Source organism: Arsukibacterium perlucidum DSM 18276 (assembly GCF_000382165.1).
Lineage (GTDB): Bacteria > Pseudomonadota > Gammaproteobacteria > Enterobacterales > Alteromonadaceae > Alishewanella > Alishewanella perlucidum.
Window position 1 is genome coordinate 1 of record NZ_KB907717.1, and the last position, 57,671, is coordinate 57,671.

The window sequence follows — 57,671 nt, forward strand, 5'->3', positions numbered from 1 at the left end:
AAAACGCCGGTAGATGGCGCTCCAATCTCCAAAAGCTTCTGGCACATCGCGCCAAGGGCAACCGACCCGCATCCGATACAAAATGCCTTCGAAAGTATTTCTGTGTTCCGGCTTGTCATATACGCGGCCCGTTTTAAGCATCAATCTGATTAGCTTTGACCAGTACTCGTCTGTTAACAATGTTCTTGGCATGATGGGTTGTCATGGTTAGTTTTTGGCGAAAGTAATTATACCAGCCCATCATGCTGTCTAATAATCCATCACGAAAGATCAACAAGCCCTAGTAACAAATAATGAAAGAACCTTTAGTAAAAACGTCAAACTGATTTCAACTACCGATTTAGACGGCAATATTCTGCACTGTAATGATGCTTTTATAGAGATTAGCGGCTTTGAGAAAGAAGAACTGATTGGGCAACCGCATAATATAGTACGTCACCCGGATATGCCGCCACTGGCATATCAGATTATGTGGCAGCACTTAAAAGCCGGTAAACCCTGGATGGGACTGGTAAAGAACCGCAGCAAAAATGGCGATTACTATTGGGTGGATGCATATATAACCCCGGTAACAGAGCAAGGCAAGGTTGTAGGTTATGAATCAGTACGATCCTGTCCGGAGCGCACTGATATTAAACGGGCTGAGAAATTGTATCAGGCTATTAATGCTGGCAAAGTTAAAAAACAACGTTGGCAACTGGGGGCGGACAGTTGGTTGTTACTGGCAGGTTTATTGTTTAGCGGCCTGCTTTTCGTTGTGAGTTCAGTTGGCTGGGTGGCATTGGCGCTGTTAACTACTCTGCTAGCTTATGCTGTATTTAGTCATATGAGCCGTGTTCAGGCGATACAGGGTGTGAAAGACTTACTGAGTAATGCGTTTAGACATGAACTGGCAGTGATGACCTTTACCGATGATAAGCCGCTAATTGGTGAGCTGAAGGTAGCTATTAAGAGTTCCAAAGCACATTTGGAAACGGTGTTAACCCGGATAGAAGATGCAGCCAGCAACATGGCCAGCCAGGCTAAACAGGGCCTGGTACAGGCTGAAGCTGCCTCATCAAAAATTAAGCAGCAGCAAATGGAAACTGAGCAAGTTGCAACAGCAATGCACCAGATGACCACCACCATCGCTGATGTATCATCTCATGTTCAGGAAACCGCAGAGCGGGCAGAGCAGTCAAACGAATTAGCCGGGCGCAGCCGGCAAACAGCAGCCACCACCCGTAAATCGATAGAGAGCTTGCGCGATACCGTCAGTAATATCAGCCACTCCGTTACAGAAGTGGCGGAGCAAACTCAAAAAATTGCTAAGGTGGCGCAAATTATCGCTCAGATAGCCGAGCAAACCAACCTGCTGGCGCTGAACGCTGCTATTGAGGCGGCGCGGGCAGGTGAACAGGGCCGAGGCTTTGCCGTGGTGGCCGATGAAGTACGTAACCTGGCCAGCCGTACTCAGGATTCAACCAAAGAAATTCATGGCATTATTACTGAGCTTACTGCCAGGGCCAATACTGCAGTGGAAGTGGCGCAACGGGGCAGGGATGGTGCCGATGCGGGTTTGCAGCAGGTAAAAGATACTGAACAAATGTTAAATGGTATTTCAGATGCCGTAGGTGCGATTGCTGACATGTCTACCCAAATGGCTGCGGCGGTGGAAGAGCAGGCGCATGTCGCCGAAGACGTTAACCGTCAGGTTGAAAACATTTCGTCATTGGCCCACAGTAGCCTGACGGAAGCTGACAGTTCAGCCAGCTCTACCCGTCAGTTGCAACAAATTGCCAGGGAGTTATACGAGTTGGTAGTGCGGTTCAAACGCTAACTGCCTGCACCAGCGTGTCATTCTGACTAAGCAATGCATTATGGCTAAGCAACTTTAAACTGGCTGGCCAGTTGTTGTAACTCAGTACCCAGCCGGCTTAAATCATTGCTGGCGGCAGCGGTTTCTTCGCTGGCGGTAGCCGACTGCTCGGCTACGTCGCGGATACTGAAAATACTGCGGTTAATTTCCTCGGCAACGGTGCTTTGCTCCAAAGCGGCGGCAGCTATCTGCTGATTCATCTGCTGAATGCTGGTTACCGCGGCGTTGATAGCCAGAATGGCATCGCCGGCGTCATCAGCACTTTCCAGGGTATTGTCTGCCAGGCCAGAGCTTTTATGCATATTACTAACAGCGGCTTCAGCTTTTTGCTGCAGGGCGCTGATCAGTTGTTCAATCTGACCGGTTGACTCCTGAGTGCGAAATGCCAGGGCTCGTACCTCTTCAGCGACTACCGAGAAACCCCGGCCCGCCTCACCGGCGCGAGCTGCTTCAATAGCAGCATTCAGTGCCAGCAGGTTGGTTTGGTCGGCAATGCTTTTAATTACATCCAGCACTGAGCCAATATTACTACTTTGCTCCTTTAGCTCGCCCAGTGAATTGGCGGAGGTTGTAACTTCATGGGCCAGCGCTTTAATTTGCTTTATGGTTTTTTGCACGACCTGCTCGCCAACGGTAGCTTGCTCTGAAGACTCTGTTGCAGCAGTTGAGGCTTCCTCGGCGCTGCGGGCCACTTCCTGTACCGTGGCAGACATTTCATTCATCGCCGTCGCAACCTGCTCGGTTTCTTCTTTTTGCCGATTGACCCCGGCTGAGTTTTGCTCGGAAATGGCCGCCATCTCTTCCGTAGCTGTGGCCAGTTGGCCAATACCAGAGGTCAGATTATTAATTAATGCCCGCAAACTGACGCTCATTTTCTGCATTGCCTGCATTAGCTGACCCGGTTCATCGTGGCGATCGGTTGGCAAGTCTTCGGTAATATCGCCAGCAGCAATTTTTTCTGCCACCATTACTGCATGCTGCAGGGGCGCCACCACCATTTGGGTAATGATTACAGCGGCGACAATACCAATAATAATGGCAATAATTGCCGCGATAATAATTAACCACTCCAGTTGATTAGTTTCCTGCTCCAGAATTTTTAATTGGTTTTCAACTGAACGTGTACCTGCTTCGTCAGCTGCTATAGCTGACGTTGCCATCTGTTGTTCGATAGTTTGCATTTGAGCTTGATCGGTTTGGGGATCAAGCCTGGTTAACTGCGACAGTTGCTGTTGATAGCTGGTGATGTTATTCAGCATCTCGCGCATTAACGCTTTACTTTGCTCGTTGGTAAATGAGCCGAGGCTGCGCTCACCAAGCTGCTTAGCCTGGTTACTGATTTCCAGCGCTTGCTGCAGATATTGTGGATCACTGCGTAACAAAAAGTTTTTATCCTGATGCCTGGCTTCGCTAATCAGCAGATTGGTTTCTCTTACGTCGTTAACGACAGCAAAACGGCTACTCATATTGTTTAAAGCGTTATAGCTAACGACAGAGCTAATGAACAGAATCAGTAGCACCAGGCCAAAACCAGTAAATAATTTTGCCCGGACACTAAGATTTTGGGTGAGGGTTGAAATAGCAGACATGATGGAGGCCTCATTTTAAATGGGTTATGACAGTTGCGGAGCAAGCTTTGTATTAAAGATCTATATCAAATCGTTAATACAACTAATGGTTTAAGCTTAAGTGCTAATGAAGCTATTGCAAGTTATTGCCAGTTGGGCTGGCCCAATCAGCCAGTGAAATAAAAGGCCAGCAGATGCTGGCCTTGGGTTTTTCTAAGCATAACTCAGCTAAACGCTGATATTAATATTCTGCCCAATATTACCTACCGGCGAGGCGGCAGTGATTTGCTCTACTGTTTGCATCGCACTTTGCATTAACAAATTTACCATTTGTGCTTGCTGAGTTTGCTGCTTTTTCGCCATTACGGCGCCCAGTATTTCAAAACTCTGAGCAGATGCCATCGCACCAACGGATTGACTCATAGTTCCTCCTATTACCAATACGTCAGCACTATATCGACTGCAGCAACGAAAACTTGAGCTTTTTTATTTGTAGAATAATGCCGCCCAAAGCATAGGGTGGCATTTGATCCTGTGACATTTTCAGTACGGCAAAGCGTTTACTGCAACAACGCGTTAAGAAGCCTGGATCAGTGCAGTTTGCTGCGCTTTAATTTGGGAGTGCGACAACGCTGGGGTCAGGGCGGTACCAACGGGCTGGGCAGGTTTGTATGAACGCACCGGCCGGGTTGGGCCTTTTTTTACCAAACCTTTATACATCGGTTCGGCTTTCACTGCTGGCTTGCCTAACCGACTAGCTAATGCCTGCTGTAAATCGGCTGAGGTGTAGCCCGCTTTAATTTTAATGCGTAAGTAAGGCACGCCCGCTGCTTCCAGCGCACCGCTGACAAACCAGTCTGGTGCCGCTTTATGGCCGTCTTTATTGCTGTTGTTGACGAGATCAAGTACTGCAACAACCCGCAGATCATCCGCTGCACATAAAACAAAATCCAGATATTTGGCGTTGAGTTTTACCTGGGTGCTGCGCCTGGCTTTTTCGTTAGCGTTTTCTTTAACTTCAATTAAGTCGGCAAGTTTTATCCGGTTTAAAATTTTATACTCGCCCTCAACCGCTTTTTCTAGTAAGTTCTGAAACGAGCGCTCGACCGGGCTGAATAAGCTGCTGCGTCTTTGCACCTGAAACGGATTGCTGTTATCAATAAAGCGACTGGCAACCATAGCTACCAGCACAACCAGTGCTACCAGCAACAACATAATAATCTCCATGCCCACCTCCGACGATAAATTGACATACGCAGTTATACTTAAATCTTAAAGCACATCCCGTGCCATAAATTTCTTATTTCTGGCAATTAAGGCATTGTTTTTGGTGATGCTAAGCATTTTAGTCATTAATGGCATTTATAATGCGAAAGCGCTTATAGTTAGCTTACTAACAGCGACAACGATAAAGGGGCTGGATATGTCTGACACTACTACCCGGGCCGGTTTAACCATAACCGGCCCGCTGAACAGCGACTATGAACAAATTTTAACGACAGATGCTTGTGCCTTTGTTACTGAGCTGGTACGTGAGTTCCGGCCCCGGATAACTGAGTTACTGGCTAACAGAATAAGCCGCCAGCAACAGTTTGATAATGGCGCTTTACCCGATTTCCTGCCTGAAACGGCAACTATTCGTGGCTCTGACTGGCAGGTAGCGCCTATTCCGGCTGATTTGCAGGATCGGCGGGTAGAAATAACCGGCCCGGTTGACCGCAAAATGATTATTAATGCCCTAAACGCTGATGTAAAAGTGTTTATGGCAGATTTTGAAGACTCGCAGGCACCAAGCTGGGCCGGCGTTATTGAAGGCCAGATTAATTTAAGGGATGCCAACTTAGGCACTATTAGTTACACCGATCCGCAAAGCGGCAAGCACTATACATTGCAAGACAATCCGGCGCTGCTGATTGCCCGGGTGCGCGGCCTGCATTTATGGGAAAAACACTTGCTGGTTGATGGTGCCCAGGTTCCCGGCTCGCTGGTTGATTTTGCGCTGTATTTTTATCATAACTGGCAAACCCGCCTGAACAATGGCTCGGGTGTTTACTATTATCTGCCAAAACTGCAAAGCCATACTGAAGCCAAATGGTGGGATGATGTGTTCAGTTTTACCGAGCAGAAATTTAAAGTAGCAACCGGTACTATTCGCGCCACCGTGCTGATTGAAACCCTGCCTGCCGTCTTTGAAATGGATGAAATTCTGTATAGCTTAAAAGATCATATCGTAGCGCTGAATTGTGGCCGTTGGGATTATATTTTTAGCTATATCAAAACGTTAAATAACCATGCCGATAGGGTGTTGCCAGACCGGCAAGTGGTTACCATGACTAAACCATTTTTAAACGCTTACTCGCGCTTATTGATTAAAACCTGTCATAAACGCGGTGCGCTGGCGATGGGCGGCATGGCGGCCTTTATTCCGGCGAAAGACGCTGGCGAAAACGAGAAAATTCTGGCCCGGGTGACTGCTGATAAAGAGCTGGAAGCCAGCAACGGCCACGATGGTACCTGGGTTGCCCACCCTGGGTTGGCAGCGACTGCTAATGGCGTGTTTGCTGAATATTTAAGCGGTGGCAAGGTTAACCAGCTTGATGTTAGCCGCGAGCAGGATGCAGAGATTACCGCCGAAGAGCTGCTGGCGCCTTGCGAGGGGGAGCGCACCGAAGAGGGCATGCGCACTAATATCCGGGTAGCGCTACAATATATTGCCGCCTGGATCAGCGGTAAAGGCTGCGTGCCTATTTATGGCTTAATGGAAGATGCCGCGACGGCGGAAATTTCGCGCACCTCGATTTGGCAGTGGATTAAGCATGGAAAAAGTTTAAGCAACGGTAAGTTAATTACCAAGGCCCTGTTTGCCGACTTTTTAGAGGAAGAGGCAAAAGTAGTGTTGCAGGAAGTAGGAAGTGATACCTGGCAAAGTCAAAATTTTGACCGGGCAAAGCAACTGCTACTGGACATTACCACAGCTGACGAACTGGTAGAGTTTTTAACCTTACCGGCTTACCAGCTGCTTGATTAACCTGAGTAAACCAAACCAAAGGCGCTGCCATTGCTGACAGCGCCTTTTTTGTATCTGTCATGTAGAGAGAACAGCTGCAACACCCGCCTTGGCTCGCCACAGCAACTCTCTCGCTTTCGCTCGCTCAGACACTCTGCGTCGACCAAAACGGGGTTCCAGCCGTTCTCTTTCAGGTATTGATTTAACGAATAGAGGATAGAACCTCTTTTGAAGGAGCCGGGGAGTGTCTGAGCCCCTGCCGTAAGGCAACGGGCGAGTTGCCCCGGCGAGTGAGGAAGAGTGTTGTATCCGGTATGTGGGGAGAACAGCTGTAACACCCCGCGTTAGTTTAACTCATCTGCTGTTTCAACAATCAGCCGTCTGAACCAGATATGGCTGGCATCCTGGTGCAGCAGCGGGCTCCAGATCATTTTCAATTCAATCGACGGAATGGCAAACGGTGGGTCCATAATGGCCATGGTCGGGTCATTCTCATATAACTTGGCTGCACGGCTGGGCAGGGTGGCAATTAAATCTATGCCTACCGCCAGGTGCATCGCTACATGGTAGTTACGGGTAAATACCGAAATACTGCGCTGCTTACCCAGCTTGGCTAACGCTTCATCTACCCAGCCCAGTTTCTGCACATCTTTCGGATCCATACCCACGCCGACCCCAAAGCCGGTTTTACTTACCCAGATATGCTGTGCTTTTAAATAACTGTCTAAATTGAAGTGGTTAACTACCGGATTACTGGCATTAATCAGGCATGAGAAACTGTCACGCCATACCGTTTTCTGGTGAAACGACTGCGGCAATTGATCAAAGCGGTTAATCGCCATATCTACTTTGCCGTTTTCGACATCATGAAAGGTCACATCTGATGGCGTCATAATATCCAGGCTGGTTAATGGTGCCTGTACGCGCATCTTCTTCAACAATGCCGGTATCAGCGTTGACGCTGCGTAATCGCTGGCCATAATCCGGAAAACCCGCTGGCTGTGTAATGGCTCAAAATCTTTATTCGGTTGCAGCGTTTCTTCTAACGTCAGTAATACACCACGTACTACCGGCGCCAGCTCACGGGCCCGCTCGGTCGGTACCATGCCATCTGAAGTGCGCACCAAAATCGGGTCATTCAGTAAATCGCGCAGCCGTTTTAAGCCGTTGCTCATGGCCGGCTGGGTGATATTGAGTTGATTAGCAGCGCGGGTGACGTTTTTCTCACGTAGCAACACGTCCAGATAAACCAGCAGGTTTAAATCCATCTTATTAATATTCATCTGCAAAATGCCTTGGGCTTTATCTATAACTTAGTTGAATCATAACATTGGCAAGAGGATAGCCGTCAAGCGCAAATTGGTATTCACTGGGAAAATGGTGAGCATCATTAAAATCAGCTATATGAATTGTTGTTTTGTTATCTATAGTGAATGACAACAACCTGCACAACAGTTTTAGCAAGAGGAAACGGCAATGACAGCTTATCAAGATGATATCAAACACTTCGACAATGTATGTAAAGAGGCCGGTTCTGCCTGGAATGCCATCAGCCCGGAATATGCCGCGCGGATGAAACTGCAAAACCGTTTTAAAACCGGATTAGATATAGCCCAGTACACCGCCGACATTATGCGCGCTGACATGGCAGCCTACGATGCCGACAGCAGCCAGTACACGCAGTCACTGGGCTGCTGGCATGGTTTTATTGGCCAGCAGAAACTGATCGCCATTAAGAAACATTTCGGCACTACCAAAAGAAAATACCTGTATTTGTCAGGTTGGATGATTGCCGCGCTGCGTTCAGAGTTCGGGCCACTGCCTGATCAATCAATGCATGAAAAAACCTCAGTGCCGGCGCTGATAGAAGAGCTGTACACCTTTTTACGCCAGGCCGATGCCCGCGAACTGGGTGGTTTATTCCGCCAGTTAGATGACGCAACCGACGCTGCTAAAAAAGCGGAAATTCAGGCAAAAATAGATAACTTTGAAACCCATGTGGTGCCAATTATTGCCGATATCGATGCTGGCTTTGGTAACGCTGAAGCCACTTACTTACTGGCCAAGAAAATGATTGAAGCCGGTGCCTGTGCCATTCAGATTGAAAACCAGGTATCGGACGAGAAACAATGCGGCCATCAGGATGGCAAGGTAACAGTGCCACATGCCGATTTTCTGGCAAAAATTAATGCTGTGCGTTACGCCTTTTTAGAGCTGGGTATTGATAACGGCATTATTGTCGCCCGTACCGACTCGCTGGGAGCCGGTTTAACCAAGCAAATTGCCGTGACTAATGAGCCGGGCGATTTAGGTGATTTATATAACAGCTTCCTGGACGGCGATGTAATAAGCGGCGCTGACGATATTGCCAATGGCGATGTGGTAGTAAAAGCCAATGGCAAGCTGTTAAAGCCAAAGCGCTTAGCCAGTGGCTTGTTCCAGTTTAAAGCGGGCAGTGGTATTGACCGGGTAGTACTGGATTGTATTACCTCGTTGCAAAACGGTGCCGATTTACTGTGGATTGAAACTGAGAAGCCACACGTTGGCCAGATCGCCGAAATGGTTAACCGCATTCGCGAAGTGGTGCCTGATGCCAAGCTGGTTTATAACAACAGCCCGTCATTTAACTGGACCTTAAACTTCCGCCAGCAGGTATTCGATGCGTGGCAACAAGCAGGTAAAGATGTCAGTAGTTTTGATCGTGCAGCACTAATGAGTGCTGATTACGATAGCACCGAGCTGGCACAGGAAGCTGATAAGCGTATTCAGACGTTCCAGGCCGATGCGGCGCGCGAGGCCGGTATTTTCCACCACCTGATTACCTTGCCAACTTACCATACTGCAGCCTTGTCAACTGACAACCTGGCTAAAGAGTATTTTGGTGAAGCGGGCATGCTGGGTTATGTGGCCGGAGTGCAGCGTAAAGAAATCCGCCAGGGTATCGCCTGTGTTAAGCACCAGAATATGTCAGGCTCTGACATCGGTGATGATCACAAAGAGTACTTCTCTGGTGAGGCTGCATTAAAAGCAGGTGGTAAACACAACACCATGAATCAGTTCTGACACCTTAACTGATTAAACAGTTTCGCTACGTGGTCAGTTGACCTCAGGCAGCCTCAGGGCTGCCTTTTTTCTTCAACTAATACGTTTTAGCATGGTATGTTGTGTAGCATTAATCAATATACGCATTGGCGACATAACCTGACGATGAGTAACACTTTCTTTTTTGGTGATTGGCAGGTAGAGCCTGCAGCTAATACCCTGCGCCAGGGTAAATTACTGCAACAGCTTGAACCTAAAGCCATGGATGTATTGCTACTATTGTGCCGGCAACATGGTGAGGTAGTCAGCAGTGACGAGATTGTCAGCCAGTGCTGGCCGGACACCGACACCGGCGATAATCCGCTGCATAAAGTGATTACCCAGCTGCGCAAGGCTTTGGGCGACAGTGCCACTAATTCCCGATATCTGGAAACCATCCGCAAGCGCGGCTACCGCACTGTGGCTGAGGTGCGCTTTCCGCTGGGGCAGCAGCAAAGTGCCAGCAGCCAAAGTTGGCAGCAAGGTTCACCTTTTCCGGGCTTACAAGCTTACGATGCGCGCTATGCCACGGTATTCTTTGGCCGGGGCACCCAAATCACCACCTTATTGCAACGCATTGCCCAGCAAGTGAAGTTTGGCCGTGCCTTTAATTTACTATTAGGTCCCAGCGGGAGTGGTAAATCGTCACTGATTAATGCCGGTGTGATGCCAAATCTGATGCAAAGCGGCGGTTACAACGGTATTGAAGTGGTGTCTTACAGCAGCCTCGATTTAGCCGATGTGGCTAAAGGCGAGCTGTTGAGCAGCCTGGCCAGTACTTTGCTTGACTGGGAGCTGGCTTCAGAGCATGAGGAGACCCCCGTGTTTGCCGGCGACAGCGCTATCAGTCTGGCGGCTAAGTTACAGCAACACAGTGCTGAGTTATGCGCCCACTGCATTGCGGTTCTGGGCAACAGCCGTCAGCAAACCAGACGCTTTGCGCTCTTTGTCGATCGCTTAGAGGTACTGTTATCTTCGCCACTTTTTAGCGAGCAAGAGCGCACAGACTTTGTCGCCCTACTGGAGCAACTGGCTACCAGTGGCGCGGTACTGGTGTTAAGTGCTTGTCGGAATGAGTTTTATCCATCTTTAGTGGCATACCCGAGCTTAATGGCGGGTAAAGCGCGTGGTGCGCACTTTGACTTAGCCGCGCCGGGGCGCGCTGAGCTGCTGCAAATGATCCGTTTACCGGCGCTGGCCGCTGGCCTTAGCTTTGCAACGGATCCTGCCACCGCTATGCCACTGGATGAAATACTCTGTAGCGAAGCCGCCAGCAACCCCGATGCGCTGCCAATGCTGCAATATACCTTGCAGCAATTGTATTTACAGCGCAGTAGCGACAACCAGCTGCTGCTATCGGTATATAAAGCGCTGGGCGGTATTGAAGGCGCTATTGGTAAAAACGCCGAGCAGGCCATTAAAGGCTTAAGCAAAACCGAGCAAGACAGTTTGCCACGGGTGTTGTCGTTACTGGTAACCTTGCGTGAAGACGAACAAAGCATTACCAGCCGTAGCGCCCGTTTAGCGCAACTGCAAACCGATGCTGAGCGTGCCCTGGTAAATACCATGGTTGAGCAGCGTTTGTTTGTCTCGCACCTGCAACAGGGCGAGCCCTGCTTTAGCATAGCGCACGAGGCATTGTTACGGCGTTGGCCGCGCGCCACTGCCTGGATAAGTGAACACTTTGATAGCTTAAGTGTAAAAAGCCGGCTGCTGCATTTAAGTCAGCGCTGGCGCAGCGAACAGCAAAACAGCGCTTATCTGCTGGCCGAAGGTAAGCCGCTGCAGGAAGCGCTGTCGCTGCAGCAAAACCAGCTGTTTCAGCTGGATAGGGAAGAAACCGAGTTTATACAGGCATCAAGCGCCAAAGTGCGGTTAAAACGCTGGAGCCGCCGCGCCACCCTGGCCATGCTATGCCTGCTTACCGTTACCGCTATTACGATGAGTGTGCGCAGTTTTAATGCTGAGCAACAGGCGCAGCAAAAACGCCTTGCCGCCGAAAACCTGCTGGGTTTTATGGTAGGAGAGTTTGCCGATAAGCTGCGCAGCATCGGCCGGATGGACTTACTCGATGGGATCAGCAATAAAGCGCTGGAGTACTTTACTGATTACTCCGCCGATGACAGCAGTTTAAGCATCGAAGCGCTGTTGCAGCATGGCCAGACATTAGAAGCGATGGGTGAGGTGGCCTACTCGCGCGGTAAAACCGATGAAGCCACCGCTGCCCTGCGAGCTGCCAGAGTGCAGTTAGAAGCGGTGCTCAGCAAGCAACCGGATAATTTAGAGCTGCTTAAAACCCTCGGTGCTAATGCTTTCTGGCTGGGGCAAATCCATTACGATGCTAACAACTGGCAGGCTACCCAGCCGGAGTTTGAGCGTTATTACCAGTATAGCCAGCGGATGTACCAGCTAGCGCCAGATGATTTAGACGCCATTATGGAGTTGTCCTATGCCACCAATTCATTGGGATCGCTGGCAATGGAACGACAGCAGTTTGATATTGCGCAGCAGAATTTTGAGGAGTCGTTACGGTTGCGGTTATTGGTACAAGCAGGGCAGCCTGACAATAAAAAACTGGTGGCAGATATTGCCAATACCCGTTCCTGGCTGGCCAGTGCGGCGCTGGCGCAAGGCGATATTACTGCTGCGGTATCTGTGCATAACGATATTCAGCAAGCGATGCTGGATGCGGGCAATGATGCAGAACTCTATTTATTAGAGATATTAGTCAGTAGTTACCAACTGTCCGCTAATTTACTGGGCTTTCTGGGGCAGAATTCAGATGCATTAAGCAATGTTAAGGCGTCTACTGTGATTATTAACAGAGCACTGGCGCAAGACCCCGACAGCAGTCGCTGGCGGAACAATAAATACTACGCTTTTTATCAGTCACTGAAGTTTTCGTCGGATAACTCTGTGCAACATATTAAGCAAAGTCCGGCACAATTGGCTGAGTTGTTACAACAGGACGGCTCAGATTTGTCTACATTGACAGACAGACTGATACTGGCCCGGCAATGGTTGACTGCTGCAGAACTGTTACTTGCCAGAGGTGATGTTCAATTAAGTATTCGCTATGGTCAGCGAGCGCTTGCCGCGTACCAGGAGCTGATCAGAGAAAATAGCAGTAATCTTCGTTTTATTGTTGCCAGATCAAATAGCTATCTGCTGCTGGCAAAAGCGCTGTCCAAGACCGATTGGCAGGAAGCGCAAACGTATTGTCAAAATGCGCTGGTCGATCTTGCAGATATCGTCAAGAAGAACAAAGAGCCTGAATTTACCATTCCCTATGTTAAAGCGCTTGACTGTCAGGGAACATTGGATAAACAGTCCGGCGTTGTAATGCTATTAAAGCAACATGGCATACTAAATCTTAACTTTTAAAGCTTAACTTTAAATCACAAAAAAGGAAAAAACATATGGTCAATCCACAGGCTTCAGAATTAATTCAGGTTATGGTTAACCTGGTAAACGGTGAGCCTAAATTCAGCTATTTAGACAGTAGCGGGCAGCCAATTGATGGTGATGTGACTGTGACACAGGCTGAAACCATAACTTATCAGCTGCTTGATAATACCGGTAAAGGCCTGCAATTTGCCGGTGCCGGTTTTACCACACCTTTTGATGGTGTGATCGACAGTGTTGCCGTGTCAGCTGATGGCATGCAATTGCAAATGGTTGATACTGACCACACAGCTGGCAGTAGTAAATTCCAGTTTGTTCTGACAAACACTACAAACACCCTGATGATCTTAAGCCCGGACCCTGAAGTTAAAAATTTACCACCACAATAACAGCTGAGATTAGCAGGTAAATATAAAAAGCCCGTTGGCGGGCTTTTTATATTTAGTAAACTTATCCATGGGAAGTTTAATAAATACAATAGCTTAAATCAGAAGGTTGGCAGAAGGTTCTTGCGCGTAGTAAAGGCTAAAGTTGGCAGCAGTTAAGCCAACTGAGTGAACGACGCCGATGAAAACTGCCCATAATAAAACCAAACTACAAGCGCTGGCTCTGAATGATGACAACCTGTGGAGTGATGAAAATGGCATGGCCAGCGGCCTGGATATTGGCAGCTTTGTGCAGTATCTGGTCGAGGCTGTGCTGATTGTAAGCCCTGATGGCACTATTGAATGTGCCAATGCTAAGGCAGCGCTGTTGTTAAACTGCCTTGGTACACCGTTAATTGGCAGAAAGTGGCCGGAGTTTTTAGCGAGTCGTTATCAACAGCAATATGATGGCTTAGTTAAGATGGTAGCTAAACGGGTGCTATCGTTACAGGCAGGACCGACAGAAATGGCGCTGCGCTGCGCTGACGGTGTGGTAAAAGACATCGAGTTGTCGGTATCTTTTATACCAGAGCCTGAAGCGCGTTTAGTGCTGGTGATGCGCGATTTAACCCGCTACAAAGCCGAGTGTCAGCAATTGCGGTTACAGGCGAGCACCGATGCTTTAACAGGCTTAGCCAACCGCCGTGGTTTTGATGAACAGCTGCAGCAGCAATGGCAGCTTTGCACTGATGCTCGCCGGCCACTTAGTGTGGTGATTATTGATATCGACTTTTTTAAGCAGTTTAACGACCGCTATGGCCATATTCAGGGGGATGCCTGCCTGCGTAAAGTGGCTGGTGCCATAGTGCAGGCGATGCCAGTGGAAGCCAGGCTGGCTGCCCGATATGGCGGTGAGGAGTTTGCTTTGATCCTGCCACAACATAACCCAGTTATGGCGCTGGAAGTTGCCAGAAATGTACAACAGGCGCTGCGCCAACTGACGTTTACCGATATTGGTTTGCCATCGACACTAAATGTAACGGTAAGTCAGGGGATTGCCACCGAAATTAACGGTCAGTTCCGCACCAGTCTGGCACTGTTGTGTGCTGCTGATACAGCGTTATACCGGGCAAAATCAGATGGCCGTGACTGTATTAATACCTGCAACTAAGAGCGGTAGCAGTTTAGCTGCCGCCAGTGTTTGAGTTTTACTCTTACTCTACTTTAAGCAGCAGGGTGTCAGCACCAAAGCTGAGGGTGTCGCCAGCATTCATTTGCTTACGCTTCTGAGTTTCCACTACGCCGTTCACTTTAACCAGGCCAGCTTCAACTGCCGCTTTGGCTTCGCCGCCACTGCTGCATAAGCCTTCAAATTTTAAAATTTTATACAGTTCTACCGGTTGCTTGCTTAGGATCACTTCACGTTTGTTGCTACTCATTTTTGTGGCCTTTTAGTCATTTAATTAAGCGGGCTCGCTAAAATTCAAGTGTGGTTTACCAACCAGGTAGGCGCGGCGGAACTGGCTGAAATACTCTGCCAGGTTGCTGGCTGCTGCTGTTTCACCAGCCATTGTTAATACTGCTATCGCGACTTCCGCCGTACACAGCTGATGTAAATGCGCCGCTTCACGCAATGCATAACGCGAGGCCTGCTCAGGCTGAATACCCAATACCGGCATAGCCGCCAGATAGGGGCTTTTAAACATTTTTTTTGCTTCCCGCCAGGTACCGTCCAGCATCACGAAAAGTTGAATTTTGCCGGCTGTGGCCTGGCTTAGCTGGCTGGCATCTTGCAGGCAGCGTTCTGGTACGGCGTATTGCTGCGGAAACACCAACACCGGTGCATAGCGGCTATCGGTTAACAGCGCCAGCAAAGCCGGATCGGGCTGGGTGCGATCCCAGACAAAGGCATGGTTGTCGGCGATTACATCGCAAATCAGCCGGCCGGTGTTGCTGGGTTTGTAACACTCACCAGTGTACATAATAAAGCAAAATGCACAGTTGCCGGCAGGGTTGGGCTTGGCGGCACAAATACATTGTGCCGCCGGCAGCAGACATTGCTCACAGCGCACTACTTTACTGCCACGGGCATTAAATACCCGCCGCGATTTCGCCAGCTGCTCTGTGCGCAGGGCCAGTACAGCATTGTGTTGTGGCATTGCAGGTTGCGACATCTTCTAAAATCAGCCAGCCATTAAAAAGCAGCTATTGTAGCGGCTTTTTAATGGCTGCGCGCTGATTCTTCAGGAGTTGGTTGCACAAATCTTCATAAAACTGCCATGTTTACGCGCCAGACATCAGATATGCTGTTTCATCAATGTTATTGGTGTTTTTACGAGGTTTGGTTGCAACTGCAGGATATGCTACCTGAGCTGGCACAATTACAGCAGCTGATTGCCAGCGCACCACAGGCGCTTCGCACGGAAATACTGGCAACAGTGCCACATATGGCTGAGCAATTACCGTTATATGCGTTGTCGCTGGGCAACCCTGATCCGGCATTGCCGGCAGTGGTGCTGGTAGGCGGCGTGCATGGCCTGGAACGCATTGGCACTCAGGTGGTGCTGGCATATCTGCAAACACTGTTGGAACGATTACCGTGGGACAGCTGTTTGCAGCATACTCTGGAACATTGCTGTATTTATTTTATCCCGCTGCTTAACCCCGCTGGTATGGCGAATGGCTGGCGCTCTAATGACAACAGCGTTGATTTGATGAGAAATGCGCCAGTTGAGTGCGAAGAGGGCGCGGCCTGGATGGTCGGTGGCCATCGATTCAGCCGGACTATACCCTGGCATCGTGGCCAGCCGGATCACATGGAAACCGAAAGTCAGGCGTTAGTAGATTTTATTAGCCGCGAATTGTTGCACAGGCCGTTTTCGCTGGTGTTAGATTGTCATTCAGGCTTTGGCCGCACTGACCGCATCTGGTTTCCGTACGCTAAAAGTGCCCGGCAGCCTATTGCGCATCTGGCTGAAATATACCGGTTGCGCCAGTTGTTTTTGCAGACTTATCCGCATCAGAATTATATTTTTGAACCGCAATCACAGCATTATTTGTGTCATGGCGATTTATGGGATTATCTGTATGACCAGGCGCTGGCGCAGCACACGACTATGCTGCCGCTTACTCTTGAAATGGGCTCGTGGAACTGGGTGCGGAAAAATCCGTTTCAGTTGTTATCCAGCCTTGGCATGTTTCATCCGGTTAAGCCGCACCGGGTAAAACGGGTGCTGCGCAGCCACTTGATCCTGATTAATTTTTTAATCAACGCTTCCTTGTCCTACCAAAACTGGTTACCGTTAGCCAATCGAGACCAGTTAAATAGTGCAGCTAATAAGCTATGGTACCAATAACACCAGATCCGGCCCCGGTACTGCTGCTTCGCGGTTTAACCCGCGAGCAGCGCCACTGGGGCCTGTTCCGGCCAATGCTGGCTGAAAGGCTTGCTAACCCTCTGTTAAGCTTTGACTTTGCCGGCACCGGTGAGCTATATCAACAGCGCTCGCCCTGCAATATTAGCGCATTGCGTCAGTCTGTTCGTTACCAACTGCAACAGCATCCTGCGTTTAACGGTAAGGTACATCTGGTAGCACTATCGTTAGGTGGTATGTTAGCTGCAGACTGGGCACTGACATATCCTGCTGAAGTCGCATCCGTTACCTTGATTAACAGCAGTGCCAGGTCGCTGGCGCCATTTTATCAACGGTTACGCTGGCAGAACTATCCGGCGCTGGCTGCTCTGCTAGTTTTATCGGCTGGCCAGCGGGAGCAGCGTATTCTGCAACTAACCACAGCACGCGCCTGTCAAAACCCACAAATCGTTAGCCAGTGGCAAGCCTGGCAGCGGCAGCGGCCGGTATCTGCGGCTAACGCACTGCGCCAATTACTGGCCGCCAGTCGGTTCCGTTTAACAGCTAAACCTGACTGTCCGGCGCTGATTATCAGTAGTAAAGGCGATAGGCTGGTAAATCCCGCATGCTCGCTGGCACTGGCGCAATATTTTCAGGCAAACCACTGCCAGCATAGCTGGGCCGGCCACGACATTGCCCTGGATGATCCCCACTGGTTAGCAGAGCAAATAGCGGTATTCATAGCGCAGCTATGCTAATCTAACACTTTTGTATTGGAAAACTTTGTGTCGATTGCCCGCCAGGCCTCTGAAATTACCCTGCCAGCTGACAACTCTGGCTGGAACACGGTGCTGCAGTTTTTATGCAGCCAGTTTCCGTTTATCAGCGAGGCATTGTGGCGTCAGCGCATGGCAGCAGGTAAGGTGCACTGGTTTAATGGTGAGCCGGTTACCCCGGCAACGCCGTTTTCGCCGAGCAAACGCCTGTGTTATTACCGCGAAGTAATAGCAGAGCCTGTTATTCCGTTGGCGCACAGTATTATTTTTCAGAATGAGCATATTATTGTGGCGGACAAACCGCACTTTTTGCCGGTAACCCCGGGTGGTGAGTATGTTAATGAGTGCTTACTGGCTCGTTTGCAGGCTGAAACCGGCATAACCGACATGGTACCGGTGCACCGGCTCGATCGTGACACTGCCGGGCTGGTGTTGTTTTCAATTAACCCGGTTAGCCGGCCCGCCTATTATCAGCTGTTCAGCCAAGGTGTTATCCAAAAACAATATCAGGCGGTTGCCAGATTAACCGCTGGCGCACAACAAGCAGCAATGCCGCAGCACTGGCATATTGAAAACCGGATTGAGAAAAGCTCCCCACGTTTTATTAATACCATAGTGGCGGGTGAGGTGAATGCGATTTCAGATATCAGTCTGCTAAACAAACAAGATGATGTGGGCTTATTTCAGTTAACGCCGCATACTGGTAAAACCCATCAGTTGCGTCTGCATATGTTAAGCCTGGGCATGCCTATTTTGCATGACAACTACTATCCTGAATTAAAACCGAAACAGCCGCCGCAGTTTGCAACCCCGCTGCAGCTGCTGGCAAAGCAACTTAGCTTTACTGATCCACTAACCCGCCAAACCCAATGTTTCAGTAGTAAGCAGTTACTTAGTGCCTGGCTTGGTAGGCAAGCAGCTACTTTGTAATTTGCGCAGTTAACCGGTTTGTTGCTGCTGTTGCAGTAATTTATCCAGTTGATTAGCAAAAGCCTGACGATCGCTCTGATTTAACGGCGGTGGGCCGCCGGTATGCACGCCACTGCCACGCAGAGTGTCCATAAAGTCACGCATCGTTAGTTTTTGTTTAATAGTATCAGTGTTATATAATTCACCACGCGGGTTAAGTGCCCGGCCACCTTTGGCTAATACATCGGCTGCCAGCGGAATATCTGCAGTAATCACCAAATCGCCCGGCTGACAGCGGCGGACGATTTCATTGTCGGCTTCATCAAAACCATGCGCCACCTGCAGGCTGCTGAGAAATGGCGAGGCTGGCACCCGGATTAACTGATTCGCTACCAGAATGGTGTTGATTTGACGTTTTACGGCAGCCCGGAACAAAATATCTTTGATCACGACCGGACAAGCATCTGCATCAACCCAGATCTTCATTGTGTTACTCACTTAAATTGTTCAGGTTTATTGTTTATTAACGCTTTTATCAGCTGTTACTGGCAGAATCAGCGTAAACTCAGAGCCCTTACCAGCAGCAGTGTTCATCTCAATACTGCCGTTGAGCAACTGAGTAACCAGATTGTAGCACAGGTGCAAGCCCAGCCCTTTACTCTGACTTGCCCGGCGGGTGGTAACAAAAGGGTTAAATACACTATCCCGGACACTTTCATCTATCCCCTTGCCGTTATCGGACACTTTAAGCAGCAGCTGCTGCTTACCGGTTCGAACCTCCAGTCTAATTTCACCACTGTCATCCGGCCCAAACGCATGCAGTAGGGCGTTCTCCAATAAATGAGTTAACACCGTAGCAAGAGCGCTTGCACGTAATTGTAATGTCAGATTGTCCGGGCATTGCAAAGTTATGCTAATAGCAGCATTGGGCGGATTAAGCCTTGCTACCAGGTGTTGTAACCAGGGTTTAAGCTTAACACTTATTGTATCAGTCACCGTTTCATTTACCGCCAGTTGTTTAAACTGGGTGACTAAATCGGCTGCCCGTTGCAGGTTGAAGCTAATCAACTGCAGGTGTTGTTCGCTGTCGGTAATGAACTGGCTAAACGCTTTGCTGCTAAGTGTTTTATTGTCAAAGTGCTGTTTTAGTTCGGCTAACTTTCCTGACAGAGCACTACTGGCGGTGATACTGACTCCCACTGGCGTGTTTATCTCATGCGCCACCCCAGCCACTGTTTGGCCCAGCGCCGCCATTTTTTCATTTTCCAGCAAACTTTGTTGTGCCAGTTTCAGCTGTTGGCTGCGCTCTTCTACCAACCGCGCCAACTCTCGTGCCTGACGCTGCGCTGCCCGGGTTCGCACTTTCACCAACAAATAAACCGCCAGCACCAGGCTTAGTGCTAACAATAATGCAAACCACCATTGTTGCCAGAATGCAGGGATTACTGTCAGTCGCAACTCGGTTTGTTTTTCGCTCCATTGGCCGGTGCGATTGGTGGCCTGAATTTGCAGGTTATACTTACCCGGCCACAGGTTGGTATAGCTGGCAATACGCTGGCTGGCGTCAGAGTATTGCCAGTCCTGGTCAAAGCCCTCCAGCCGGTAACGGTATTGCAATTGTTGTGGTGCAGATAAATCCATGGCGCTGAATTCAACACTAAAACTGCGCTCATTAGCATTCAGGGTTAATGTTTGCTGGTCTGGTGCTATTTGCCGGCTACGACCCTGCACCTTTAATTCTGACAGTAACACCTCTGGCTGATACTGCCAGGGGCTGAACTGTGCAGGATTAATGACCAGTAAACCGCTGGTGCCACCAAATAGCAGCAAACCCTGGCGGGTTTTATAGTATGAGCGATACCAGGGGCTACCAATATCAACGCCATCAGCCGGCGTAAGCTGATAAAGCTGGCCACTGCCTGGGTTATAGTGAAATTTAGCGGTCCAGATATTGCCTTGGTTATCTTCAAGTAAATTGGCACCAAAATCTTCACTCAAGCTGCTGTTGCTGAAGGTCACTTTAGTCAGCGCCGAACTGATATCAGCAACTGGAGCCTGCGATGTGCTTTGCTGCAGGTACTGCTGATAATTAATCTGGTATAAGCCGACAGGTGTATCAAGCCACAGACGGTTTTGGCTATCATGAAGCAGCCCGTTAACGCTGGTTATCTGCTCAGCCGGCACTGCTTGAGCGGCAGGTGTCACCTCTGCTGAAGCTTCAATCAGATAAAGTCCGCTGGCACCGGTACCCAGCCAGATATTGCGGTACTGGTCTTCAACTATCGCATTAATATAATCCTGTAACGGTTCACCATTGTCCTGCTTGATCCTGACAAAGCGTTGTTGCTGTTCCTGCCACAAGGCTACACCAGTGCTGCTGCCAAGCCAAAGGCGCTGTTGACTATCGACAAATAAGCTGCGGACATTGGTTCGCCAGATCCCCTGTTCAGGACCCAGCAAGCTAAACTGGCCGGTTTGCGGATGAAAACGATATAGCTGGCCCGGATTGACACCCAGCCAGATGGTACCATCTGCCTGTTCTGTCATCGCTGTTATCCAGCCATGCTGTAATTTACCCGGCACATCAGCTTGCGGTTGGTGCCGCTCAATAATGCCCAGAGCCGGATCAATGACATCGATACCACTGCCGCGGCTGCCCAACCAGATCTGACCATTTGCCAGTTCAAGAATGCTACTGATATCGCTGCTGCTGAGGCTGTTGCTATCTGCCAGACTGGGACGCAGCGTGCTAAAACCGGCCTGACCATCAAATCGCTGTAAACCGCCGCCATAGCCGCCCAACCAAATTTTGCCGGCGCTGTCTTTTAACAGGGTGCGTACATCCTGATGCTTCAGGCTGAAAGGATTGGAAATATCATACTGATAATGACCCAACATGCGTTTGTCACTGACGGCCAGCCGGTTTATCCCGGCAAACCCTGCCAGCCATACCTCATCATCACTAATTTGCAGAATATCGTAAACCGGGCCAGATACCCGCCCGGAAGTTAAATTTTGTGGTAAAGCAGTCAGACTATGGTTCGGATTAATGACAAAAGCACCCGACCTGTCAGTACCCAACCAGATTTGATCTGCAACCCTGGCTAGGGTAAGCACCTGGCCCAGCTCTTTGTCAGAGTTTTTAATCTGTTGTGGCCCGGCACTACCGGGCGTCAACAAAAATAAACCACTGCGGCTACCTATCCATAAGTTACCCTGCTCATCAGCCAGTAAGGCTCTTACGTCCTGAAGTTCAGGCTGGGGCGGAACAAACTGCAACACCTGGTTGTTCTGATCTAACAGGGCTAACCCCTGATTGCCTGCCAGCCAGATATTGCCTTTACTGTCTTCAGTAATTGTTTGCACCTGATAGCCAAAATCGTCAGCAATCCCCGGCGCGGTTATTTTCGGTTGATAAAAATTATCGCTGGCACTTTCATAGCGCTGAATACCACCTGGTGCAGTAGCAAGCCATAAGGTACCGTCACTGGTCTGAAGTAAATCACGAACAAAATTACCGGCTATCGACGCCTTACGCTGGCTACTGCTTTGCTGGTGCTGATCGGATTTTAAATAAGGCCGGAACCGATAACCATCATAACGGATCAAGCCGCCGGCACTACCAATCCATAAACGGCCATATTTATCCTGTGCCAGTCTGGTAACAATATTATCGGGAATATGCTGCCGGTCGGTAATACGGACAAAAAACTCACTGGCGGGCGGGAAATAAGCAGCCGCAATCTCGGGGTCCGTCTCAGCTATTGCTGGTACTGCCAGCTGTATCAGGCAAGTTGTGCTGCAAAGCAGGAGCAGAACAAGTTGTTTCAGAAAACGATACGCCAAGGATAACAACTCACAGTAATAGTGGAGTGAGTTAAATTTACGACTGTTTTTATTGAAAATCAATTAATTAACTGTAGTTTTAATTGCGGTATTAAATCGGTGGCAACCAACCAGGGCTGCTGCTGTTGACGGACAAAGCCAGCTGCGGCATCTAAATGCAACCAGGCCCCGAGTTGACAAGCATCGCGGCCGCTAAGGCCTTGTGCTAGAAGTGCAGCAATTATACCCGTCAGTACATCGCCCATACCGCCGCTGGCCAGTGCCGGATGCGCTGCTGCCAGCAAGCTTACCTCGCCCTGCTGATCACATATCAGGGTGCCGGCGCCTTTTAGCAGAATGACACCGCCAAAACGCTGTTGCAACTGCGCAATTGCAGCCAGCCGGTTTTGCTGAATATCGTTATTGCTGCAGTTGAGCAAACGTGCTGCTTCGCCCGGGTGCGGCGTTAATACCCAGTTCTGCCTTTTTAGGCTGGCTTGCTGCCTATCAGGCAGGCTGGCAATAAAATTTAGGGCATCGGCATCCAGTAACAGGGGTTTGTCAGTAGCCAGAGCCTGAGCCATTAACGCCTGGCCCCAGCTTGCTTTGCCAAGACCAGGACCGATGGCAATAACACTGGCTTTTTGCAGCAGATGACAACAGTCGTTGCTGCTAACCATGACTTCCGGCTGGCGGCTTAACATTGCGCTGGCATGCTCACTGCGGCTGTATAAACTGACCAGGCCGGCGCCGCAATTTACTGCAGCCTGCGCTGTCATAATTGCAGCACCACCAAAGCCATGGTCACCGCCTATTACCAGCACATGGCCAAAGTGACCTTTATGGCAGTTAGCCCGGCGCACTGGCAGCAGCCCGCCAACATCAGAAGCGGCCAGACTATGGCAGGCTGCTGCGAAGCCAGCAAGCTCGCCGGCCAGTTGCAGCGAGCTTAACCAGAGCTGGCCACAATGGTCCAGACCGTCTTGCATCAGTAAACCGGCTTTCAGGCCAATAAAGCTCAGAGTGCAACTGGCTTTTACTGCTACAGGCATAGCTACGCCACTATCAGCACTAAGGCCGCTGGGGATATCTACCGCCAATACCGGCTTGCCGCTTTGGTTAATATGGCGGATCAGCTCAGCAGTGGTTTGATCCAGCGGCCGGTTCAGGCCAATGCCGAACAGGGCGTCAATCAGTAATTCAGCTTCAGCAAACTCAGCAACCAGGGGAACGCCGGCTTTGGCAGCGGCAGCTGCGGCCAATTGCGCTGTTTTGCCAAGCTTAGCATGATCACCATGCTGGTATAGCCGCACCTCGTAGCCACAGGCCCGGGCCAGGGCGGCCAGTAAATAACCATCGCCACCATTATTGCCATTACCTGCATACACCAGAATATTGCACGGTGCCGGCCAATGCTGCTGCAGCAACTGGAGCAAGGCTCCCGCCGCCCGTTGCATTAAAAGAAAACCACCGTCGCTGCCAAGTTTAGTGATTGCCTGTTGCTCCAGCTGGCGCACAGTCTCAGCCAGATATAAGGATTGTTGTTGGCGACTATCTACCGGATATAACTCGGTTGTTGTGGCATTGCTAGGCATTGGCTACTCATTATCATTAGCTGCTTTATGCTGATTTTCGTTGTTAGTTTCAGGACTAATATCATAGTTAGCATAGCGCAGACAGAAACGCAGGTTGTCGGGATAGGGGAAAATATCTTCGACAACCCCCTGTCTGATGGCCTGCTGCTTAGCCCGCCAGTAGCCTGCGTCCAATAGTTCAGGGTGCCTACTGAACAGTAATTGACGGATTTGCGGTTGTGGGGTAACAAAAGTAGCTATTTGCTCCGGGAAAACATCGCCCGGTGCGGCACAGCAGTTTGCTTCAGCATTAATAGCGTCTTCAAAATTATCGGTTTTGGCAAAAGAGCGGAAATTTACATCCAGCAAATACTGCACCTCGTCGTAGTCGTAAAACACCACCCGCTTATGCCGGGTTACCCCAAAGTTTTTCAACAGCATATCGCCGGGGAAAATATTAGCAGCAATCATTTCTTTAATAGCATTGCCATAGTCGTGCATAATCATGGCTTTTTCGTCGTCACTGGCTTGCTCCAGATAAATATTAAGTGGCACCATCCGCCGCTCAATATATAAATGTTTTATGACAACCAGCTCATCATCAACCTGCAGCGACTGACCAATGGTTTCAGTAAGCTCTTGTAACAGTTCAGCGGTAAAGCGGTTTTTCGGTAAGGCAACATCAGAATATTCCAGGGTGTCGGCCATTCTGCCTACCCGGTCATGCTTTTTTACCAGCAGATAACGCGCTTTGACGGTGGTCCGGTCAAATTCTTTGCTCGGCGCAAATTTGTCGCGAATAACTTTAAACACATAAGGAAATGAGGGCAGGGTAAACACCATCATTACCATGCCGCGAATACCGGGCGCGGCCACAAACTGATCATTGCTTTTGGTTAAATGGGTTAGCAGCTCGCGGTAAAATTCGGTTTTGCCCTGTTTATGCAGGCCAATACTGGCATACAACTCGGCCAGGGTTTTATGCGGTAGTAGCTCGCGTAAGAAATGAACCAGCGCCGACGGTACCGGGCACTGCACCATAAAATAGGCCCGGGAAAAGCCAAAAATAATACTCATGTGCTGCGGATCGGTCAGCAGGGTATCGAGGTATAAGCCGGCGCCTTGTTGGTGCAACAGCGGAATAATAAAAGGTTGTTGGCCATCGGGGGTGACCACCCGGCCGACGATATAAGCGGCTTTATTCCGAAAAAAAACCGATTTAAGCATGTCGAACCGGATTTGATAAACCGGGTAGCGGCCATGCGGCGACTGGGCGATAAAGCTTTTTACTATGTAGCGGATATCCCGCTCCAGATTGATAAAAGGCGTGCTGAAAGCAAAGTCGGCGACAATTTGCCGGATGCTTTGTTTCAGGCCATCCTGCGCCGGAAAGTAACTCTGGTATACCGATGATATAGGCGCAGGTAAATGCTGCAGGTTAAGGGTCGATTCAACAAATATATTCTGGTTATGGTAATACTTACGGGCAAATAAGCGGCAGAACACTGAATTATAAAAAGTTTCTGCCAGTTCTGCTTGAGGGTGAAACAACAAATACTGTAAGTACTGCTGTTTCACCTGTTGCCACAGCGGTTCGTTCAGGCACTCTGCGGGTAATTGCTGGCGCAGTTCGGCAATTGTTTCATTTACCCGCATATCGTAAAACTGGATCCGTTCAGAGCTGTCCTGCTGGTAAGCGAGCCAGTCTGCCTGTTCAAAGCGATGTCTGGCGCGCGCAGTGACCTGCTGAAACAGCCTGAAGTGTTTACGAAATCCTTTTAAAATAATTTCAGCAATCTGCTGGGCGCCGGCCATAGGTATAATTCTTGTTATGGTGGTATGCAGCCAATATCATAGCACGTTACATGGGCATCCTCAGCCACTGCTTCTCTGGCGATATATACCGTCCAGTATTCGACATGAGGGCTTGACCATTGGTAGTGAAAGCCAACTCCTATATGAAGTTGTTGCTGATAAAATGGCAGTTCGCCAAGTAAGTGGCTGCGATGAGCTGTTGAACTTTTGAATGCGGCCCAGACCTCTTCAGCCGTACTGAAACCGCCAGCAACGGCTTCGACCTGATTGCCAATGGCACCGCTGTAGAAAGGCGGTAGTTGATAACCTAGCATCCTTAAACGCTGGTTTGCGCCCAGGCCACCGACATAGTGATTAACGATCCCTTTTTGCGCCATGACTTTGGCTTTGTCTGCTGCAGCCTGCGCCAGCAATGGATGACAGCTGAGTTGGATTCTTTGCTGCAAAGGATCCTGGATTATCAGCAGCGCCAATTGCTGGGCGGCTTCATTAAGGCCACAATCTGTTATGGTATTTGGCTTACCTGCAATACTCTCATTCCCGCTGTTGTTAAGCTGGGGTGGCTTGGTATCGGCAGGGCTTGGGGCGGCAAATGCTGATGCTGAAAAAAGCATCAACATCACTATGAAAATCAGCAAGATAATTAGCCTGAAAGATAAAGTTAACTTTACGTTAGGCTTAGAGGCAATTGTTGTCAAGGTTCAAGCAGATATCAACTGATACCTGCTTGAACCTTAGGTTAGTTAACGGCTGTGGTGCTGTTTTGAGTCAGCGTTGGCTGGACATCGTTGCCATAACCAAAAAACACTGCCAGCACCAGCACCAGCGATGCGGCCAACATTAGCTTAGCCATCAACGGCAGACAAAAGCGAACCCAGTGGCCATATGGCACCCCGGCGATACCGATAATGCCCATTAAAATGGCGTTAGTCGGAATAATCATATTAGAAAAACCATCACCAAACTGGTATGCCAGCACTGCCACCTGACGCGGAATTTCCAGCAAGTCGGCCAGCGGCACCATTAATGGCATAGTAACAAAGGCCTGGCCACTGCCTGACGGAATAAAGAAATTCAGCAAGGTTTGAATAATCAGCATGCCTACAACAGCAACTTCAGCTCCGACATAAGATAATGGCAGCGACATACCATGCACCAGGGAATGCAAAATCTGGCCATCTTCCATGACCAGCGAAATGCCCCGCGCTACCCCGATTAAAATAGCAGTAGTGGTCAACTCCATGGCGCCATCAATAAACTTTTTGGCCGCAATATCAGCTTCAAGCCGGCTGATAACAATGGTTAACAGGCCCCAGGCAATAAAACATGCACTCAACTCATACAGGTACCAACCATGTGCTTTTATGCCATAAGCTACTAAGCCGATAGTGGCAACAAAGCTGGCTAAGATCAGTTTATGTTTTAAAGCCAGCTTCGGATAATCGACCGCCTTGCTGTCACCCAGTGGGCAGGGTAAGTCAGCCACCATAGAATTGGCAGGATCCGCCAGCACTTTTTTGGCATAGCTCCAGACATGATGAAAACCAATTAACACAAAGGGTAAAAAAATAGCAAATCGTAACCAGTTACCAGACATCGGTGGGATTTCAGCAATTTGCTGAGCAATTAACACGGTAAAGGGGTTAACTGCAGAGATACCATAGCCAATACCATAGCCCGCGATTGTCATGCCAACTGCCGTCATGGCGTCAAGCCGCATTGCTTTACAAAGCGCCACCAGAATTAATACAAAGGGAATATATTCGCCAGCGGTACCAATAAAACTGGAGGCCATGGCAAAGCAGAACACCACCATAAAAATCAGAATTTGTGGTTTATCACCGAAACGTTCCAACATCCGGCCGATTAACGCATCTACCGTGCCGGTAGCACGGGCGATAGATAATACGCCGCCTAAAATCATCACAAAGAAAATAACATCCTGGGCGCTGGCAAAAGCGCGAGGTATCGCAGTCAGTAACTGCCACGGCGTCATATAATTTTTATCTTCAGCCAGAGTGAAAGTACCTGGCACCACCGCCTGGCGGCCAGACTCCAGCGTTTGCATTTCAAATGAACCCTGCGGCACTATCCAGGTGGCGATCATTGCCAACACCATCATTGAAAATAGCAGGGTGAGGGTATGAGGTACTTTAAATTTGCCCATGGCTTAACATTCCCATAAATAAGACCTTGATTAACAAATGTGCGGTTTACGCAGCGTTATTCTGATTAAAAGCACTGGAGTCTACCCCAAGCGCGGCTGCATCACAAATCTGACTTTTGTGTACTTGCTTACTGTGCTACTTGCCTGCAGGCCGCCCTTTGTATAGGCTTGGCGCCTTTAGATGCTATTGCTGATTGTGGAGCCTGCCTTGGCCTTGTTTGCGCTGACAATTTTATTAAGTGCCGCCTTACTCTTTCTGGTGCAGCCGATGCTGGCCAAACAGTTGCTGCCGTATTTCGGCGGTGGTGCTGCCGTCTGGACTGCCTGCATGTTGTTTTTTCAAAGCCTGTTGCTGGCAGGCTATGGCTACGCCCATTTGCTAAGTCGTTATCTGGCGCCCAAGTCACAGCGTTGGGTGCACAGCAGTTTGCTGTTAATGGCGCTGGCTAGTTTGCCGTTACTGTGGCGAGCCAATATTCAGCCTGACGTACTGGCCTCGCCGCTGGCTGCTATTTTATTGTTGTTAAGCTTGACCGTAGGTTTGCCATACTTACTGCTGTCGGCCACCGGGCCGTTACTGCAACACTGGTTTGCCGGCCGTTTTCCGTTTCGATCGCCCTACCGGCTGTATGCGCTGTCTAATTTAGGCTCGCTGGGCGGCTTACTGGTTTATCCGTTTTTGCTGGAGCCGTTATTTAGCCTGGGCCAGCAACGCCAGTACTGGGTATTGGGCTTTGTGCTGTTTACCCTATGCTGTTTGCTGTTGATGTGGCGCGAGCTGGGCCAGCTATCGCCGGCTATTCGCGCGGTAAGTGCCCGCCTGAATAAACGTTATGCCCTGCGCTGGCTGGGGCTGTCGGCCTGTGGCGTGGTGTTGCTGTTGGCCGTTACCCAGCAAATTACCCAGAATGTGCCGCCGGTGCCGTTTTTATGGGTATTGCCACTATGCTTATATTTAGTCAGCTATATTGTGGTATTTAACAAACCAGCCTGGTATCAGCGTGGACTCTGGCTATATGTTTTTTGTCTCAGTATGGTGTTTGGCTTGTTGCTGTTTTATCTGGGCCGGCAGTTTGACCTGATCTCACAGCTGTTGTTGTATCTGACCATCTTGTTTAGCGGCTGTATGTTGTGTCATGGTGAATTAGCCCGCTTAAAACCTGAGCCACAGTATTTAACCGGTTTTTATCTGTTACTGGCAGCCGGTGGTGTGCTGGGCAGTGTTGTGGTTAACCTGTTGGCACCGATGCTGTTTAGCCAGCACTGGGAGTTTTTACTGGTACTGCTGGCGATTTATCTGTTGCTGCAGTGGCCTGACAGAGGCGGTAAACCCCGCTGGCAGCAAGGCTTATGGTTAAGCGGCGGCCTGTTATTTGGCTTAAGCGTGTTAGGCCTGGAATGGCAGTTAGGCCAGCATAATGTGTATAGCGAACGTAATTTTTACGGCAGCCTGGTAGTGCGTGATCTGGTGATTGCTGAGCAGCGCCAGCGCCAGCTGATAGACGGTACCACCAGCCATGGTGCGCAGTATCTTGAGTCGCCACTTTCCGGCCAGGCGCAAAGTTATTACCGGTCGGGCACTGGTGCAGCATTAGCGATGCAGCATTTTTTGCCGTCGGCAATAACCCGCAATATTAATCAGTTGCAGCAAAGACATTTCGGCCTGGTAGGGTTGGGTGCCGGGGCCTTGGCGGTATATGGCAACCCGGGCGACAGCATGTTGTTTTATGAGCTGAATCCGGCAGTAATTAAAGTGGCGACTGAGTATTTCAGCTATCTGAGTGACAGCGCTGCTGCCGTGGACATTGTACCGGGTGATGCCAGGCTGACATTAATGGCCCAGCTGCAGCAACAGGGCAGTAGCCAGTTTGACGTGCTGGTGCTGGATGCCTTTAGCAGCGACAGTATTCCACAGCACCTGCTTACCACTGAAGCAATGCAGCTGTACTGGCAGCATTTGCAAAGTGATGGTGTGCTGGCGGTGCATGTTTCAAATAATTACCTGGATTTAACCAGCTTGCTGCGTAACCAGGCGGCTAGTCTGGGCCTTGAAGCCTATTTTATTGCAAGCAAAGCTGAAGGCACCAACCCGGCAGCAGAATGGGTGTTAATAACCGGTAATCAGCGTTTTGTGCATCAGCCAATTATCCAGCAGGCGTTAAGTCCGTGGCCGTCGGCGCTTAACCGCGACGTTAGCTGGACAGATCAGCGCAGCAATTTATTGCAGGTATTGAAGTAAGCTGGGTGTAGTAATAGTCTGGTTGTAGTAATAGTGTAGATGAATTAACAGCAGGACTTTTAAAGGCAGGGGGCTGGTGCAAGGGCAGGGTAGCTGGAAATACTTACTTCACCGGCTTCAAGGAGCACATCCCTGTGCCTCTTCAGCCTGCGCAGCATCCATGCTGCTGTTACGTAAGCACACCAGCTACCATGCCCCTTGAGTTCATATCAGGGACAGGATCTTTTCTATGACTCGTCGTCTTCCACCATGGTCATCAGCGAGGTATTACCGCCCGAGGCCGTGGTATCAATACTGATGGTTTTCTCGGTGATTAACCGTTTAATCAACGTGTCGTAGTACTCGGCGCTGATTACCGGCAGTATTGCTCCCTGACGCTTAGCCAGTTGCTGGCTGAAGTAGCCAAGGCGTGATGAGCGCGCTGCTACCACCGCACCAGCTAAATGCGGGTGGGCCAGAATGGCCTGCAACTGATCCGGCCGGGCTACCTGGAATACGCCTTTGGCAACGCCGGTGGCTATAAACTTATCGCGAAACGCCTGGGCTTCTTCATAAAACAGCTCTGACGCCACGGTAATTACCGTGTTACCTGCGGCCAGGGCGGTGATAATCGACAGCGTCCAGAAATTAAACGAAGTGCTCTTATCGGCGTAGCACACCACACAGCCTCGTGGTTCATAGTGCAGGGTGTTTGACTCGCCCGTAGGACCTGGTAACACGATAGCTTTACGCATATGTTTTTCCAGCCGGTTCAGCTGGGCGCGGGCATCCGACAGGGTAGAGCCTAAATCGTCTGCCAGTTCATCAATAATATCAACGGTGGCAATTTTTGCCAGTAACTGCCGGACCACTGACACCCGGTCATTCAGTTTGGTGTTGCGCCATTTTTTCTCATCCCGCAGGGAGTTTTCCATCAGCTGCTGTACCTGGGCGTCGGCATCGGCGCTGTGGTGTAAATCCAGCTCGTCCGGGGTCAGGTTGGTCATCTGCACGTTTTCAGGTGAGGCTTGTTCTTTTACCAGGCGCAGCAGATAGTTCGGGCCACCCGCTTTAGGGCCGGTACCAGACAGGCCACGGCCACCAAATGGCTGGACACCAACAATAGCACCAATCATATTGCGGTTAACGTAAACGTTGCCGGCGCGCGACATTCTGGCCAGATATTCACAGCGTTCTTCAATCCGCGAGTGGATACCCATTGTTAAACCATAGCCTGTGCCATTAATTTGATCGATAACCTTGTCCAGATCTTTGGCGTTAAAGCGGATAATATGGACACAAGGGCCAAACACTTCGCGCTTTAGTACCGATAAGTCTTTAATTTCGTACAGGCGCGGCGCAAAGAAGTAAGCACCGTTCTTACTGTTATCCGGTATGCCGCACTGGTAATGCAGGGTGGCTTTGTCTTGCAGATACTCTACATGCTCTTCCAGGTTTTTCAGCGCTTTGGCATCAATAACCGGACCAATGTCGGTGCTTAACAGCGCCGGATCGCCAACGTGCATTTCTTCCAGCGCGCCTTTTAGCATAGTAATAATGCCATCTGCCACGTCTTCCTGAATAAACAGTACTCGCAAGGCTGAACAGCGCTGGCCGGCACTTTGGAAACCGGAGCTTATTACATCATCTACCACCTGCTCGGGCAGGGCGGTTGAGTCAACAATCATGCAATTCTGGCCACCGGTTTCGGCAATCAGCGGTACCTGAATATCATTACGGTTAGCCAGGGTCTGGGCAATCAGGGTGCCGGTGTCGGTTGATCCGGTAAACATCACCGCCTGAATGCGTGAGTCAGGCACTATGGTTTTACCCACGTCACTGCCTCGGGCGATAACGGCCTGCACCACGTGCTCAGGTAAACCGACAATGTGCATCAGCTCGATGGTACGCAGGGCAATTAAGCTGGTTTGTTCGGCTGGTTTGGCGATAACGGTATTGCCGGTAACAATAGCGGCAGCGACCTGGCCCAGGAAGATAGCCAATGGGAAATTCCATGGGCTGATACATAAAATTACCCCACGTGGCTCAAAGCGCTCGTCTTTAGCCAGCTCTTCGGCGCGGGCGGCGTAGTAACGGCAGAAATCGACTGCTTCACGCACTTCATCGATGCCGTCCTGGGCAACTTTACCGGCTTCTTTAATACAAATTGCCACCAGCTCGTCGTGGTGACGTTCTAAAATATCGGCAATCCGTCTCAGCAGATTAGCGCGCTGAGCAATCGGGGTTTGTGACCAGCTAGTGAAGGCTTCATCGGCATTACTAAGCAACTGCTGCATCTGCTCGGTGTTGTGCATAGTGACATGGCCAATAATCTCCTGATGATTAGCCGGGTTTTTAACGGCAACAGCACCTTCAGGCAGTTTATCTTCACTGGTTAAATGCTCTTCAAACCAGCGGTCGAGGTTAGCTTTAAACGGCATCAGACTATTAATGTCAGTTAAATCCATCCCGCGGGAGTTCGCCCGTTCTGCACCGTATAAATCTATCGGCATTTTAATCTGGGTATTATATTTGTTGCGCAGGCCCTGCAGCGTTTCTACCGGATCTGGCAGCAAGGTTTCCACCGGTTTGGTAGTATCGACAATAGCATTTACAAAAGAGGAGTTTGCGCCGTTTTCCAGCAGCCGGCGCACTAAATAGGCCAGTAGGTTTTCGTGCTCGCCAACCGGTGCATATACCCGGCACTGAATTTTCTCTTCAGTAACAATCTGATCAAACAGCGACTCGCCCATACCGTGCAGGCGCTGGAATTCAAAGCCGGTGTTATCGCCTTTGGCAACTTCTAAAATAGTCGCTGCAGTGTAAGCGTTATGCGTGGCAAACTGCGGGTACAATACATCGCGTGCTTCCAGCATTTTAATAGCACAAGCTTTGTAAGATACGTCGGTCGAGGCTTTGCGGGTAAAAACCGGGTAGTGGTCCAGGCCATCTTGCTGGGTGGTTTTGAGCTCGGTATCCCAGTAGGCGCCTTTAACCAGCCGCACCATAAGCTGGCGGCCAACTTTGCGGGCCAGCTGAGTCAGCCATTCAATCACAAAAATGGCGCGCTTTTGATACGCCTGCACGGCCAGACCAAAACCGGTCCAGTCGCCTAAATCCGGGTCGCTGAAAATGGCTTCAATAATATCCAGTGAGATATCCAGCCGGTCAGCTTCTTCGGCATCAACGGTGAAACCAATATCATATTTTTTGGCTACCAGAACTAACTCTTTTAACTTGGGCAGTAATTCGGTCATTACCCGTTCACGGTGGCTGAACTCATAACGCGGGTGAATAGCAGACAATTTAACGGAAATACCCGGGCTTTTAATTGGGCCACGGCCTTTGGCGGCCTTACCAATGGCATGAATAGCGGTTAAATAGCTCTGGTAGTAGCGATCGGCATCGGCCATGGTGCGGGCGCCTTCGCCCAGCATATCGTATGAGTACACATAGCCTTTTTTCTCGGTGTCAGCGGCGCGTTCAATGGCATCATCAATTGTGGTGCCCATCACAAACTGCTTGCCCATAATCTTCATGGCAAAATTAACCGATTTACGGATCACCGGTTCGCCGAGACGGCCCAGGGTTTTTTTCAGAATACCGAACTGCTCAGCTTTGCTTTGATCAGAGTAGTTAACCATTTTACCGGTAACTAACAGGCCCCAGGATGAAGCATTTACAAACAGAGATTCGCTGCTGCCTAAATGCGAGCTCCAGTCACCTTTGGCCAGCTTGTCGCGAATAAGCACATCCTGGGTTTTCTTATCCGGCACTCTGAGCAGCGCTTCGGCCAGGCACATCAGTACCACGCCTTCTTCGCTGGACAGCGAAAATTCATTCAGCAGTGCATCCACGCCACCCTGGCCATCCTGATCTTTGCGGATATTCAACACAATTTGCCGCGCTCGCTCCCATGCCCGGCTTCGCGCTTTCACTCCCACTTCGGCCAGCGGTAATAACATGTCAATAATCTGATTTTCATCTATCCGGTAGTAGTCACGGATTTTCTGTCTGATTGGACATTCGGTAGTTAAATCACCAGTAAATAACATAATTAACCCTTAACAAAATGGAGGCTGACCCTAAGTGCACTAGCCGATGAGGTGGTACGCAAGCAAGCGTGCATACTAATCAAAATGTAGCAGAATGTGCTGGCTTAATTGCGGCATTTTCCCCTAGTTTACAGGGCGCAACTGCAATTTAGCCATATAAAATGCTGCCGTTTCTGTCAAAATGCCAGCCGGCCAGCGTTGGCTATGGCTTGCGGACTGATCGGATTACAACAGACTACAGTAATAAGCCTGACAGTGTTATAGGCTGCAAGTTCAGGTAAACAAAGACTCTAAGGTTTGCAAATGCATAATTTTCGTCAATATTTCACCACAATTGCGCTTGGCAGCGGCTTATTGCTAAGTTGTTCGGTGCTGGCTCAGCAAGGTCAGCAAGCCAATTCCCAACAACCACCGCAGGGTTTTCTGTACGGGGTTGGTATCGGCGTTAATCAGGAAATTTACCACGGTTATAAACGTCGCACTATTCCACTGCCTTTGATTGGTTACCGCGGCGAAAAACTGTCGGTTTATGGTCCTTTTGTCAGTTATCAGTTGTTGCAGCAGGGTAATTTTAGTTTCAGTGCCAAACTAGCACCTAGGTTCGCCGGTTTTGATGAGTCTGACAGCAATGTTTTTGCTGGTATGGCGAAGCGCAAAAATTCGCTCGATGGTGGTTTTGGGGTGCAATGGCGTAAACAAGGTTGGCTGGTTGAAGCTGAAACCCTGCACGATTTACTGGGTAATTCAAAGGGGCAGGAGGCTAAGCTAGCTGTGGGTTATGGCTTGCGTTTTGGCCCGGTGCAGCTCGAACCTAAGGTAGGCGTAAGCCATTCAGACAGCAAGTTGGTCGACTACTACTATGGCGTGCGGCTCGAGGAAGCCACTGCCAGTCGCTCAGCCTACCGCGCGGGCTCTGCCGTAAACTATAATGCCGGTATATCGTTAAGCACCCCTGTTTTTTTTGGCGGCATGACGCGGCTCGGTATTGAACACCATTGGTACGACGACAGTATCAGCGATAGCCCGTTAACCGATCGTGATACTGGTGTCTCGGCATTCTTGTCATGGTCGCGGTTTTTTTAATCCCGGAGTGGTAATGCCCAGACATATTACAATTATTACCGACATTTTTGGACTCTGCAGCGGGGTCGAGCGCTTGTCGCAGGATTTAGCCGGTGAATACACCATAACCCTTATCGATCCTTACCAGCAGCAACCTCAGAGTTTTAGCAATGAGCAGCAGGCCTATGCAACGTATTGCCAAAGTTGCGGTCATGATCGTTATGTCAGCCAGGTTGTCAGTGCCATCCAGCAACCGGTTGAGTTAGCGATTGGTTTTAGCGCCGGTGCCAGCGCCCTGTGGCGGGCGTTATCTTCATCGGCTGCGGCCAACGTGAAACAAGCTGTGTTGTTTTATCCGGGGCAAATTTATCAGCATCTGCAACTGACACCTGATATACCGACGACGATAATATTTGGGGCCAGTGAGCCGCATTTTGAGGTCGATAGCATGCTACAGCTGTTATCAGATAAACCGACAGTCAGCGCGGTGAAAACCCCTTACAAACACGGCTTTATGAACCCTTCTTCAGAGGCTTTTAGCGAAGCAGGCTATCAGCATTATCTGAATACTTTAAAAGACAGAGTGGGCTTGCTGTTGCTTAATACTCCCACCAACACTGCTGCCACCACTCCAGAAATTCAGCAAAATCGATAAAACCATCATTATTTTTGTCGATAAGCTTAAAGCCTTCTTCAACATGGCTGGCTTTGGTTTTCGGTGCCAGCACGGTCAGTAGCTCAATAAATTCAGCAATATCAATCTGGCCATTGCCATCACGGTCAAAAAACTCGAAATCGTTTTTTATTTCCGCTATTCGCTGTTCGGTTAAGGTTTCTGTACTCACTTGCATTGCCTTGTTAATTAATAAACTCTGGCCCAGTGTACTTGGCACAGAAATGTCTGTCTATGCCAGTTACTTGTTGCTGGCCCGCCTGTGGCATGGGTCGATTAGGCGTTTTTATATCCGGCACTATACCGAGCTAAACCGGGCCGGAAACTATTTACTCCCGGTTATGTGAAACTTTAATTAGTCAGCTCGTCTGAAAGCTCCTGCATCAGTGGGTCTATTAGCCGGTAAACCCAGACTGTCTCACCATTTTGCAGAGTTACTTCCAGCCGCTCATAACGCACACCCAACCGCTCATATCTGTCCAGGGCTCTAAGCTCAGAGCCAGTTACGGTAATAACCAGGCCTTCGGTAACCGCGCCGGGTTCAGGCTTTATATCCAGCGCGTCTTGCTGATAGCCGGGTAGGGTGGCCGGCAAACCTGTGCCGGCGCGGCCCATCACCAGAGCGCGCACCCAGGGTCTTTTCAGAGTACCGTAAACAAAAACCGAATAGCTGGCATTATCATCAATCGCCGGCAATTCGACGCCTGGCTGATATCCAAACGGGCTGGCAAAAGTCAGCCACAGATAGCCGACTGTCAGAATCATCAAGGCTGACACAGTTAGCAGGGCGCGTTGTAAAATTTTTTTCATTGGTTGTCTTTGTTCATTATTTTGCTTTGTAAAACCCTGCCAGATCTTGTTGCCGGATACAATGCTTGCAAATTGCCGGGTATCACAGCCTTCATCTGTTTACTAAGTCTTAGTTTGTAAATTTGCCTGCTGCCAGCTATGTTTAAATACTTTCAATTTAGTATTTGCTTAACTTTGCAGGCATAGCAGCCATGGCTAATAACTCAGATCCACAGAAAATAATAGTAGTAACCGGTTGCAGTTCTGGCTTTGGTCGCCAGGTATCGGAGCAACTTGCCCGCCGTGGCGACCGGGTGTATGCCACTATGCGTGGTATCGGGGATAAAAACGCAGCTATTGCTAATGAGCTTAGGGCACTGGCAAAAGCAGAAAATCTGGATTTGCGGGTGCTGGAAATGGATGTTACTTCATCGCACTCAGTGGATGCGGCGGCAAAAACGGTGCTGGCCGAATCCGGCGCGCCTGATGTGGTTGTCAACAATGCCGGCCAGATGTATATCGGGTTCACCGAATCTTTTACTGCTGAAGAGTTAACCCGTCAGTTGGATATTAATGTGGTCGGTATACACCGGGTTAACCGGGCTTTTTTAACGGCGATGCGTAAGCAGGGCAAAGGGCTTTTTATCAACATTAGTTCAGTTGCCGGGCGCTTAAGCGCGCCTTTTTTCGGGGTGTATCATGCCAGTAAATGGGCAGTGGAAGGGTATAGCATGGCACTGCGCGGTGAACTGGCCAGTTCCGGCGTAGATGTGGTGCTGGTAGAGCCTGGTCCATTTACCACTTCACTGTTTACCAGTAGCCTGCGCCCGGAAGATGCTGATGCCAGAGTAGCGAGCTACCCTGTTGTTGCACAGCAAACCCTGGCGACTTTAGCGACTGCCTTTGAAGGTATACTAAATGACCCTGCAGCGCCTACCGACCCTGATTTAGTGGTGCAGCGGATAATAGCGCTGGCTGACATGCCTGCAGGCAGCCGGCCGTTTCGCAGTGTAGTCGGGCTTGATTTTGGCGTAACGGCCCATAACGCGGCAGCAGAACCGTTTGATGCCGCCGTGCTGGAAGCCTTTGGCATGACTACATTTGCCACCTTACAACCCAGTGAGCTGGAATAGGCAAACTTTGTTAGATTTAAGGAAAAACTATGGCTAAGCTCCTGGTGCTTTCCCGTTAGCCTGCGTACTTTACCGTAAATCCGCTAACCCCGCGCAATTAGTCCAGGATAAGTGAATGTATATTGGTATATTTTTAATCATTTGTGCAGCGGTTTTGATGTTTCGGGTTGCTCAATATGAAAAACGTCGAGGTTGGCTTTGGGGGAGTCTAACCGCCCTTATTATTCTGTTGCTTTCACAGGTCATTTTATCGACCTATCTGCCGTCACTCGTCGGGGTAATACTGGCATATATGATAATGATGGCAGCGAATATTTATCGGCCAGTAAATAAGGGGCCAATTTAATCACGCCACTGGAACTCTTAACTATGCGCGACACCTTAAGACAAAAAATTATTGCGGTATGTGATAAGAAAATCCTCGCCAAGGGCGAAACAGTAGGCGTGTCGTTTTATGCCTTTTTCGCCAATAAAAATGACGACCCTGAGCTACTGATGGAAGCGGCAAGCTGGTGGATTCAAACTCACCGCCTGGATCATTTTGAGAAAGCGCAGAAAATAAAACAGATGGTTATAGCAGGGCTGTAACCATCTTCTTTCAGGACCGTGACGCAGTTATTTTATTAATAGTCACTTTATTAATAGTTACTTCATTAACTGCTGGCTTAAAAAGGTGTACTCAAGCGCCGTTCTTTTGGCTGTTTCCTGCAGGTTCGCCGCCGCAGAGTGGCCGCCGTCAATGTTTTCATAGTATTCAAAATTGTGGCCATACTGCTCTAACATATAAGCCATTTTTCTGGCGTGGGCCGGATGCACCCGGTCATCTTTGGTGGACGTTACGAAGAATATGGCAGGGTACTCGCCCTTAGGATCAATATTGTGTAACGGTGATATTTTCTCAAGAAAAGCGCGCTCCTCCGGGATATCCGGGCTGCCATATTCGCCTACCCATGACGCGCCCGCCAGCAGGGTGTGATAACGCAACATATCAAGTAGCGGCACCTGACACACCACGGCATTCCATAAATCAGGCCGTTGGGTATACATAACGCCCATTAATAAGCCGCCATTTGAACCACCCATTACCCCCAGATGCTGTGGCGAGGTGATTTTTTTGGCAATAATATCTTCTGCTACCGCAATCATATCGTCGAAAATAACCTGACGCTTGGTTTTTAACCCCGCCTGATGCCAGGCCGGACCGTACTCACCACCACCGCGGATATTGGCCAGCACATAAACACCGCCCTGTTCCAGCCAGTTTTTACCCAGAATGCCGGAATAACTGGGCTTCATTGATACTTCAAAGCCACCGTAGGCATATTGCAGGGTGGGGTTGCTACCGTCGAGGGTGATGCCTTGTTTGTGCACCACAAAATACGGTATTTTTTCACCGTCAGTGGAACTGGCGAAATATTGCTGCACTTCCAAATCAGTGGCATCAAACCGGGCCGGTGTGGATTTAATCGCTACAATATCAGCGTTGCTGACATTGACCTGATACAGGGTGTCTTGCGAAACAAAATTTTCCTGATTAACAAAAATAATATCGCTGTCGTTATTCGCTGAAGAGACCGACATCGTGCTGTTATCCGGCAACGCCAGCTTGTTGTGCTGCCAGTTACCATCGAAGTCATACACATAGATATTGTTGACCACGTTTTCCAGCAGATTAAGCACCAGTTTGCTGGCGGTAATCGATACCCCATCCAGCGTGGCACGTTCATCCGGCTGATACACCAATTGCACGGCGCCAATGTTGTTATTCTGCAGCCAGTTTTGCATATCAAAAGACACTAAGTCGCCACTTTTAAAGGAGGTGGCACTGCCATCCGGGGTCCAGTCTTGTTTCAGGCTTAAAATGAGTTGCCCTTTAAAAATACCGTTGATACTCGAAGTGTCGGGGATCGGTAACTGAACCGGGTCGCCTTTTTCCGGTAACCAATAGTGCTCAGACTGGTAAAACGTAATGGCCCGCACCACCATATTTAACTGCTGATCCTGGTGTTTCAGCGCATAAGGAAATACGCCGACATCGGTTTTATTACCACTAAACACCGTTACGGCTTCATCCAGTGACTGGCCGCGTTGCAGTTGTTTAATAACATAGGGATAGCCGCTGTCAGTCAATGAGTCATCGCCCCAGTTGGTGCCAACATGCAGGCGGTCGGGGTTATTCCAGCTCAGGGCTGTTTTTGCTTCCGGCAGATAAAAACCCTTATCAACGAAAGTTTTGCTGGCGCGATCCCACTCGCGCATTTCTACTGCATCTTTGCCGCCATCAGATAGCGACACCATGCAAAGGTTATGATTGGTTTCTGCGCAGGTAGTTCCTTTAAACACCCAGTTTTTACCTTCAGCGGCAGACAGCGCATCAATATCCAGCAGGGTTTGCCATTGCGGTTGCGCTTTGCTGTATTCGGCCAGACTGGTTTGGCGTAACACACCTCTGACATGGTTTTCATCCTGCCAGAAGTTGTACACCATATCGTTGCGGTAGGTGCCATACGGGATTTTATCGGTGGCATTGACGATATTTAACGCGGCTTGTTGATACTGGCTAAAACGCGGGTCGCTGGTAAGTTTGTCCAGCGTGCGTTTATTCCAGGTGGTTACCTTGGCAAGGGCCTGTTCGCCTTCAACCTCCTCTAACCATAGCGGTGCGTCGCCAGTGCTTGCTGTCATGGGTGTCTGCATTTCTTGATTAGCCTGCTTTGCGGTATCTGCAGGGTTGCACGCACTTAGTAAAGCTAAGCTTGCAACCGTGACGATCATTGTTAGTTTCATGGTAGCCTCAGGGTTTTATTATTTTTATTACACTGTATTCAATATTTAGGGATTTAACGTATAGGGTTTTAATGTAAAGACAGGGGCGGCCAATGTAAACCAGATTATTGCCATGGGTTTACCAGGAATTGGTATCTTCAGCTTATATTTTCAGTACTTATTTTGACTACTTTTTTGAGTACTTACTTTTGAGTACTAATTTTGAGTACTAAGGTGTCGGCTACTTTATCCTGAATAGCTTGCCGGTTTGGATCCCAGTATATCTGAATAAAACCCAGCAGCCCGGTGGCAAAGCCTGCGCTGTAGCCACCCTGGCGACCAAATGCCTGCCACAGCGTAAGCGGTGTGTTATTTAGCTGCACCACTTTTATCGCCATACAGGCTTTGCCAAGCGTCTGGCCACCATTCCAGCTGACAAACAGGGTGAAATAAAACACTGCCCAGCCAAAACCAATGCCCAAATCAGTTAAAATGCCCTGCAGCCATTTAAGAACACTGTGATCGGATTCGGCTAACTTTTGCCACCAGGAGGAGTCTGCTTCGGACTGGGTGGTTGTTTCAATTAACTTATCGGTAGCCTGCTGCGCGGCTTGCTGGCGATGCTGTTTAATATTGCTCATCGCTTTGTTCAGCGCCACTGTTTGCTCTGCCGGTGTCAGTATTGAATCCTCAAGCAAGTCTGTAATCATGCTCTTAATTTCATCGTCGGTAAGCTTACTGCCACGTAACTGTTCGCTGATATTTTCTAACTGCTTATCAGCGCATTCGGCATTGCAGTCTGTGCTGGTAAGTGCAATGGCACTGGCGGTAATTAGTACACCTTCTTTAACGTTGTAGTCGCTGCGCTCGTCGGTTTCCCCCGGGATCAGTGGTAATAAAAACAACGATAACAGCGCGACGGCGATGACAATATTCCGGCGCCGGTTGTTATGTTGTAAATGGCAGCGATAAGCCAGATAAGCCGCGACAGGTAGCAGGAATAAGAAGCTACCGGAGGTAAGTAAAGCGATAAGCACACCATCCAGGGCTATTGCCACACCACGGCGCCAAGGCTTTGCCAGGGAGCGACCTACCAGGGCATTGGCTACCGTGAAATCGTGCGGGGTAACCACTTCGCGTACTTGCTTCGGTGAAAGCTGGTGGCCATTAAGGTCCACATATATTCCCGCAGACACTTCCGTAATACTGGCATTACCATCAAACTGGTGCAGACTCATAATAATGTTGCTCTGCCATTTAAAAAAGTCAATTTACGCTAAACCGGCCGGAAAGCTATTGTAATACGTTCGCCAGCATTTGGGGTGATAAAAAGACGACCCTTACGCAGTCAATGGCTTGGTTACAAACTGGCAGTTAAAACCCTGGCATACTGTCGTGGGCGAGGGCGCAGCGAACCCGGTAAAACGTTCAGCTTTCCAGATCACCGGATTCGCAGAATTGAAGAGGGCAGAGCACTTTCCTGCTTAAATCGCTCTGACCCCAGGCTGTTTCTGCCTCAGGTTCTGCTTTGCTACAACAGTTTGTAGACATCTTTTGTTACCTAATAATATTTTTTATTTCATATCATGCCTGCTAGTGTTATCAAGCGCTTAGCCCAAAACCCGTTGCGGCATAACGCCATGTATGGTTGTGATGTTCTTTGCAGCGTTAAGGAGTGGTGGTTGCCGGTTATTTTATCTATTAAAGCGGTTTTGGCTAAATTGCTACTGGCGATCACTATCATCGCGCTGGCGGTGATGGCGTACCGCTGGCTGCTGCTACCGGCTTTACAGTGGCTGTTTCAGCTTGATGAGCCAACTACCGCGCTGCTGCGCCGGGTGGGTATCTTACTGGTTATGTTATTGGCCTATGGTGTATATGTGCGCTATGGCGAAAAGCGGCCTGTTACCGAATTGCAATTTCCACTTACCAAGGTCGCGGTTGGCTTATTGGCTGGTGCTGGGATGATTGTCCTGGTGTCAGCACTTTTATTTGCTGGTGGTGTATACGAAGTAACCGCTTACCGTGGCTGGCAAAGCGGCGTAGCCGATATCGCCCTGGTAATTCTGGTGGCCGCTGTTATTGAAGAAATTGTTTTCCGGGCGGTGTTGTTTCAGGCACTGGAAAACCAGTGGGGCACAGTAACGGCACTCTGGCTGCAATCGCTGATTTTCTCCTTACTACATATCGCCAATATCGATGGCCAGATGGACCTGCAGGCGTTAATTATTACCGTAATATCCGGCACCCTAATTGGCGCGCTCTGGACAGTGATATATGTTTATGTGCGCAATATCTGGGTGGTGGCAGCGCATCATGCCGCCTGGAATTTTACCGTGGTGTTAACCGGGTTACCGTTATCCGGCCTGGACGACTGGCAAGCAATGGCGCCACTGCAAAGTGTCTATCACGGCCCAAACTGGCTTTCCGGCGGCGTGGTAGGGCCGGAAGATTCTGTTGTTACCATTGTGATGGTAATTATCTCAGTAGCCGCTTTACTGTGGTTGGCGAAAAAACAGCAGCGGTTTTATCCCTCAGCTGCGGTGCGCCTGGCGCAGGCTGCTGAAACAAAATCGGCGCGGGCATGCTGCCTGTAGTTTTTAAAAGGTAAGGCATGTTAGCCAAATCGGATACGGTGGCGCAATTGGAATTGCGCTAAAGGGGTATGACCGCAGTGTGTCAAAAGCGGAAATATCACTGGGCAATCAGCAAAGACCACTTTGCAGTTAATAGCGGTCTCTGCTTTACCTAATATCAAGTTTGTTCGACGATTTGTGCTTGCGTAACCATCTTAAACAATCTCGAACCTAAGCTGTGTCTCTACATTTCCCATAGCGAAAATTTAGATTCCGGCTTTAAATTATCTAACATTGGAGATTTGGAAGCACTTAGAACGATAAGCGCACTCCCACGTTAAACGTCGTGATTTTTCCGTACTCGTAGCCTGTGACCAGTGCGATGTTGGGAAGGAAATGCCAGCGTCCGTTCACACCGATCAGTACGTCGGATTCGAAGGGATCTGAACCGCTGGACGCGATACCACCGACCGCGGTGTAACGCGCATGGCCCTGAAGATGCAAAGTCGGAGTTGCTGCCCAGATAGCGCCAATCTGCGCACCGATGCCGCTATCGTCAGCGTCGACATCCAGATTGAAACCGTCAGCGCGCGCATCCTTGAACTCGAGCTGGTCAAGGCTTAGCCGACCGAAGTAAGCCAACGTTTCCGAGACAGGGTATTGGTAACCAACACCAATGCGCCAACGCTTCACGTCGTACTCACCTGCTACAGTGCTGGTACCGCTGCGTATTTCAAGTTCTTGGCCAAGTGATGCATACTCTCCAAAGAGGTGCATTTGATCTCTGAACTGCCACGCCCCGCCAATAAATTCACCGCCATCAGCATCGCTTTCAAGATCTAGTGGGACGCCCCCCGTAACCGCTCCGGATGTCTCAATGTCGTTGACAAAGCCGCCGACGATACCACCCTCGATGTAGGTAAAGCCGATATCTCCCGCACGCGCCATCGTCGGTCCAGCCAAAGATACCGCAATCACTGCCATGATTATTCTGTGTTGCTTCAACATTTGTGTACCCTCAATTCTGAAATATAGACGTGTTACTACGACTTACGTAAGCACGTAGATCAGCAACACCAGCGCCTAACGCCCTATTAATAGATAAAAACTGTACCCTAAAATTGAGCTAAGCGAAAAAGCCCTGAAGATAAAGCAGCTGGTTCAATCAGGTATGTAATTGTAAAAAGGCTTTCTTGTTATGTGGCACCTGCTGCAATATTACTTGTACGATATTTTGTACTGGTGTGGCCGTTGTGCTTGATGTCGCCGAATATGAGGCTATGCAGGAAAAGATTGAACTGCTGGAAGAGTTGCGAATAGCCGAAGCACAACTAACTTCAGGTGCTGGTGTTAGTAATAACGATGCAAGGGCGCAGGTTTTGGCGCGGCTTAACGCGTTAAAGTAATTACTTACACCAACTGCTTAGTCGCTACCAACACGCCATTATTATCGGCATAGACATACTGGCCAGGGATAAAATCTACCCCGGCAAACGTCACGGTCAGGTTAATATCGCCTAAATCGCGCTTGTCGGTTTTCATTGGGTGAATACCCAGTGCCTGCACGCCAAGTGGCGTTTGGCGGATGATGTCGATATCGCGAATACAGCCATTGATAATAATACCTTGCCAGCCGTTGGCTGCTGCTTGTTCGGCCAGCATATCACCCAGCAGGGCATGGCGTTTTGAACCGCCGCCATCTACCACCAGCACTTTGCCATGGCCATTGGTTGCTACCAGCTGCTTTACCTTGGAGTTATCTTCAAAGCATTTAACGGTAACAATTTCACCGCCAAAGCACGCTTTTGCGCCGTAGTTGGTGAAAATGGGTTCGGCGACGCGAATGCAGTCGGCATGGGCGTCGCATAAGTCGGGGAGGGTGAAGGCTGTCATGTTTACCACCGTTTTAAAATTTTTGCGTACGATATACCCAAACCTCTGACAGGGTAACAATACCTGGCTGATCACTAAAGAATTCGTCCATCAGGCGTTCGGCAATATGCTCAGCTTTGGCTAGCTCGCGCACGATAACTTCAATTTTCATAATGTGCAGGGCATCCATCAAGGACGCATGCTGCGCCGGATGCAAATGCAAGGCGCTGTTACCACCGGCTTCTAACACCGTATAGCCCTTTGCACCTTCTTCATCAAGCATGGCGATAATGTCTTCTTCAAGAATTTTTTCAGCCAAAATATTAACCTGGTAAGCACTGTGTTTCATTTAGACACTCCCGGGGTGTTGAAAAACCATTCTGCCAGCGCCGTAAAAAGCGGAATACAAATGGCAATAGCGACAGGGGTACCAATACTGGTCGATGAACCAATATACGCTGACGGGTTTGCTTTAGGAATACCGGCACGCAGGGTTGGCGGGCCGGAAATATCAGAACTGGATGCCGCCATTACAGCCAGTAATACAGTGCCGCCAGCGCTAAAACCGGTTAAGTAATGCGCGATAATGCCTAAACCAAACCCGACAAAACCATGCAGTATTGGTGCGACCGCGGCATACACGGCATACCAGTGGGCCACCCGGCGCAGTTCACTTAAACGCTGCCATGCTTCAATACCCATGATCAGCATCAGTATTGATAAAAAGCCACGAAATAGCGGCTCATAAAACGATGCAAATACCGGCTCTGGTTTGGTTAATAAACCCAAAAATAAGCCTAGCACCAAGGCCGATAAAGCCGAACCTTGTAAACTCTCAACGATAATGTCTTTAATTTTTACCGGCTTGCGCTCACTGTGCTTGGTAGCCGTGCCCGGAGTTGTCTGACTATCGGTTTTGGTTTTATCGCGTTCGCTGGCCAGGCGGCCCAATACAATAGCCAGTACCAGCGCCGGTATATCCATAAAAGGATAAAGTGCCGATACCCAGGCTTCATATTCCATGCCCACATCGTCAAGATGCAGCATTGCAGCGGCAAAAGTAGATGCAGATACCGCACCAAACAGCCCTGCGGTGGCAATGGCATCGGCTTCTTTGACACCGGGTAATTTTGCCAGGGTAAACTTGCCAATACCAACAATAGCAATACCCGCGACCATAGCTAAAAATGCGGGTAGCAGTAGCTCGGCCAAATTGGCATTGCGAATTTCCATGCCGCCTTGCAAGCCAATTTTTAGCAGTAACACAATGACAATAAACTTATAAACCTGCTCGGGAATGCTTAAGCGGCTGCCCATGGCGGCGATAAGCATACCGCCAAGCAAAAAACCTAAGGTGGGCTTTTGCAGGCTGGCAATAAAAAAATTTACAACGGTAAGTATCTGATCCATGGCAACCTCAGTTTTTAATCCGCGCAAGGGTATATCTAAAGCCTGAGATGCGCAAACTGGTCTGACACTCTATGGCGGCAGCTATAAAAATAGCCCCAAATGGAGCTATTATCCGGATAAGTGCCAATTTTGCAGCATAATCTGTTGGTTATACTTGCTGCATTACACTTGTAAGTAGTCCAGCATGCCTTCTGCAGCCTTACGGCCCTGGGCAATGGCGGTTACAACTAAGTCAGAGCCTAATACCATATCGCCACCGGCAAAAATTTTCTGCTGGTTGGTCTGCAGTGCGTAAGGGCTTTGCTCTGAGGCGATAACCCGGCCTTTGGTATCCAACTCTACACCCATATCAATTAACCATTGCGGTGGACTGGGCTGAAAACCAAACGCGATAATGACCGCGTCAGCCGCCAGTACCTGCTCTGAGCCGGCAATGGGCTCGGGGCTGCGCCGACCTTTAGCATCGGGGGCACCAAGCTCGGTGCTTACCACTTTTACGCCACACACCCGGCCTTCACTGTTAACCTCAATACCCAGCGGCTGCAGGTTAAATAAAAACTCAACTCCTTCCTCGCGGGCATTTTGTACTTCTTTACGCGAGCCGGGCATATTGGCTTCATCTCGCCGGTAGGCACAGCTTACTTTAGTAGCGCCCTGGCGAATGGACGTACGTAAACAGTCCATTGCGGTATCGCCACCACCCAGTACCACCACGGTTTTGTCTTTTAAGCTGACGAACGGATGTTCGGTTTGCCAGCCCATCAGGTTATTAATATTGCCGATTAAAAACGGCAATGCTTCATACACGCCTGGCGCATCTTCATTGACCAGGCCGCCTTTCATCGGGGTGTAAGTACCCAGGGCTAAAAACACCGCGTCGTATTCATCCAGCAGGCTGTCAAAGCTGACATCAACCCCGACATTGGTATTTAACCGAAACTCAATACCCATGCTTTCAAAAATGTCGCGCCGGCGGCTGAGTACTTCTTTTTCCAGCTTAAAAGGCGGAATACCGAAGGTGAGCAGGCCGCCAATTTCCGGATAGCGGTCGAACACCACCGGTGATACGCCATTACGCACCAGTACATCGGCACAGGCTAAGCCGGCCGGGCCGGCGCCGATTACCGCTACCCGGCGGTCGGTTTTTATTACCGCCGATAAATCGGGTCGCCAGCCCATTTCAAAGGCTTTGTCATTAATATACTTTTCAATACTGCCGATGGTTACCGCGCCAAAACCTTCATCCAGGGTGCAGGCGCCTTCGCACAACCGGTCTTGCGGGCAGACCCGGCCGCATACTTCTGGCAGGCTGTTGGTTTTATGCGACAGCTCGGCTGCTTCAATAATTTTGCCTTCGTTAGCCAGCTTTAACCACTGTGGAATATAGTTGTGCACCGGGCACTTCCATTCACAGTATGGATTGCCGCAATCGAGGCAACGGTCGGCCTGGCCTTCCACCTGGGTGTTGGTCATCGGCTGATAAATTTCCACGAACTCTATAGTGCGTTCGCTGTGTGAGCGTTTTGGCGGATCAATCCGTTTGACGTCAATAAACTGATATACATTCTGTGCCATAACGTTTCCTTTGCCCTTACATCGCCTGAACCCGCAGCTCGGCAGAAGAGCGAGCGCGGTGTCCCAGCAAGGTATTTACATCGCTGGTTTTTGGTTTAACCAGCTTAAATTTGCTTAAGTAATTATTGAAATCAGACAGGATGCGCTGAGCTTTGTCGCTGCCGGTTTCCTCTACGTGTTGATGCAACAGGCTGCGCAAGTGCTCTTGCAATATTGGCGTGCTGACGTCCAGCGCTTCTACCAGCTCCGGGTTTAAGCGCAGCTCTAAGTCATCCTGCTCGTCCAGTAAATAGGCAAAGCCACCGGTCATACCGGCACCAAAATTAACCCCGGTGCCGCCAAGCACAACCACTACGCCGCCGGTCATATATTCACAGCAGTTATCGCCGGTGCCTTCTACCACCGCCAACGCGCCGGAGTTACGCACCGCAAAACGTTCACCGGCCTGGCCGGCTGCATAAAAACGACCGCCGGTGGCGCCGTATAAGCAGGTATTGCCGGCAATGGCGAAGCCGTTTTTGGCAAAACTGGCGCCTTTCGCCGGAAAAATAGCGATCTGACCGCCGGTCATGCCTTTACCAACATAGTCATTGGCGTCGCCTTGCAGGGCTAAGTGCAGGCCGCCGGCATTCCACACCCCAAAGCTCTGGCCGGCGGTGCCGGTAAAGCGTAAGCGGATAGGATCGGTGGCCATACCCTGATTGCCATGCTTGCGGGCAATAAAGCCCGACAGCGCGGCGCCAACCGAACGGTCGGTATTGCGGATAGGCAGGCTTAACTGGCCACCAGTTTTGTTAATCACCATTTGCTCGCAGCGCTGCAGCAACAGCTGATTAAGGGCGCCGGGGTCAAATGGCGTGTTGTTTTTAACGCAGTGCAGTGGTTTGTCAGATGTCACACCGCTGGCCTGTAATATTGGGGTCAGATCCAGCCTTGCTTGTTTCTGGGTTTCGCTGGCTTTGGCGTTAAGTAAATCGGTGCGGCCAATTAACTGGGTAAGCTCAGTAACGCCAAGTTCTGCCATCAGCTCGCGCACTTCACGGGCCAGAAATTTAAAGTAGTTCATTACCATTTCCGGCAGGCCGGTAAAGTGGTCGCGGCGCAGGGTTTCATCTTGAGTCGCTACCCCGGTCGCGCAGTTATTTAAATGGCAGATCCGCAGGAATTTACAGCCCAGCGCCACCATCGGGCCGGTACCAAAACCAAAACTCTCGGCGCCTAAAATGGCTGCTTTTACCACGTCGAGGCCGGTTTTTAAGCCGCCATCTACCTGTAACCTAACCCTGTCGCGCAGGCCGTTTTCTACCAGTGCCTGGTGTACTTCTGCCAGGCCCAGCTCCCACGGGCTGCCGGCATATTTAACCGAAGTAAGCGGGCTGGCGCCGGTGCCGCCATCGTAGCCCGATACGGTAATTAAATCGGCATAGGCTTTGGCTACGCCGGTGGCGATAGTGCCGATGCCAGGCTCAGAAACCAGTTTTACCGAGATCAGCGCCTCTGGATTAACCTGTTTTAAATCGAAAATCAGCTGGGCTAAATCTTCAATCGAGTAAATGTCATGATGCGGCGGTGGCGATATTAACGTAACACCCGGCACCGAGTAACGCAGCCGGGCAATTTCTGCGGTAACTTTTTCACCGGGCAGCTGGCCGCCTTCACCGGGCTTGGCGCCCTGAGCGACTTTTATCTGAATAACCTCAGCATTAACTAAGTAATGTGGTGTTACCCCAAAGCGGCCAGAAGCAACCTGTTTAATTTTCGAGTTTTTCTCGGTACCAAAACGGCGTGGATCTTCACCGCCTTCACCGGAGTTCGAGCGCCCGCCTAAGCGGTTCATCGCAATTGCCAGTGCTTCGTGGGCTTCCGGGCTTAACGCACCAATCGACATTGCTGCGCTGTCAAAGCGCGGGTATAAATTTTCCGCCGCTTCTACTTCAGCAAGTGCCACGCCGTCAGTGTCGGTGGCCAGCTGCAGTAAGTCGCGCAAATGGGCGACCGGCCGCTGGTTAACATGGTTACTGTAAACCAGATAGTCCTCATATTTGCCCGAGCGCACCGCTTTTTGCAGGCTGGTCACTACGTCAGGGTTATAGGCATGGTACTCGCCATCGTGCACGTATTTTAATAAACCACCATGGTTCATTGGTTTGCGTTTTAACCAGGCAATATTAGCCAGTTGCTGGACGTCTTGCTCAAAGTCGATAAAACTGGCACCGCCAATCCGGGAGGGTAAATCGGCAAAGCACAGCTGCATTACATCCTTATTAATGCCGACCGCTTCAAACAGGTTAGAGCAGCGGTAACTGGCGACAGTCGAGATGCCCATTTTCGACATAATCTTAAACAGGCCTTTATTAATGCCCTTGCGGTAATTCAGCACCGCCTGACGGGCACTTAAGTTAATGGTGCCTTTTTCAACCAGTTGCTCGACGGTTTCATAGGCCAGAAACGGGTAAATACCGGTGGCGCCCAGGCCAATTAACACGGCAAAATGATGCGAATCGCGGGCACTGGCGGTTTCGATAATAATGTTTGAGTCACAGCGCAGCTGTGCGTTAACCAGCGCCATTTGCACTGCACCCACTGCCATGGCGGCCGGGATAGGAATAAGGCCTTGCTCGATGCGCCGGTCTGTCAGGATCACCAGTACCACGTTATCATCGCGCACCGCGCTGACCACCTTGTCGCAGAGACTACGGGTCGCCTGCTCTAAATTTTGCTGCTGTAGGTCAAAATTTAACGAGAATACCTGGTTTTTATAGTATTTTTCATCCGCCTGCCGTAGTTGTTTTAAGTCAGAGTACATCATTACCGGCGATTCAAACTGAATACGGCGGGCGTAGCCGGCAGTTTCTTTAAATACGTTATGCTCGCGACCGATACTGGTGGCCAGTGACATTACGTGTGACTCGCGCAGCGGATCGATAGGCGGGTTAGTCACCTGAGCAAATTGCTGGCGGAAATAATCAAATAAGTTGCGCGGTTTGCGCGATAACACCGCCATTGGCGTATCGTCACCCATTGAGCCGACTGCCTCCTGGCCATCTTTGGCCAGTACCGTCATTACCTGCTCAATTTCTTCATAGCTGTAATTAAACAGTTTGTGATACACCTGCATGGTGTCGTCATCGAACACTCTTTTGCCAATCAGGTCGGTTTCGTATTTTTCATAAGGCACCAGCCGCTGGACGTTATCGTTGAGCCAGCTGCGGTAGGTATGGCGGGCCATTAAATCGGTGTCGATTTCATCCGAGCGCCAGATCTGGCCGGTAGTGGTATCTATTGCCAGCATTTCACCGGGGCCAACCCGGCCTTTTTCGACCACTTCATCCGGTGTGTAGTCCCAGATGCCAACTTCTGATGCCAGAGTGATTAATTTATCGCGGGTAATTACAAAACGGGCAGGGCGCAGGCCGTTGCGATCCAGATTACAGGCGACATGCTGACCGTTAGTCATTACGATGCCGGCCGGGCCGTCCCACGGCTCCATATGCATGGAATTAAATTCATAGAACGCTTTTAAATTGTCGTCCATTACCCGGTTGCCCTGCCAGGCAGGTGGCACCAGTAACCGCATAGCGCGGAATAAATCCATGCCGCCGGCTAACAGTAGCTCAAGCTGGTTGTCCAGCGAGCTGGAATCAGAGCCGGTCTGGCCAACAAAGGGTGCTGCGTCCTGTAAATCGGGTAATAGCGGCGAGGCAAATTTGTACTGGCGGGCACGGGCCCATTGCCGGTTACCGGTAATAGTATTAATTTCACCATTGTGTGCCAGATAACGAAACGGCTGGGCCAATGGCCAGCGTGGCATGGTATTGGTTGAGAAACGTTGATGAAATACACAAATGGCGGTTTCCATCCGGATGTCGGCCAAATCGGTGTAGTAACGCGGTAAGTCGGCCGGCATCATCAGGCCTTTAAATACCGTTACCAGCGACGAGAAGCTGGGAATATAAAAATCCGGGTCGGCGCTCAGCTGCTGTTCTACCCGGCGGCGCACCATATAAAGCCGGCGTTCTAAATCGTGGTCACCCCAGCCATGCGGCGCATTAACAATAACCTGTTCAATTTGCGGCATTGATTCCAGTGCCAGCGGGCCTAACACGCTGCTGTCAGTTGGCACTGTACGCCAGGTCACCAGAGTTAAGGTTTCGCGCGCGATCTCTTTATTAATGATCGCTTTGGCTTCAGCTGCTTTAACCGGATCCTGGCTGAGGAATATCATACCCACGCCATATTTTTTTGCCAGATTCCAGCCATTTTCCTCAGCAATCGCCCGGAAGAAACTGTCTGGTTTTTGCATTAATAAGCCGCAGCCATCGCCGGTTTTACCGTCGGCTGAAATACCGCCGCGATGTTGCATCCGATCTAACCCATTAATGGCGGTTCTGACAATCCGATGGCTGGCTGCACCTTCAATGTGTGCTATCAGGCCAAAGCCACAATTTTCCCGCGCCTGACTGTGATGATACAACGCCATGACTTACCTCCAAACTTGCCTTGAAAACGTATAATTATTTATAAAATATGAATTATTATTCTTTTTATGTGGTTTTTTGTAACTGAAAGAAAATAACGAGTATGCTTTCAGTGGTCAATGCGCTGTAGTGTATTTGCTCTAACTTGTTTGGCCGTCTAAATCGACCAAGCTGAACAGGTATACTAAGAAAAAGCCGAAAAAGCAAGTGGAGTTTATCCGTCTGGCCGTCTGTTTGAAGCTGAATGTAGTGGTCTGAAAATGAAAATAAATTACATGAATTGGCGATATTTCCGCCATCAATACCGGTTTGGCATAAAAAAAAGCTGCAGAAGCAGCTTTTCAGGGGGAAGGTTAACAATGGTTTTGCATATATTTATGCTAAAAGGTTTGGTTGAGCAAACTATCGCTCAAACATACCTTTTACGGTAGCGTTACCGTTTGCGACCAGTTGTTTGCCCTTCGCAAAAACCTGGTTTATGGCCAAATCGTCACGATTTATCAATACCAGATCGGCGTCCAATCCGCTGGCCAGCCGGCCTTTTTGCTTCAGTCCTAACACTGCTGCCGGCGACTGGGTTATAGCGCAGATGGCATCACTAATGCTGACCTTGTGGCTTAATATGGCATCACGTGCCGACTGATACAGTGTACTTACTTGGCCAACTTGCAGCCCCAGCAACTCTCCATTGTCATTATAAATGGGCAGGCTGGCATTACCATCAGAGCTTAGGGTAAGTTGCAGCGGGTTAATTCCGGCCTGCAGCGCCTCAGCTAAAGCTGCCGCAGCGGCAACTTCGCCATGTTTTAGATCGTACTCTGTGGTACTGGTGGTGAAGTCAATAACGCCGCCTTTCTTAGCGAACTCAAGGCCTGCCTCGAAAACCCTGCGGTTACGGTTCATATGGGTCGGGTAAAACTGCTTTAAGGTTAATTCTGTGCCGGAAACAGCCTGATAGATCGGTTGCAAGATACGTTCGCCAGCGCCCATGTGGACGCTGACGACACCACTCTTGCCTGCCAAAATACCACCCACTCTGGCGGCGGCCGCGACCTTACGGATTTCATCAATAGTAGGCTGTGATGAGCGATGATCGCTTATCGCAATTTCACCTACACCAATAAACTTATCAATTAAGATTAAATCATCAGTAATACTGCCGGTTAAAGTACGGCAGGGAATTTCATAAGAGCCGGTATGACAGTAAGTGGTGATGCCTTCACTTTCTAATGCATGTGCTTTGGCCAGCAGGTTGGTTAACGTTCGGGTGGTTGCATCGGTTCCCAGCACGCCTATGGCAGTGGTAACACCACCTAAGGTGGCATCGGTCAGTTGCATTTCCGGCGTGCGAGTCGCAAAACCGCCTTCGCCGCCACCGCCAATAAAGTGTACCAGTGAGTCAACAAAACCTGGTGTCAGGTAATAGTCACTGCCGTCGATAACCGTAACCGGTAAATTACTGCCAGCCAGATTAAAGTCTTTACCGATGGCCGCTATACTACCACCGGCTATCACTACGTCCATTTTGCCGAGTGACTGTGGCGCAAACAGCTCGGCATTTTTTATAAGTATAATTGAATTCAAAATATTAACCTCGAACAGCCGGATAGCTGCTATTGATATCCTATTGCAACAGCGATAAGCATAAAGCTACTGGCCAGAGCAAACAGCCACAGCTGTAATTTCCAGACAAAACGGAACCAGACTGTCCAGTCAACCCTGACCACGCCTAAACAACCGATTAACGCCGCCGAAGTCGGAATAATACAGTTGGTTAAACCATCACCAAGCTGGAATGCTAATACCGCAATTTGACGCGATAGTCCGACTAAATCGGCCAATGGCGCGATAAGTGGCATAGTTAGCGCTGCCTGACCTGAACCCGAAGCAACAAAGAAATTTATTACCGACTGAATAATCAGCATCAGCCAGGCTGACAAGTAGGAGGGTAAATCGCCCAGCGCCTGACCACTGTAATACAACAGGGTGTTTAGTACAGACGGTGAATTGGGCTCATCGCCACCAAGCAGCAGCACTATGCCTTTGGCCATACCAACAATCAGTGCGGCTGGTAATAGCTCTGCAGCGCCATGTTTAAAACCGTCGGCGGCTTCATTCATGGTTAAGCGTTTACCCAGCACCGCGATAACGGCGATAACAATACCAATAGTAAAGAATTGACTGGCTATCTCAGGAATATAGTATTGGCGAGTGGTTACACCCCATATAATCCAGACCAGACCGGCAAAGAAGGCCAATAAAATAACGCTATCCAGTTGATTATATTCGTTTTTTGCTTCTGCACTTTGCTGTGCCCGTAATTTCTGGTCGGTATTGAAACTCAACGACAGCTCTGGTTGCGCTTTTATTCTGGCGGCATAGCGCATGGTGAAAATCATGCCAAATAAGGTGAAAACCACCCACATAGCAATGCGTAAGTCTTTGCCTGACATCAATGGTATTTCAGCAATGCCCTGCGCAATAGCGACATTAAACGGGTTCATCCAGGAGGTTGCAAAGCCAATTTGGGTAGCAACATAGGTGACCAGTACCGTAGTTATGGCGTCATACCCCAGCGCCAGCATCAGGGGCAGTAAAATGATACAAAAAGCGATTGCTTCCTCGCCCATACCAAATACGGCACCACCCAGTGAAAACAAACCAAACATCAGTGGAATAAATACGAACTCCATCCGTTTGGTTTTTTCGATAAGTGCAAGAATACCGTTATGGATAGCACCGGTTTTCATAATGATGCCAAAAGCACCACCTGTAAGCAGAATAAAAGCCACTACACCAATGGCTGACCCCCACTTATCGCCGGATACCAGCCCTTCAAAGGCATAGTTAAAAAAGCCAATGCCGCCACCCTCTGCAAACAGTGGTACGCCTTGTTGTGCATCTGTTACAAGGGTAAAGCTGTTTGGGTCTATCTTGCCTTTTAGTTTGGCGGCCCCTTCGGCCACCGGTGCAGGCTCGATTAAGCTAAAAGAGCCGGCAGGTACCAGATGTGATGCAACTGCAGCAAGAATCATCACAAAAAACAGGATGACAAAAGCATCCGGCATCGACACCGGTTTTTTTGTTTCGTTAGCCATAGTTTAAGCCTTATGGTAGCTATCGGTAATTTACGGGCGTGATATTAACAGCAGTTATCACGCCCGCGTCTTTGCTAATTAAAAGAAATAGCTAAAGGATACACGATAGTTGCGGCCATAGGCGTTGTGGTTAATTGAGTCGAAACCGCGAGTGCTGCCGTACACTGCAGGCGGATCACGATCGAGCAGGTTATCGACGGTGAAGTTTATCGACGCATGCTCAAAGTCATAACCGATATTGGCCCGCAATGTGGTCCATGCAGACACATCGCGATTACCATCAGCATCAATCAGGCCTAATTCGTCTAGCTCGTCCAGGTTACGGCTACGTAAGCGGGCGGTATCGTCCATATACGATGATGTATAGAGGGCGGTCAACCCCAGATACAGTGCTTCACCGCTCCATGAGATACGCGCACTACCAATATTTTCCGGGTAACGGAAAGTACCAATTAGTGCTTCAATTTCATCTGAACCCGCTTTATTACGATCAAACTCAAGATAGTGGGTCCAGTCCAGATCAAGTCCCAGGCGGCCACCCGCTAAATCTAATGTATGGCTGAAACGGGCATCAATACCGCTGACATCTTGTCGACCGACGTTGTCCAGCTGAATAACATGGTCGCGGAACAAGGGTAACTCCGCAAAACGCGGATTGTCATAGTCGACCCAGGCATCAAGAATCTCTGACATATTGGCGCCTTCGTCTTCAACAGTAAGGCCTGCTAAGTCGGTAACGTCACACAGATCCGGGTTGTAAGAAATACCCAGCTCACCATCTGGTACCAGACCGCAATGACGAACACTGGCGTCAGTTGCCGTGCGGGCAAGCATGGCGGTCATATCGGTATCAACCAGTTTTTTGTGTTCAAACTGCCAGTAGTCAACTGTTAGGGTTGTGTCTTGGGTCGGGCTCCAGCCAAAACCTAAACTAACGGATTCTGATGTTTCTGCCTGCAGTGCTGCGTTGCCAAGTTCCAGAACGTTCGGGCTGCTGGTAAAGCCAGCACCTTCACAATATAGATCTGATACTGTTTGATTGGCGCTACAATCAAAGGTCGCAGTAGTGGTTCTGAGCTTTACACCCGCCTGAGTCAGCGAAGGAGCACGGAACGACGTGGCCCAGGAGCCTCGAAGGACCAAGCTGTCTAAAGGTCGCCAGGTAATGCCGACTTTAGGGTTAAAGGTGCTGCCAAAATCATCATAGTGATCGTATCGGCCAGCCAGTTGTAACTCAATGGTATCACTTAGCGGCGCGTAAATTTCAACGAAAGCTGCCATCTGGGTTCTGTCTGCATCAGAGAGACTGGAACCAAAGCCAAATACGTCAACCAGATAATCGTTGGCCGCACTTGCCTGGGCATTAGCTGATGGCGTATCGGTGATTTCTTCCTTACGCAGTTCCAAGCCAAAGGCTGAACGAACCAGCTGGCCATTGAATTCAAACAAATCACCACTTACCCGTGCGTCCCAACCATAAACAGTACTGACACCATCACGGGTAGGTACTTCCTGAGCCAGTCCTAACAACGATTCATTGGCTGCATCATTAGCTAAGAAAGGGTTATATACACCGGCTAAACCAGCGCCACTGCTACAGCTTAACGTGTCAGTATCGTTGTCATAACTGGCAATGCTGCCATCCTGACACAGCTCGCCGGCAATAGCGGCGTGATATTTATAGCGGTTGTAAATGCCGGCTATGGCTTTTTGCTCTGATTCTGAACGCGACAGCAATACCGCAGTTTCCCAGTCCCAGTTATCTGTGCTGCCGGCTAAGCTGCTAACCAGCCGGAATGAATCGGTGGTTACCTCGACAGTTCTTGGCGTGTTAAAACGGGCATCAAACCTGAAACCCCACAAGCGCTGACCCGCTTCGCTGGTAAAAGGATCTATATAAATTTGATCAAGCAGGGAATCGCGAATGACGTCCGGGAAAATATCCAGTGCGGTTTCCTGAACCCATGGGCCTTCTTCATCGCTTACCTGATTAATTGGAGCCGGGCTGGATGAAGAAACCGACGAGGTGTTGCTGTAAAAGAAATCGGTATTCCAGACCAGGTCATTACTAAACTCTTTGCGAAAGTTAAAACCGGCAGAAGCACTTTCAAAAGGCGTTTCCAGTACGTCATCCTGATTAGGATAATAAGCACAAATCTGTTCGCCAAGTTCAGTGGTTACCAAAGGGCTGGTACAGCCCGGACTGGCGATTTCATTGCCGTCTACCGCAGACCAGAAATAAATATTTGGCACGCCTTTAGGT

45 protein-coding genes (1 of these 45 running past the window's edge) are annotated in these 57,671 nt (G+C 49.6%); 18 read left to right on the forward strand and 27 right to left on the reverse strand.

Going from position 1 to position 57,671, the window contains the following annotated elements; genetic code table 11:
- On the reverse strand, positions 1–192 hold a 192-nt coding region (locus tag H141_RS21160; RefSeq protein ID WP_157610907.1), incomplete at its 3' end, for a transposase.
- 133 nt (positions 193–325) lie between these two features.
- Between H141_RS21160 and H141_RS0112620 the strand changes: the two genes are divergently transcribed.
- Positions 326–1,819, forward strand: a complete 1,494-nt coding sequence (locus H141_RS0112620; protein ID WP_240473126.1) for a methyl-accepting chemotaxis protein — start codon at positions 326–328, stop codon at positions 1,817–1,819.
- A 44-nt stretch (positions 1,820–1,863) separates the two neighbouring features.
- Here H141_RS0112620 and H141_RS0112625 read toward each other — a convergent pair whose 3' ends face one another.
- The 3 genes from H141_RS0112625 to H141_RS0112640 form a co-directional block, all read right to left on the reverse strand.
- A complete protein-coding gene (locus H141_RS0112625) occupies positions 1,864–3,447 on the reverse strand; it encodes a methyl-accepting chemotaxis protein (protein ID WP_019676640.1) in 1,584 nt (527 codons plus the stop codon).
- A 207-nt stretch (positions 3,448–3,654) separates the two neighbouring features.
- On the reverse strand, positions 3,655–3,849 hold the full coding sequence (locus H141_RS0112635) for a hypothetical protein (protein WP_019676642.1): 195 nt from the start codon (positions 3,847–3,849) through the stop codon (positions 3,655–3,657).
- A 153-nt stretch (positions 3,850–4,002) separates the two neighbouring features.
- Complete coding sequence (locus tag H141_RS0112640) at positions 4,003–4,653, reverse strand: DUF2726 domain-containing protein (RefSeq protein WP_019676643.1); 651 nt, start codon at positions 4,651–4,653, stop codon at positions 4,003–4,005.
- 196 nt (positions 4,654–4,849) lie between these two features.
- On the opposite strand from H141_RS0112640, the gene aceB reads away from it, so the two are divergent.
- On the forward strand, positions 4,850–6,454 hold the full coding sequence (gene aceB / locus H141_RS0112645; RefSeq protein WP_026349435.1) for a malate synthase A: 1,605 nt from the start codon (positions 4,850–4,852) through the stop codon (positions 6,452–6,454).
- 323 nt (positions 6,455–6,777) lie between these two features.
- Here aceB and H141_RS0112650 read toward each other — a convergent pair whose 3' ends face one another.
- Positions 6,778–7,716 (reverse strand): LysR family transcriptional regulator, encoded by a 939-nt coding sequence (locus H141_RS0112650; protein ID WP_019676645.1) that lies wholly within the window; start codon positions 7,714–7,716, stop codon positions 6,778–6,780.
- A 193-nt stretch (positions 7,717–7,909) separates the two neighbouring features.
- Here H141_RS0112650 and H141_RS0112655 point away from each other — a divergent pair, with 193 nt between their 5' ends.
- The 4 genes from H141_RS0112655 (at position 7,910) to H141_RS0112670 (ending at position 14,455) form a co-directional block, all read left to right on the forward strand.
- The gene (locus H141_RS0112655) at positions 7,910–9,496 is read left to right on the forward strand and encodes an isocitrate lyase (RefSeq protein WP_019676646.1); all 1,587 of its coding nucleotides are present in this window, start codon (positions 7,910–7,912) and stop codon (positions 9,494–9,496) included.
- Positions 9,497–9,640: 144 nt separating this feature from the next.
- On the forward strand, positions 9,641–12,898 hold the full coding sequence (locus H141_RS0112660) for an nSTAND1 domain-containing NTPase (RefSeq protein WP_019676647.1): 3,258 nt from the start codon (positions 9,641–9,643) through the stop codon (positions 12,896–12,898).
- A gap of 35 nt (positions 12,899–12,933) precedes the next feature.
- Positions 12,934–13,308 carry a DP-EP family protein gene (locus H141_RS0112665; protein WP_019676648.1) on the forward strand — a complete coding sequence of 125 codons (375 nt, stop codon included), beginning with the start codon at positions 12,934–12,936 and terminating at the stop codon, positions 13,306–13,308.
- 178 nt (positions 13,309–13,486) lie between these two features.
- The gene (locus H141_RS0112670) at positions 13,487–14,455 is read left to right on the forward strand and encodes a sensor domain-containing diguanylate cyclase (RefSeq protein ID WP_019676649.1); all 969 of its coding nucleotides are present in this window, start codon (positions 13,487–13,489) and stop codon (positions 14,453–14,455) included.
- A gap of 43 nt (positions 14,456–14,498) precedes the next feature.
- Here the strand turns inward: H141_RS0112670 and H141_RS0112675 are convergent, their stop codons facing one another.
- Entirely contained in the window at positions 14,499–14,723 is a 225-nt protein-coding gene (locus tag H141_RS0112675) for an RNA-binding S4 domain-containing protein (protein ID WP_019676650.1), read from the reverse strand.
- 24 nt (positions 14,724–14,747) lie between these two features.
- Positions 14,748–15,458 (reverse strand): tRNA-uridine aminocarboxypropyltransferase, encoded by a 711-nt coding sequence (locus tag H141_RS0112680; protein ID WP_240473124.1) that lies wholly within the window; start codon positions 15,456–15,458, stop codon positions 14,748–14,750.
- A 129-nt stretch (positions 15,459–15,587) separates the two neighbouring features.
- Here H141_RS0112680 and H141_RS0112685 point away from each other — a divergent pair, with 129 nt between their 5' ends.
- The 3 genes from H141_RS0112685 to H141_RS0112695 are packed head-to-tail and all read left to right on the forward strand — an operon-like array spanning position 15,588 to position 18,343.
- A complete protein-coding gene (locus tag H141_RS0112685; RefSeq protein WP_051090406.1) occupies positions 15,588–16,640 on the forward strand; it encodes a M14 family zinc carboxypeptidase in 1,053 nt (350 codons plus the stop codon).
- Positions 16,628–17,395, forward strand: coding sequence for an alpha/beta fold hydrolase (locus H141_RS0112690; RefSeq protein ID WP_019676653.1), 768 nt, complete (start codon positions 16,628–16,630; stop codon positions 17,393–17,395). Before H141_RS0112685 ends, H141_RS0112690 begins: the two co-directional genes overlap by 13 nt.
- 27 nt (positions 17,396–17,422) lie before the next feature.
- Positions 17,423–18,343, forward strand: a complete 921-nt coding sequence (locus H141_RS0112695; protein WP_026349437.1) for a pseudouridine synthase — start codon at positions 17,423–17,425, stop codon at positions 18,341–18,343.
- 9 nt (positions 18,344–18,352) lie between these two features.
- On the opposite strand, the gene H141_RS0112700 is transcribed toward H141_RS0112695, so the two are convergent.
- Genes H141_RS0112700 through H141_RS0112720 form a run of 5 tightly spaced genes read right to left on the reverse strand, consistent with a single transcriptional unit; the run spans position 18,353 to position 25,982 of the window.
- Positions 18,353–18,808, reverse strand: coding sequence for a YaiI/YqxD family protein (locus H141_RS0112700; RefSeq protein ID WP_019676655.1), 456 nt, complete (start codon positions 18,806–18,808; stop codon positions 18,353–18,355).
- A gap of 27 nt (positions 18,809–18,835) precedes the next feature.
- Positions 18,836–22,168 carry a sensor histidine kinase gene (locus H141_RS0112705; protein ID WP_169337178.1) on the reverse strand — a complete coding sequence of 1,111 codons (3,333 nt, stop codon included), beginning with the start codon at positions 22,166–22,168 and terminating at the stop codon, positions 18,836–18,838.
- A 59-nt stretch (positions 22,169–22,227) separates the two neighbouring features.
- Complete coding sequence (locus H141_RS0112710) at positions 22,228–23,742, reverse strand: bifunctional ADP-dependent NAD(P)H-hydrate dehydratase/NAD(P)H-hydrate epimerase (RefSeq protein WP_019676657.1); 1,515 nt, start codon at positions 23,740–23,742, stop codon at positions 22,228–22,230.
- Positions 23,743–23,745: 3 nt separating this feature from the next.
- The gene (aceK, locus tag H141_RS0112715) at positions 23,746–25,536 is read right to left on the reverse strand and encodes a bifunctional isocitrate dehydrogenase kinase/phosphatase (protein ID WP_019676658.1); all 1,791 of its coding nucleotides are present in this window, start codon (positions 25,534–25,536) and stop codon (positions 23,746–23,748) included.
- A 14-nt stretch (positions 25,537–25,550) separates the two neighbouring features.
- Complete coding sequence (locus H141_RS0112720; protein ID WP_157610908.1) at positions 25,551–25,982, reverse strand: CAP domain-containing protein; 432 nt, start codon at positions 25,980–25,982, stop codon at positions 25,551–25,553.
- Between the two features lie 61 nt (positions 25,983–26,043).
- Between H141_RS0112720 and H141_RS21465 the strand changes: the two genes are divergently transcribed.
- A complete protein-coding gene (locus H141_RS21465; RefSeq protein ID WP_157610910.1) occupies positions 26,044–26,256 on the forward strand; it encodes a hypothetical protein in 213 nt (70 codons plus the stop codon).
- 19 nt (positions 26,257–26,275) lie between these two features.
- On the opposite strand, the gene H141_RS0112730 is transcribed toward H141_RS21465, so the two are convergent.
- Entirely contained in the window at positions 26,276–27,703 is a 1,428-nt protein-coding gene (locus H141_RS0112730) for a YfcC family protein (protein WP_026349438.1), read from the reverse strand.
- Between the two features lie 181 nt (positions 27,704–27,884).
- On the opposite strand from H141_RS0112730, the gene H141_RS0112735 reads away from it, so the two are divergent.
- Complete coding sequence (locus H141_RS0112735) at positions 27,885–29,942, forward strand: spermidine synthase (protein ID WP_019676662.1); 2,058 nt, start codon at positions 27,885–27,887, stop codon at positions 29,940–29,942.
- Positions 29,943–30,169: 227 nt separating this feature from the next.
- Here the strand turns inward: H141_RS0112735 and putA are convergent, their stop codons facing one another.
- Positions 30,170–33,976: a bifunctional proline dehydrogenase/L-glutamate gamma-semialdehyde dehydrogenase PutA gene (gene putA / locus H141_RS0112740; protein ID WP_019676663.1), complete on the reverse strand. Its 3,807-nt coding sequence runs from the start codon at positions 33,974–33,976 to the stop codon at positions 30,170–30,172.
- A 303-nt stretch (positions 33,977–34,279) separates the two neighbouring features.
- Here putA and H141_RS0112750 point away from each other — a divergent pair, with 303 nt between their 5' ends.
- Both H141_RS0112750 and H141_RS0112755 read left to right on the forward strand, forming a co-directional pair.
- Positions 34,280–35,059: a MipA/OmpV family protein gene (locus tag H141_RS0112750; protein WP_019676665.1), complete on the forward strand. Its 780-nt coding sequence runs from the start codon at positions 34,280–34,282 to the stop codon at positions 35,057–35,059.
- Positions 35,060–35,072: 13 nt separating this feature from the next.
- Positions 35,073–35,693, forward strand: coding sequence for a dienelactone hydrolase family protein (locus tag H141_RS0112755; protein ID WP_019676666.1), 621 nt, complete (start codon positions 35,073–35,075; stop codon positions 35,691–35,693).
- Here H141_RS0112755 and H141_RS0112760 read toward each other — a convergent pair.
- On the reverse strand, positions 35,638–35,889 hold the full coding sequence (locus H141_RS0112760) for an EF-hand domain-containing protein (protein ID WP_033425529.1): 252 nt from the start codon (positions 35,887–35,889) through the stop codon (positions 35,638–35,640). The genes H141_RS0112755 and H141_RS0112760 overlap by 56 nt on opposite strands.
- A gap of 173 nt (positions 35,890–36,062) precedes the next feature.
- Complete coding sequence (locus H141_RS0112765; RefSeq protein WP_019676668.1) at positions 36,063–36,521, reverse strand: gamma-glutamylcyclotransferase family protein; 459 nt, start codon at positions 36,519–36,521, stop codon at positions 36,063–36,065.
- A 191-nt stretch (positions 36,522–36,712) separates the two neighbouring features.
- Here H141_RS0112765 and H141_RS0112770 point away from each other — a divergent pair, with 191 nt between their 5' ends.
- The 3 genes from H141_RS0112770 to H141_RS0112780 all read left to right on the forward strand — a co-directional run bounded on the left by H141_RS0112770 (position 36,713) and on the right by H141_RS0112780 (position 38,221).
- Positions 36,713–37,633, forward strand: coding sequence for an SDR family oxidoreductase (locus H141_RS0112770; protein ID WP_019676669.1), 921 nt, complete (start codon positions 36,713–36,715; stop codon positions 37,631–37,633).
- A 115-nt stretch (positions 37,634–37,748) separates the two neighbouring features.
- Positions 37,749–37,979 (forward strand): hypothetical protein, encoded by a 231-nt coding sequence (locus tag H141_RS0112775; protein WP_019676670.1) that lies wholly within the window; start codon positions 37,749–37,751, stop codon positions 37,977–37,979.
- Between the two features lie 23 nt (positions 37,980–38,002).
- Complete coding sequence (locus H141_RS0112780) at positions 38,003–38,221, forward strand: DUF6500 family protein (RefSeq protein ID WP_019676671.1); 219 nt, start codon at positions 38,003–38,005, stop codon at positions 38,219–38,221.
- Between the two features lie 57 nt (positions 38,222–38,278).
- Here H141_RS0112780 and H141_RS0112785 read toward each other — a convergent pair whose 3' ends face one another.
- Both H141_RS0112785 and H141_RS20965 read right to left on the reverse strand, forming a co-directional pair.
- A complete protein-coding gene (locus tag H141_RS0112785) occupies positions 38,279–40,420 on the reverse strand; it encodes a prolyl oligopeptidase family serine peptidase (protein WP_019676672.1) in 2,142 nt (713 codons plus the stop codon).
- 182 nt (positions 40,421–40,602) lie between these two features.
- Entirely contained in the window at positions 40,603–41,637 is a 1,035-nt protein-coding gene (locus H141_RS20965) for an RDD family protein (RefSeq protein ID WP_019676673.1), read from the reverse strand.
- Between the two features lie 444 nt (positions 41,638–42,081).
- On the opposite strand from H141_RS20965, the gene H141_RS0112795 reads away from it, so the two are divergent.
- Positions 42,082–42,996, forward strand: a complete 915-nt coding sequence (locus tag H141_RS0112795; RefSeq protein ID WP_019676674.1) for a CPBP family intramembrane glutamic endopeptidase — start codon at positions 42,082–42,084, stop codon at positions 42,994–42,996.
- A gap of 291 nt (positions 42,997–43,287) precedes the next feature.
- Here the strand turns inward: H141_RS0112795 and H141_RS0112800 are convergent, their stop codons facing one another.
- Positions 43,288–43,959 (reverse strand): hypothetical protein, encoded by a 672-nt coding sequence (locus H141_RS0112800; RefSeq protein WP_240473125.1) that lies wholly within the window; start codon positions 43,957–43,959, stop codon positions 43,288–43,290.
- A gap of 269 nt (positions 43,960–44,228) precedes the next feature.
- On the opposite strand from H141_RS0112800, the gene H141_RS20250 reads away from it, so the two are divergent.
- Positions 44,229–44,381, forward strand: a complete 153-nt coding sequence (locus H141_RS20250; RefSeq protein ID WP_476726724.1) for a hypothetical protein — start codon at positions 44,229–44,231, stop codon at positions 44,379–44,381.
- Between the two features lie 4 nt (positions 44,382–44,385).
- On the opposite strand, the gene H141_RS0112810 is transcribed toward H141_RS20250, so the two are convergent.
- The 8 genes from H141_RS0112810 to H141_RS0112845 form a co-directional block, all read right to left on the reverse strand.
- On the reverse strand, positions 44,386–44,868 hold the full coding sequence (locus H141_RS0112810) for a putative 4-hydroxy-4-methyl-2-oxoglutarate aldolase (RefSeq protein ID WP_019676677.1): 483 nt from the start codon (positions 44,866–44,868) through the stop codon (positions 44,386–44,388).
- Between the two features lie 13 nt (positions 44,869–44,881).
- Complete coding sequence (locus tag H141_RS0112815; RefSeq protein ID WP_019676678.1) at positions 44,882–45,196, reverse strand: P-II family nitrogen regulator; 315 nt, start codon at positions 45,194–45,196, stop codon at positions 44,882–44,884.
- Positions 45,193–46,257 carry a sodium-dependent bicarbonate transport family permease gene (locus tag H141_RS0112820; protein ID WP_026349442.1) on the reverse strand — a complete coding sequence of 355 codons (1,065 nt, stop codon included), beginning with the start codon at positions 46,255–46,257 and terminating at the stop codon, positions 45,193–45,195. The genes H141_RS0112815 and H141_RS0112820 overlap by 4 nt, the downstream gene beginning before the upstream one ends.
- Positions 46,258–46,419: 162 nt before the next feature.
- On the reverse strand, positions 46,420–47,832 hold the full coding sequence (locus H141_RS0112825) for an FAD-dependent oxidoreductase (RefSeq protein ID WP_019676680.1): 1,413 nt from the start codon (positions 47,830–47,832) through the stop codon (positions 46,420–46,422).
- A gap of 16 nt (positions 47,833–47,848) precedes the next feature.
- On the reverse strand, positions 47,849–52,312 hold the full coding sequence (gltB, locus tag H141_RS0112830; RefSeq protein ID WP_019676681.1) for a glutamate synthase large subunit: 4,464 nt from the start codon (positions 52,310–52,312) through the stop codon (positions 47,849–47,851).
- A 400-nt stretch (positions 52,313–52,712) separates the two neighbouring features.
- Positions 52,713–53,894 (reverse strand): beta-aspartyl-peptidase, encoded by a 1,182-nt coding sequence (gene iadA, locus H141_RS0112835; protein ID WP_019676682.1) that lies wholly within the window; start codon positions 53,892–53,894, stop codon positions 52,713–52,715.
- Between the two features lie 29 nt (positions 53,895–53,923).
- Positions 53,924–55,408, reverse strand: a complete 1,485-nt coding sequence (yfcC, locus tag H141_RS0112840) for a putative basic amino acid antiporter YfcC (protein ID WP_019676683.1) — start codon at positions 55,406–55,408, stop codon at positions 53,924–53,926.
- A 78-nt stretch (positions 55,409–55,486) separates the two neighbouring features.
- Positions 55,487–57,671: the 3' portion of a TonB-dependent receptor domain-containing protein gene (locus H141_RS0112845; protein WP_019676684.1), read on the reverse strand. It continues 743 nt past the right edge of the window; only the last 2,185 of its 2,928 coding nucleotides appear in the window; the start codon falls outside the window, past its right edge; its stop codon occupies positions 55,487–55,489.

Excerpts from the sequence above, each read along its gene's own strand:
- H141_RS0112625 (WP_019676640.1), bottom strand. The coding sequence starts at position 3,447 with ATGTCTGCTATTTCAACCCTCACCCAAAATCTTAGTGTCCGGGCAAAA.
- H141_RS0112635 (WP_019676642.1), bottom strand. The coding sequence starts at position 3,849 with ATGAGTCAATCCGTTGGTGCGATGGCATCTGCTCAGAGTTTTGAAATA.
- H141_RS0112640 (WP_019676643.1), bottom strand. The coding sequence starts at position 4,653 with ATGGAGATTATTATGTTGTTGCTGGTAGCACTGGTTGTGCTGGTAGCT.
- aceB (WP_026349435.1), top strand. The coding sequence starts at position 4,850 with ATGTCTGACACTACTACCCGGGCCGGTTTAACCATAACCGGCCCGCTG.
- H141_RS0112650 (WP_019676645.1), bottom strand. The coding sequence starts at position 7,716 with ATGAATATTAATAAGATGGATTTAAACCTGCTGGTTTATCTGGACGTG.
- H141_RS0112655 (WP_019676646.1), top strand. The coding sequence starts at position 7,910 with ATGACAGCTTATCAAGATGATATCAAACACTTCGACAATGTATGTAAA.
- H141_RS0112660 (WP_019676647.1), top strand. The coding sequence starts at position 9,641 with ATGAGTAACACTTTCTTTTTTGGTGATTGGCAGGTAGAGCCTGCAGCT.
- H141_RS0112665 (WP_019676648.1), top strand. The coding sequence starts at position 12,934 with ATGGTCAATCCACAGGCTTCAGAATTAATTCAGGTTATGGTTAACCTG.
- H141_RS0112670 (WP_019676649.1), top strand. The coding sequence starts at position 13,487 with ATGAAAACTGCCCATAATAAAACCAAACTACAAGCGCTGGCTCTGAAT.
- H141_RS0112675 (WP_019676650.1), bottom strand. The coding sequence starts at position 14,723 with ATGAGTAGCAACAAACGTGAAGTGATCCTAAGCAAGCAACCGGTAGAA.
- H141_RS0112680 (WP_240473124.1), bottom strand. The coding sequence starts at position 15,458 with ATGTCGCAACCTGCAATGCCACAACACAATGCTGTACTGGCCCTGCGC.
- H141_RS0112685 (WP_051090406.1), top strand. The coding sequence starts at position 15,588 with ATGCTGTTTCATCAATGTTATTGGTGTTTTTACGAGGTTTGGTTGCAA.
- H141_RS0112690 (WP_019676653.1), top strand. The coding sequence starts at position 16,628 with ATGGTACCAATAACACCAGATCCGGCCCCGGTACTGCTGCTTCGCGGT.
- H141_RS0112700 (WP_019676655.1), bottom strand. The coding sequence starts at position 18,808 with ATGAAGATCTGGGTTGATGCAGATGCTTGTCCGGTCGTGATCAAAGAT.
- H141_RS0112710 (WP_019676657.1), bottom strand. The coding sequence starts at position 23,742 with ATGCCTAGCAATGCCACAACAACCGAGTTATATCCGGTAGATAGTCGC.
- aceK (WP_019676658.1), bottom strand. The coding sequence starts at position 25,536 with ATGGCCGGCGCCCAGCAGATTGCTGAAATTATTTTAAAAGGATTTCGT.
- H141_RS21465 (WP_157610910.1), top strand. The coding sequence starts at position 26,044 with ATGGTATTTGGCTTACCTGCAATACTCTCATTCCCGCTGTTGTTAAGC.
- H141_RS0112730 (WP_026349438.1), bottom strand. The coding sequence starts at position 27,703 with ATGGGCAAATTTAAAGTACCTCATACCCTCACCCTGCTATTTTCAATG.
- H141_RS0112735 (WP_019676662.1), top strand. The coding sequence starts at position 27,885 with ATGCTATTGCTGATTGTGGAGCCTGCCTTGGCCTTGTTTGCGCTGACA.
- putA (WP_019676663.1), bottom strand. The coding sequence starts at position 33,976 with ATGTTATTTACTGGTGATTTAACTACCGAATGTCCAATCAGACAGAAA.
- H141_RS0112750 (WP_019676665.1), top strand. The coding sequence starts at position 34,280 with ATGCATAATTTTCGTCAATATTTCACCACAATTGCGCTTGGCAGCGGC.
- H141_RS0112755 (WP_019676666.1), top strand. The coding sequence starts at position 35,073 with ATGCCCAGACATATTACAATTATTACCGACATTTTTGGACTCTGCAGC.
- H141_RS0112760 (WP_033425529.1), bottom strand. The coding sequence starts at position 35,889 with ATGCAAGTGAGTACAGAAACCTTAACCGAACAGCGAATAGCGGAAATA.
- H141_RS0112765 (WP_019676668.1), bottom strand. The coding sequence starts at position 36,521 with ATGAAAAAAATTTTACAACGCGCCCTGCTAACTGTGTCAGCCTTGATG.
- H141_RS0112770 (WP_019676669.1), top strand. The coding sequence starts at position 36,713 with ATGGCTAATAACTCAGATCCACAGAAAATAATAGTAGTAACCGGTTGC.
- H141_RS0112775 (WP_019676670.1), top strand. The coding sequence starts at position 37,749 with ATGTATATTGGTATATTTTTAATCATTTGTGCAGCGGTTTTGATGTTT.
- H141_RS0112780 (WP_019676671.1), top strand. The coding sequence starts at position 38,003 with ATGCGCGACACCTTAAGACAAAAAATTATTGCGGTATGTGATAAGAAA.
- H141_RS0112785 (WP_019676672.1), bottom strand. The coding sequence starts at position 40,420 with ATGAAACTAACAATGATCGTCACGGTTGCAAGCTTAGCTTTACTAAGT.
- H141_RS20965 (WP_019676673.1), bottom strand. The coding sequence starts at position 41,637 with ATGAGTCTGCACCAGTTTGATGGTAATGCCAGTATTACGGAAGTGTCT.
- H141_RS0112800 (WP_240473125.1), bottom strand. The coding sequence starts at position 43,959 with ATGGCAGTGATTGCGGTATCTTTGGCTGGACCGACGATGGCGCGTGCG.
- H141_RS0112810 (WP_019676677.1), bottom strand. The coding sequence starts at position 44,868 with ATGACAGCCTTCACCCTCCCCGACTTATGCGACGCCCATGCCGACTGC.
- H141_RS0112815 (WP_019676678.1), bottom strand. The coding sequence starts at position 45,196 with ATGAAACACAGTGCTTACCAGGTTAATATTTTGGCTGAAAAAATTCTT.
- H141_RS0112820 (WP_026349442.1), bottom strand. The coding sequence starts at position 46,257 with ATGGATCAGATACTTACCGTTGTAAATTTTTTTATTGCCAGCCTGCAA.
- H141_RS0112825 (WP_019676680.1), bottom strand. The coding sequence starts at position 47,832 with ATGGCACAGAATGTATATCAGTTTATTGACGTCAAACGGATTGATCCG.
- gltB (WP_019676681.1), bottom strand. The coding sequence starts at position 52,312 with ATGGCGTTGTATCATCACAGTCAGGCGCGGGAAAATTGTGGCTTTGGC.
- yfcC (WP_019676683.1), bottom strand. The coding sequence starts at position 55,408 with ATGGCTAACGAAACAAAAAAACCGGTGTCGATGCCGGATGCTTTTGTC.